The sequence below is a fragment of the Nisaea denitrificans DSM 18348 genome, assembly GCF_000426505.1.
Taxonomy (GTDB): Bacteria; Pseudomonadota; Alphaproteobacteria; order Thalassobaculales; family Thalassobaculaceae; genus Nisaea; species Nisaea denitrificans.
In genome coordinates this window covers 115344-173014 of the sequence record NZ_AUFM01000011.1, presented here as the reverse complement: position 1 = coordinate 173014, position 57671 = coordinate 115344, and the positions used below count along the sequence as shown (strand labels likewise).

Annotated in this window: 52 protein-coding genes and 1 riboswitch (2 of these 53 cut by a window edge); of the genes, 33 read left to right on the top strand and 19 right to left on the bottom strand. The window is 60.1% G+C overall.

Features of this window, described 5'->3' with window-relative positions; all coding sequences use genetic code 11:
• The 3 genes in view from K328_RS22105 to K328_RS22095 are tightly spaced (at most 25 nt apart) and all read left to right on the top strand, a layout consistent with a single transcriptional unit that may run on beyond the window.
• A protein-coding gene (locus K328_RS22105) for a GntR family transcriptional regulator (protein ID WP_036553033.1) crosses the window boundary here: on the top strand, positions 1 to 277 show its 3' end. The gene continues 395 nt to the left of window position 1, outside the view; only the last 277 of its 672 coding nucleotides appear in the window; its start codon lies off the left edge, out of view; the stop codon is at positions 275 to 277.
• Positions 278 to 302: 25 nt separating this feature from the next.
• Positions 303 to 1130, top strand: a complete 828-nt coding sequence (locus K328_RS22100; protein ID WP_051284292.1) for a GNAT family N-acetyltransferase — start codon at positions 303 to 305, stop codon at positions 1128 to 1130.
• A 15-nt stretch (positions 1131 to 1145) separates the two neighbouring features.
• Positions 1146 to 2321, top strand: a complete 1176-nt coding sequence (locus K328_RS22095) for an NAD(P)/FAD-dependent oxidoreductase (protein ID WP_051284290.1) — start codon at positions 1146 to 1148, stop codon at positions 2319 to 2321.
• A 44-nt stretch (positions 2322 to 2365) separates the two neighbouring features.
• Here the strand turns inward: K328_RS22095 and K328_RS0101565 are convergent, their stop codons facing one another.
• Positions 2366 to 3025 carry a PAS domain-containing protein gene (locus tag K328_RS0101565; RefSeq protein WP_028464461.1) on the bottom strand — a complete coding sequence of 220 codons (660 nt, stop codon included), beginning with the start codon at positions 3023 to 3025 and terminating at the stop codon, positions 2366 to 2368.
• A gap of 216 nt (positions 3026 to 3241) precedes the next feature.
• Between K328_RS0101565 and K328_RS0101560 the strand changes: the two genes are divergently transcribed.
• From K328_RS0101560 to K328_RS0101545, 4 genes are all read left to right on the top strand, one after another.
• A complete protein-coding gene (locus K328_RS0101560) occupies positions 3242 to 3832 on the top strand; it encodes a TetR/AcrR family transcriptional regulator (RefSeq protein WP_028464460.1) in 591 nt (196 codons plus the stop codon).
• Positions 3833 to 3927: 95 nt separating this feature from the next.
• Positions 3928 to 5106: an efflux RND transporter periplasmic adaptor subunit gene (locus K328_RS22090; RefSeq protein ID WP_036553031.1), complete on the top strand. Its 1179-nt coding sequence runs from the start codon at positions 3928 to 3930 to the stop codon at positions 5104 to 5106.
• A gap of 12 nt (positions 5107 to 5118) precedes the next feature.
• On the top strand, positions 5119 to 8244 hold the full coding sequence (locus tag K328_RS0101550; protein WP_028464459.1) for an efflux RND transporter permease subunit: 3126 nt from the start codon (positions 5119 to 5121) through the stop codon (positions 8242 to 8244).
• Between the two features lie 130 nt (positions 8245 to 8374).
• Positions 8375 to 8971, top strand: a complete 597-nt coding sequence (locus K328_RS0101545) for a hypothetical protein (RefSeq protein ID WP_156901143.1) — start codon at positions 8375 to 8377, stop codon at positions 8969 to 8971.
• A 24-nt stretch (positions 8972 to 8995) separates the two neighbouring features.
• On the opposite strand, the gene K328_RS0101540 is transcribed toward K328_RS0101545, so the two are convergent.
• Positions 8996 to 9397: a GFA family protein gene (locus K328_RS0101540; protein WP_036553030.1), complete on the bottom strand. Its 402-nt coding sequence runs from the start codon at positions 9395 to 9397 to the stop codon at positions 8996 to 8998.
• A gap of 167 nt (positions 9398 to 9564) precedes the next feature.
• Here K328_RS0101540 and K328_RS22085 point away from each other — a divergent pair, with 167 nt between their 5' ends.
• From K328_RS22085 to K328_RS0101505, 7 genes are all read left to right on the top strand, one after another.
• Positions 9565 to 10590, top strand: coding sequence for a DUF2817 domain-containing protein (locus tag K328_RS22085; protein WP_051284288.1), 1026 nt, complete (start codon positions 9565 to 9567; stop codon positions 10588 to 10590).
• Between the two features lie 49 nt (positions 10591 to 10639).
• On the top strand, positions 10640 to 11287 hold the full coding sequence (locus tag K328_RS0101530) for a polysaccharide deacetylase family protein (protein ID WP_028464456.1): 648 nt from the start codon (positions 10640 to 10642) through the stop codon (positions 11285 to 11287).
• 318 nt (positions 11288 to 11605) lie between these two features.
• Positions 11606 to 13273 carry a formate--tetrahydrofolate ligase gene (locus K328_RS0101525; protein WP_425411506.1) on the top strand — a complete coding sequence of 556 codons (1668 nt, stop codon included), beginning with the start codon at positions 11606 to 11608 and terminating at the stop codon, positions 13271 to 13273.
• 87 nt (positions 13274 to 13360) lie between these two features.
• Entirely contained in the window at positions 13361 to 14278 is a 918-nt protein-coding gene (locus K328_RS0101520) for a methionyl-tRNA formyltransferase (RefSeq protein WP_028464454.1), read from the top strand.
• A 157-nt stretch (positions 14279 to 14435) separates the two neighbouring features.
• Positions 14436 to 15050 (top strand): bifunctional nicotinamidase/pyrazinamidase, encoded by a 615-nt coding sequence (pncA, locus tag K328_RS0101515; RefSeq protein WP_028464453.1) that lies wholly within the window; start codon positions 14436 to 14438, stop codon positions 15048 to 15050.
• Entirely contained in the window at positions 15040 to 15780 is a 741-nt protein-coding gene (locus K328_RS22080) for a type 1 glutamine amidotransferase (protein ID WP_051284286.1), read from the top strand. The genes pncA and K328_RS22080 overlap by 11 nt, the downstream gene beginning before the upstream one ends.
• Before the next feature lie 79 nt (positions 15781 to 15859).
• The gene (locus tag K328_RS0101505; protein WP_028464452.1) at positions 15860 to 16600 is read left to right on the top strand and encodes an SDR family oxidoreductase; all 741 of its coding nucleotides are present in this window, start codon (positions 15860 to 15862) and stop codon (positions 16598 to 16600) included.
• Between the two features lie 55 nt (positions 16601 to 16655).
• Here the strand turns inward: K328_RS0101505 and K328_RS0101500 are convergent, their stop codons facing one another.
• Together K328_RS0101500 and gcvA are read right to left on the bottom strand one after the other, a co-directional pair.
• Positions 16656 to 18269, bottom strand: coding sequence for a BCCT family transporter (locus tag K328_RS0101500; RefSeq protein ID WP_028464451.1), 1614 nt, complete (start codon positions 18267 to 18269; stop codon positions 16656 to 16658).
• Positions 18270 to 18499: 230 nt separating this feature from the next.
• Complete coding sequence (gcvA, locus tag K328_RS22075) at positions 18500 to 19441, bottom strand: transcriptional regulator GcvA (protein WP_051284285.1); 942 nt, start codon at positions 19439 to 19441, stop codon at positions 18500 to 18502.
• Between the two features lie 120 nt (positions 19442 to 19561).
• On the opposite strand from gcvA, the gene K328_RS0101490 reads away from it, so the two are divergent.
• Positions 19562 to 19837, top strand: coding sequence for a hypothetical protein (locus tag K328_RS0101490; protein ID WP_028464450.1), 276 nt, complete (start codon positions 19562 to 19564; stop codon positions 19835 to 19837).
• A 71-nt stretch (positions 19838 to 19908) separates the two neighbouring features.
• On the opposite strand, the gene K328_RS0101485 is transcribed toward K328_RS0101490, so the two are convergent.
• The 6 genes from K328_RS0101485 to K328_RS0101460 form a co-directional block, all read right to left on the bottom strand.
• On the bottom strand, positions 19909 to 20847 hold the full coding sequence (locus tag K328_RS0101485) for a DUF2806 domain-containing protein (protein ID WP_028464449.1): 939 nt from the start codon (positions 20845 to 20847) through the stop codon (positions 19909 to 19911).
• 32 nt (positions 20848 to 20879) lie between these two features.
• Entirely contained in the window at positions 20880 to 21617 is a 738-nt protein-coding gene (locus K328_RS0101480) for a TlyA family RNA methyltransferase (RefSeq protein WP_028464448.1), read from the bottom strand.
• Between the two features lie 6 nt (positions 21618 to 21623).
• Positions 21624 to 23543, bottom strand: a complete 1920-nt coding sequence (gene dxs / locus K328_RS0101475; protein WP_028464447.1) for a 1-deoxy-D-xylulose-5-phosphate synthase — start codon at positions 23541 to 23543, stop codon at positions 21624 to 21626.
• A 22-nt stretch (positions 23544 to 23565) separates the two neighbouring features.
• Positions 23566 to 24453 carry a polyprenyl synthetase family protein gene (locus K328_RS0101470; RefSeq protein WP_028464446.1) on the bottom strand — a complete coding sequence of 296 codons (888 nt, stop codon included), beginning with the start codon at positions 24451 to 24453 and terminating at the stop codon, positions 23566 to 23568.
• 40 nt (positions 24454 to 24493) lie between these two features.
• Positions 24494 to 24742, bottom strand: a complete 249-nt coding sequence (locus tag K328_RS0101465) for an exodeoxyribonuclease VII small subunit (protein WP_028464445.1) — start codon at positions 24740 to 24742, stop codon at positions 24494 to 24496.
• A gap of 79 nt (positions 24743 to 24821) precedes the next feature.
• The gene (locus K328_RS0101460; RefSeq protein ID WP_028464444.1) at positions 24822 to 25751 is read right to left on the bottom strand and encodes a histone deacetylase family protein; all 930 of its coding nucleotides are present in this window, start codon (positions 25749 to 25751) and stop codon (positions 24822 to 24824) included.
• 248 nt (positions 25752 to 25999) lie between these two features.
• Here K328_RS0101460 and K328_RS0101455 point away from each other — a divergent pair, with 248 nt between their 5' ends.
• From K328_RS0101455 to K328_RS22070, 5 genes are all read left to right on the top strand, one after another.
• Positions 26000 to 27127, top strand: coding sequence for an efflux RND transporter periplasmic adaptor subunit (locus K328_RS0101455; RefSeq protein WP_084608040.1), 1128 nt, complete (start codon positions 26000 to 26002; stop codon positions 27125 to 27127).
• A 4-nt stretch (positions 27128 to 27131) separates the two neighbouring features.
• On the top strand, positions 27132 to 30341 hold the full coding sequence (locus K328_RS0101450; RefSeq protein ID WP_028464442.1) for an efflux RND transporter permease subunit: 3210 nt from the start codon (positions 27132 to 27134) through the stop codon (positions 30339 to 30341).
• 253 nt (positions 30342 to 30594) lie between these two features.
• Complete coding sequence (locus K328_RS0101445) at positions 30595 to 31851, top strand: pentapeptide repeat-containing protein (RefSeq protein ID WP_028464441.1); 1257 nt, start codon at positions 30595 to 30597, stop codon at positions 31849 to 31851.
• 157 nt (positions 31852 to 32008) lie between these two features.
• Positions 32009 to 32362, top strand: coding sequence for a hypothetical protein (locus K328_RS0101440; RefSeq protein ID WP_028464440.1), 354 nt, complete (start codon positions 32009 to 32011; stop codon positions 32360 to 32362).
• Between the two features lie 87 nt (positions 32363 to 32449).
• The gene (locus K328_RS22070) at positions 32450 to 33700 is read left to right on the top strand and encodes a pentapeptide repeat-containing protein (protein ID WP_036553027.1); all 1251 of its coding nucleotides are present in this window, start codon (positions 32450 to 32452) and stop codon (positions 33698 to 33700) included.
• Positions 33701 to 33706: 6 nt separating this feature from the next.
• On the opposite strand, the gene K328_RS0101430 is transcribed toward K328_RS22070, so the two are convergent.
• Entirely contained in the window at positions 33707 to 34771 is a 1065-nt protein-coding gene (locus tag K328_RS0101430) for a threonine aldolase family protein (RefSeq protein ID WP_028464439.1), read from the bottom strand.
• Between the two features lie 107 nt (positions 34772 to 34878).
• Between K328_RS0101430 and K328_RS22065 the strand changes: the two genes are divergently transcribed.
• Complete coding sequence (locus tag K328_RS22065; RefSeq protein ID WP_051284283.1) at positions 34879 to 35292, top strand: DUF4870 family protein; 414 nt, start codon at positions 34879 to 34881, stop codon at positions 35290 to 35292.
• A gap of 2 nt (positions 35293 to 35294) precedes the next feature.
• On the opposite strand, the gene K328_RS22060 is transcribed toward K328_RS22065, so the two are convergent.
• Positions 35295 to 35822: a GNAT family N-acetyltransferase gene (locus K328_RS22060; protein ID WP_051284281.1), complete on the bottom strand. Its 528-nt coding sequence runs from the start codon at positions 35820 to 35822 to the stop codon at positions 35295 to 35297.
• A gap of 460 nt (positions 35823 to 36282) precedes the next feature.
• Here K328_RS22060 and K328_RS0101415 point away from each other — a divergent pair, with 460 nt between their 5' ends.
• The 4 genes from K328_RS0101415 to K328_RS0101400 all read left to right on the top strand — a co-directional run bounded on the left by K328_RS0101415 (position 36283) and on the right by K328_RS0101400 (position 42235).
• A complete protein-coding gene (locus tag K328_RS0101415; protein WP_051284279.1) occupies positions 36283 to 37938 on the top strand; it encodes an ABC transporter substrate-binding protein in 1656 nt (551 codons plus the stop codon).
• A 113-nt stretch (positions 37939 to 38051) separates the two neighbouring features.
• A complete protein-coding gene (locus K328_RS0101410; RefSeq protein WP_028464437.1) occupies positions 38052 to 38987 on the top strand; it encodes an ABC transporter permease in 936 nt (311 codons plus the stop codon).
• Positions 38988 to 39003: 16 nt separating this feature from the next.
• Positions 39004 to 40158 (top strand): ABC transporter permease, encoded by a 1155-nt coding sequence (locus K328_RS0101405; protein WP_036553026.1) that lies wholly within the window; start codon positions 39004 to 39006, stop codon positions 40156 to 40158.
• 13 nt (positions 40159 to 40171) lie between these two features.
• A complete protein-coding gene (locus tag K328_RS0101400; RefSeq protein WP_036553024.1) occupies positions 40172 to 42235 on the top strand; it encodes a dipeptide ABC transporter ATP-binding protein in 2064 nt (687 codons plus the stop codon).
• A gap of 103 nt (positions 42236 to 42338) precedes the next feature.
• On the opposite strand, the gene K328_RS0101395 is transcribed toward K328_RS0101400, so the two are convergent.
• Positions 42339 to 42815, bottom strand: a complete 477-nt coding sequence (locus K328_RS0101395; RefSeq protein ID WP_051284277.1) for a helix-turn-helix domain-containing protein — start codon at positions 42813 to 42815, stop codon at positions 42339 to 42341.
• A 477-nt stretch (positions 42816 to 43292) separates the two neighbouring features.
• Here K328_RS0101395 and K328_RS0101390 point away from each other — a divergent pair, with 477 nt between their 5' ends.
• Entirely contained in the window at positions 43293 to 44843 is a 1551-nt protein-coding gene (locus K328_RS0101390; protein WP_028464433.1) for a trimethylamine methyltransferase family protein, read from the top strand.
• A 51-nt stretch (positions 44844 to 44894) separates the two neighbouring features.
• Here the strand turns inward: K328_RS0101390 and K328_RS0101385 are convergent, their stop codons facing one another.
• Positions 44895 to 45860, bottom strand: coding sequence for a fatty acid desaturase (locus K328_RS0101385; RefSeq protein ID WP_051284275.1), 966 nt, complete (start codon positions 45858 to 45860; stop codon positions 44895 to 44897).
• A 129-nt stretch (positions 45861 to 45989) separates the two neighbouring features.
• On the opposite strand from K328_RS0101385, the gene K328_RS0101380 reads away from it, so the two are divergent.
• From K328_RS0101380 to K328_RS0101365, 4 genes are all read left to right on the top strand, one after another.
• Positions 45990 to 46850 carry a helix-turn-helix domain-containing protein gene (locus K328_RS0101380; protein ID WP_028464431.1) on the top strand — a complete coding sequence of 287 codons (861 nt, stop codon included), beginning with the start codon at positions 45990 to 45992 and terminating at the stop codon, positions 46848 to 46850.
• Complete coding sequence (locus tag K328_RS0101375; protein ID WP_051284273.1) at positions 46850 to 47653, top strand: phosphate/phosphite/phosphonate ABC transporter substrate-binding protein; 804 nt, start codon at positions 46850 to 46852, stop codon at positions 47651 to 47653. Before K328_RS0101380 ends, K328_RS0101375 begins: the two co-directional genes overlap by 1 nt.
• 73 nt (positions 47654 to 47726) lie before the next feature.
• Positions 47727 to 48431, top strand: coding sequence for a glutathione S-transferase N-terminal domain-containing protein (locus K328_RS0101370; protein WP_028464429.1), 705 nt, complete (start codon positions 47727 to 47729; stop codon positions 48429 to 48431).
• Between the two features lie 27 nt (positions 48432 to 48458).
• Positions 48459 to 49007, top strand: coding sequence for a carboxymuconolactone decarboxylase family protein (locus K328_RS0101365; RefSeq protein WP_028464428.1), 549 nt, complete (start codon positions 48459 to 48461; stop codon positions 49005 to 49007).
• Between the two features lie 353 nt (positions 49008 to 49360).
• Here the strand turns inward: K328_RS0101365 and phnE are convergent, their stop codons facing one another.
• From phnE to K328_RS0101335, 5 genes are all read right to left on the bottom strand, one after another.
• The gene (gene phnE, locus K328_RS0101355; RefSeq protein WP_084608039.1) at positions 49361 to 50278 is read right to left on the bottom strand and encodes a phosphonate ABC transporter, permease protein PhnE; all 918 of its coding nucleotides are present in this window, start codon (positions 50276 to 50278) and stop codon (positions 49361 to 49363) included.
• A 93-nt stretch (positions 50279 to 50371) separates the two neighbouring features.
• Positions 50372 to 51388 (bottom strand): phosphonate ABC transporter substrate-binding protein, encoded by a 1017-nt coding sequence (phnD, locus tag K328_RS0101350; RefSeq protein ID WP_028464426.1) that lies wholly within the window; start codon positions 51386 to 51388, stop codon positions 50372 to 50374.
• 32 nt (positions 51389 to 51420) lie between these two features.
• Positions 51421 to 52281, bottom strand: a complete 861-nt coding sequence (gene phnC, locus K328_RS22055) for a phosphonate ABC transporter ATP-binding protein (RefSeq protein ID WP_036553022.1) — start codon at positions 52279 to 52281, stop codon at positions 51421 to 51423.
• A gap of 127 nt (positions 52282 to 52408) precedes the next feature.
• Complete coding sequence (locus K328_RS0101340; RefSeq protein WP_028464425.1) at positions 52409 to 52858, bottom strand: MaoC family dehydratase; 450 nt, start codon at positions 52856 to 52858, stop codon at positions 52409 to 52411.
• A 4-nt stretch (positions 52859 to 52862) separates the two neighbouring features.
• Positions 52863 to 53927, bottom strand: coding sequence for a tartrate dehydrogenase (locus K328_RS0101335; protein WP_028464424.1), 1065 nt, complete (start codon positions 53925 to 53927; stop codon positions 52863 to 52865).
• Positions 53928 to 54084: 157 nt separating this feature from the next.
• Positions 54085 to 54188, top strand: a riboswitch (TPP riboswitch).
• 77 nt (positions 54189 to 54265) lie between these two features.
• Between K328_RS0101335 and K328_RS0101330 the strand changes: the two genes are divergently transcribed.
• The 3 genes in view from K328_RS0101330 to K328_RS0101320 are tightly spaced (at most 25 nt apart) and all read left to right on the top strand, a layout consistent with a single transcriptional unit that may run on beyond the window.
• Positions 54266 to 55381, top strand: a complete 1116-nt coding sequence (locus K328_RS0101330; RefSeq protein WP_036553021.1) for an ABC transporter substrate-binding protein — start codon at positions 54266 to 54268, stop codon at positions 55379 to 55381.
• Between the two features lie 25 nt (positions 55382 to 55406).
• A complete protein-coding gene (locus K328_RS0101325; RefSeq protein WP_084608038.1) occupies positions 55407 to 56300 on the top strand; it encodes a branched-chain amino acid ABC transporter permease in 894 nt (297 codons plus the stop codon).
• Positions 56287 to 57671, top strand: the 5' portion of a protein-coding gene (locus K328_RS0101320; protein WP_051284271.1) for a branched-chain amino acid ABC transporter ATP-binding protein/permease. The gene runs 289 nt beyond the window's last position; 1385 of the gene's 1674 nt are visible here — the first part of the coding sequence; it begins with the start codon at positions 56287 to 56289; the stop codon falls past the right edge of the window. Before K328_RS0101325 ends, K328_RS0101320 begins: the two co-directional genes overlap by 14 nt.

The window sequence follows — 57671 nt, the reverse complement described above, 5'->3', positions numbered from 1 at the left end:
AGGCGATCTCGATTTCGACTTCCACCGCTCCCTGGTCGACGCGGCGAAGAGCGAACGCCTTTCCCGCACATACGCCACAGTTCAGGCGGAAACCCGGCTTTGCCTCCATCGGCTGATGGGTGGCTATCGCAGCAGCAAGGACCTCGCCGAAGAACATTTCCGGCTGGCGGAGACAATCCGTTCCAAAAACATCAACGCGATCCTGTCAGAGCTGAGACAACATTTCGGTGATCCCGCCAGCCATCTCCGCAAAGCGAGCGGAACCGCACTCACTTAAAGCCCCCCCGAAGAAACGAAACGACATGTCCCTGATCTTTTCGCCCGTCTCTTCCGAAGACCTCGGAACCATTGCCGGTCTGGTTCAGGCCGTCTCATGGCCCCACCGTCCGGAAGACATAGATCTGATGATCCGACTCGGAGGCGGGCGTCTGGTGCGGGACATTAATCAGGGAAACACGCTCGGTGTCGGTCTCTGCTGGACCTTCGGGGACACTCTGGCACGGATCGGGCTGATCATCATCACGCCGGAAAGCCAGGGGCGGGGCATCGGCCGGAAACTGGTCACACGGCTGCTTGAAGACACCTCCCCGCACCCGGTCGTCCTGCTGGCGACGGACGCCGGACGGTCGCTCTATGAATCCCTTGGCTTCACGGCCTTCGATACATCCCGGCAGTATCAGGGGGGCTATCAGGGCGCGCCGACCGAAGACCCGCGCCTCCGACACGGCACAAACAGCGACCTATCAAACATAGTCGATCTCGACAAGTCGGCCTTCGGCGCCAAGCGCGGGCATGCCCTGGAAAGCCTCGCCACGGCGGGCGAGATTGCAGTGCTGGACGACGGTGGAGCGCTGACCGGATATGCGATTGCCCGGCCCTTCGGGCGAGGAACCACAATCGGCCCGATCGTGGCCGAAAACGAGGCCGATGCCATCACTCTGTTCCGCGCTCTCGCCCGCCCCGGATTTGTCCGCATCGACTGCCCGGGCGATGCCGCAACACTGATCGCGGACATGACCGGCTGCGGGCTTTCGGATGTCGGCGCATCCCCGGTCATGGCCCGCGGCGACTGGACAGCGCCGACCGGACCTCATCGGATCTTCGGCCTCGCCAGCCACGCGCTCGGTTAAGCGGGAAGAGAAAAGATGGACCGTATCATCATCGTTGGCCGGGGCATGATCGGCAGTGCCGCAGCCAGACACCTTTCGGGCATGACCGATGGCATCGTCCTGATCGGCCCGGACGAGCCAGCAGAATTTGCCGCCCATGACGGCGTTTTCGCCAGTCATTATGACGAAGGCAGGATGACCCGCATTTCGGACCCTGATCCGGACTGGGCGGTGACCTCGAAGAGATCCATCGAGCGCTATGCGGAAATTGAATCTGAAAGTGGCATCCCGTTCTTCACCAACTCCCGATATCTCGGCATTGGCGGCACCGATACCAGCTACCTCGATCGCGCAGAAGCGGCCGGCAGCGCCCTCGGCGCCGATCTGACGCGACTGGACGCACGGGGTATCAGGGCTCTCTATCCGTTTCTCGCCGTTCCAGACCATGTGGACGGATTGCATGAAAACCGGAATGCCGGGCACCTCAATCCGCGCGCGATGGTGAAAGCCCAGACAGAGGCCGCCCGAAAGCGCGGCACCACAATCGTCAAAGACCGTGTAGTGGCGATCCGCCCTGTCCCCGGCGGCGCTGAGGTCGAGCTGGCGGGCGGCTTCATCAGGCAAGCTGGGAAAGTGCTGATTGCGGCCGGAGGCTTCACCGACGCCTGCGCATTGTCGCCAGTGGATTTGAAACTGCGCGTCTTCGGACGGACTGTTCTGCTTTGCCGGATAGAAGGATCAGTTGCTCAAGAACTCTCAATCATGCCGACCCTCGGGCACGCGGAGACCGGCGCCTATATCCTGCCGCCCATCCGCTACCCGGACGGTCACGACTACCTGAAGATCGGCATCGGCACGACAGAGGACCCGGAGTTCAATTCTTTGGAGGAGCTGACCCGCTGGTTCAAGCAACCGGGGTCGAAAGCCAACCAGATACGGTTCAGGGCATTTCTTGAGAACCTGATCCCGGCGTTGGAAGAGTGCTGCCACTGGCACACGGCCACCTGCGCAGTCACCTGGACCGCGACCGGCCTTCCCTATATCGACCATGTGCTGGACGACCGGATTGCAGTCGCCGTCGGAGGTAACGGAAAAGGTGCCAAATCATGCGACGATTGGGGCTGGATTGCGGCGCATCTGATTGCCGGGGTCGAATGGGAGCATCCGGTCGATCGCACCCGGCTTCGGATACCGAGACACACCGCCTCCTGAACAATCTTGAGCTCTCACCCTCCCACAAGCGCCGCTAGAGACAGTCAACGGTTCCGGTAAATCAAGGAACTGGCGACATCCTTCGGATTGATATCTTTTCTCTGAGGCTCCACCGGGATGTTTCCCACCATGAAACCGACACAAGCTCCCCGCTCATCGGCATAGGGGAGGATCATGCGCCGCCAAGCTTTGGGCGCGAGCCAACTCGGCGACATGGATTCCGTATAGATCGGCCGCCCCGTGCGATAGACGGCGAGATAGCAGGCCCGGTAGAGCAGAGCGAGCGGCGTCCGCGTTTTCCGGCACATTTCTGAGAGTGTTTTCCCGGTCCAGTCATGCCCGGCATATTCGGCGACACCGGTACCGTAGACCCGGTATCGCGCGTCGAATCCCTCGTCCAGGACATCGAGCATCATGATGTTCCCGATTGCCTGCCGAAGCTCGAGTACGTCGATGTCCTTGCGTATCGGCAAGCGGCCTTCCGCCTCCCGGATCGCAGCCCAATACTTGAACAGGAACGCGAGTTTGGGTTCCGGTACAACCGTTTCGGCGGCGACAAACGTGATCTCGGCACGCAGATGATCGAATTCCGGCGTTCGCTCGCCATTGATAATGCGATTGGCCGTTGCCTCGATGGATTGCGGCATCGGTTCCGACCAATCTGGATCGATATCAGGACCAGTATTGCCGCTGATCGAAATCACCCTCGAAACTCCTTGTGTCTCCTCAGATGAGGTTCTAACCGTCCGGCGGCCACACCCCTACAAAAAACCGCCGCTCAAAGCTTTCGCCAAAATTGTTCGCTTATGCAGCATAATCTTACCATGCACCGCACAATTTTATTGCTCTGAAATCTTGACATCGTTCAAGCCGTGATTACTTTCCGACCAATCGGAAATAAATAGATTGCCCGCACGAGCATGGTTGGACGTCCCAGATCTATCGATCGCGAAGCTGTACTGGATGCAGCACAAGCCGTCGCGGCCCGCGACGGCGCCGGACAGCTGACGCTCGAATCAGTCGCTGCCGAGGCCGGTATCAGCAAGGCCAGCGTGCTCTACGACTACAAGACAAAACAAGCTCTGCTCAAAGCTCTGGTCGAGCGACGCATCGCCACGGAGAGCAACCGGATTGAAGGGATCGAGCAGCATCTGGGTCCGGTGCCCAATGTCGCGATCCGCGCCCGGTTGAGTTCGGAGTTGCAGGAGCTATCGGACGAGGACCGCAAAGTCGCGCTTGGCCTTTGCGCTGTCGTATCGCAAGACGCCGATTTGCGCCGGCCGGTGCAGGACATGTTCAGCCAGAGAATCGCACATCTGATGGAAACATCTGAGAAACCGCGTGGTCCACTCCTTGCCTTTCTCGCCGTTGAAGGCCTGAAATCACTGGAGTGGCTTGGCCTTTATAAATGGCCGAGCGAGGAGCGGAAACGTTTGCTTTCTGAGATTCGCTGGCTGGTCGACCAGGAGCCCGAAGAACGCGCGTGCGACGAAGTGACGGATTCGCCCTGAACCTCCGTTCTATAGCCCATCATCCCTTCGCCCATATAGATCCGCAGCGCACGCCCCCCATAGATCAAAGCCGGATCCATCCACAGGAGTTCGTCATGCCCTTTACCAAGACTATCCGGGCCTTGGCTTTCACTATCGCGGTCCTGCCGGTCCTGGCAGCTTGCGACGTTGATTTGACAGAGGAGAAACCGGTGACCGCGGCCCCGGCTCGTCCGCCCGTCGCTGTCAGTACCGTCACCGCCGCCGCCGAGGATATCCCGGTAGTGAACGAGCTTCCCGGACGGATTGCGCCGACAAATATTGCCGAGGTCCGCCCCCGGGTATCCGGGCTCGTTGTCAAACGCGTCTTCGAGCAGGGGACCATCGTCAATCAAGGCGACGTTCTGTACAAGATCGATCCGGCGCCGTTTGAAGTTCAGGTTCAGAGCGCGCGCGCAACCCTGAAGCGTGCGCTTGCGACGCAGGAACAAGCCAAGCGAACCGCAGACCGGCAGCAGGAGCTGCAGTCCCGTAAGGTTGCCAGCGCCCAGACCCGCGACGATGCCGTCGCCGCTCTCGCCAAGGCCGACGCGGATGTCGCGCTTGCCAGAGCAGGTCTCGCCGCGGCAGAGCTCGACCTTCACTACACAAACGTCAAGGCACCGATCTCCGGCCGGATCGGGCGCGCCCTGATCACCGAAGGCGCCCTCGTCGGAAACACCAGTACCGAAAGCCTCGCCGTGATCCGGCAGCTCGATCCCGTCTATGCCGACTTCACACAGTCGGCCAAGGAACTCCGGGAACTCCGCAAAGCCATGAATGGCGGCGAAGTATCGGTTTCAGCCGATGGCGCTGCTGCGGTCCATCTGCTTTACGACGATGGCGCTCCGTATCCGCAGAGCGGGCGCCTCTTGCTTCAGGAAAGCACTGTCGACTCGACGACCGGTCAGATTACTCTACGCGGTGAGTTCCCGAACCCGGATACAGCCCTTCTGCCCGGCATGTATGTACGGGTCCGGATCGAGCAAGGCATCCGTCACAACGCGATTGCAGTGCCCCAGCAGGCGATCCAGCGCGATACCGCAGGCAAGGCCCGGCTCTATGTCGTTGCGCCGGATGGCACCCTGGAGCTTCGACAGGTCGTCCTTGGCGAGGCCACCGGCAACCGGTGGGTCGTGGAAAGCGGCCTCGCCGTCGGTGAGCAGATTGTCGTCGAAGGTTTCCAGAAGATCCGCCCTGGCGCGAAAGTCACGCCGCAACCGTGGCAGCAAGCCGCTAATTCGAGCGCCCAGTAAGGCAGAGTAGACATGGCAAGTTTCTTCATAGACCGACCCATCTTCGCCTGGGTCGTCGCCATCTTCATTATGCTGGCCGGCGCCCTTGCGATTCCGTTTCTGCCCGTTGCGCAGTATCCGAATGTTGCGCCGCCACAGATCACGGTCAGCACCACTTACCCGGGCGCGACGCCGGAAGACATGTATGAAAGCGTCACCCGGCCGATCGAGAACGAGCTGAACGGCATTCCCGGGCTGCTTTATTTCGAATCGACATCAGACTCATCCGGGCAAATCAGCATCACTGTCACGTTCGAGCCCGGGACGGACATCGCCGACGCACAGGTTGAAGTCCAGAACCGGATCAGCCGGGTCGAAGCGCGATTGCCGGAAACCGTCTCCCGCCAGGGCATGCGCATCGAGCGGGCCGGCACGGGCTTCCTTCTTGTGGTCACGCTCACATCGACGGACGGCACGCTCGACGCCATCGGGCTGGGTGACTATCTCAGCCGGAATGTTGACGGCGAGATCCGGCGGATCGGTGGCGTCGGCAACACACGGCTGTTCTCCACCGAACGATCCATGCGCGTCTGGCTCGACCCGGACAAGATGCTCGGCCTCAATCTCACCACGGAAGACGTTGTCAATGCGATCCAGGCCCAGAATGCCCAGGTCGCCGCAGGCCGCATCGGCGCAAAGCCGGTGACAAAAGACCAGCAGATTGCCGCGAGTGTTCTGGTGAAAGGGCAACTCAAGACCCCCGAGGAATTCGGCGCCATCGTGCTCCGGGCCCAGATCGACGGATCGACTGTCCGGCTGCGCGATGTTGCTCGCATTGAGATCGGCGGTGAGTCCTATACTTCGGCAGCGCGGTTGAATGGACAGCCGACAGCAGCTCTCGGCGTGCAGCTCTCTCCGAGCGGTAATGCCTTGGAAACCGCCAACGCAATCGAAGTCAAGATGAAGGAGCTAGAACGCTTTTTCCCGGACGGCATGGAATACAAGATCCCCTACAACACCGCGCCATTCGTGGAGGTGTCCATCGAGAAGGTTCTCCACACGCTGATTGAAGCGGTTGGGCTGGTCTTCATCGTAATGCTCATCTTCCTGCAGAGCTTCCGCTACACGATTATCCCCACACTGGTTGTTCCGGTGGCTCTTCTTGGCACCTGTGCGGTGATGATGGTGTCCGGCTTCTCGATCAACGTGCTGACAATGTTTGCCATGGTGCTGGCGATCGGCATCCTGGTCGATGACGCTATCGTCGTGGTTGAGAACGTCGAGCGCATCATGAGCGAGGAAGGCCTTTCCCCGCGCGAAGCAACCCGCAAGGCCATGAAGCAGATTACCGGGGCAATCGTTGGCATCACGCTGGTGCTGATGGCGGTGTTCGTCCCGATGGCCTTCTTCCCGGGTGCGGTCGGCGTCATCTACCAGCAGTTCAGCCTGACCATGGTTGTGTCTATCCTGTTCTCCGGCTTCCTTGCGCTGTCCCTGACCCCGGCACTGTGCGCCAGCTTCCTGAAACCGGTCGAGGCCGGTCACTCAATGGCGAAACGTGGCGTCTTTGGCTGGTTCAACCGCGGCTTCGACAAGACTGCACGCGGGTACAGCAGCGTCGTCAGCCGCATGATCCATCGGACCGGACGGTACATGATCATCTATCTGGCCCTGCTAGCTGGGCTTGGGTATCTCTGGATACAGCTCCCGACCGCGTTCATTCCGAATGAAGATCAGGGCTATCTTCTGGTCGACATGCAGGCTCCGGCGGAAGCCAGCGCCAATCGCACACTGCAGGTGATCGAACAGGTCGAGTCCACCTTCATCGGCAAGGAAGGCATCGCCGAGATCGTGACGGTGGCGGGGTTCAGCTTCTCCGGAACGGGTGACAATGCCGCTATCGCCTTCGTGCCTCTCAAGGACTGGAGTGAACGTGGACCGGAGAATTCCGCCACGGCCATCGCCGGACGGGCAAACGGCCAGCTGTTCCAGATCAAGGACGGTCGGACCTTCGCGCTGTCGCCACCGCCAATTCGCGGTCTCGGTAATTCCAGCGGGTTTGATTTTCGGCTGCAGGATCGCGGCGGCCTCGGTCACGAAGCGCTTGTCGAAGGTACAAACCGGTTATTGGCCGAAGGCAGGCAGAGCCCGATTTTGCAGGGTTTGCGCATTTCGGGTCTGCCCGATGCCGTTCAGGTCAATCTCGTCGTCGACCGGGAAAAGGCCAACACCTTCGGCGTGACCTTTGCCGATATCAACGAGACGATCTCGACCCAGCTCGGATCGACCTATGTCAACGACTTCCCGAATGTCGGCCGCATGCAGCGGGTGACCGTTCAGGCAGATCAGAACCAGCGGATGTCCACTGACGACATTCTCAAGATGACGGTCCGCAACACCCATGGCGGCATGGTTCCATTGTCCAATTTCGTAACCGTGGAATGGGTCACGGGCGCGGCCCAGGTTGTCGGCTACAACGGATATCCAACGATCCGGATCAGCGGTCAGGCGTCCGCCGGCTATTCGTCGGGCGATGCCATCGCGGAGATGGAGCGGATCGCCAATGGTCTCGGCGCGGGGTTTGGCTATGAGTGGACAGGTCAGTCGCTGCAGGAAATCCAATCCGGCGCCCAAGCGCCGTTGCTGATCGCGCTCAGCATCATCTTCGTGTTCCTGCTGTTGGCAGCACTCTACGAGAGTTGGTCGATCCCGATCTCGGTCATGCTGGTGGTGCCGCTGGGCGCCATTGGCTCCGTCCTCGCCGTCATGTCGCGGGACATGCCGAACGACGTCTACTTCCTGGTCGGGTTGATCGCCATCATCGGTCTGTCGGCAAAGAACGCGATCCTGATCGTGGAATTCGCCAAGGACCTGCGCGCCGAGGGCCAGTCCCTGTTCAACGCTACCGTCGAGGCGGCCCGCCTGCGTTTCCGGCCGATCCTTATGACGTCCTTCGCCTTCTCCTTCGGCGTGCTCCCGCTCGCCATCGCGACGGGGGCCAGTGCGGCCAGCCAGAATGCCATCGGCACCGGCGTGCTCGGCGGCATGATCTCGGCAACCGTTCTGGCGGTCTTCTTCGTACCGGTCTTCTTCGTCTTCGTGATGACGCTACTTGGACGGAACAAGAAAGTCGAAGAGGCTTCCGAAGCGGCAGAATAGGTCCGCCAAAGAGTTGCTCCCGGGCGGCCGCGCGTCGCCCGGGTCACCCGCCTCGACCCGGCGGCACCGGGAGCTATTCCCTTATTCCTTGATTTGCCGAACCGTTCAGGCTGCCATGGTAAACATGGAGATGAGCCATCATAGACGTACGCAAAAAGCGGCGTTCTCAGGTCCAAGCCCAGTAAAACGAACTCCCGTGGGCGCCGATACTGACAAGCAAGCCATTTTTGTGCGTATGAACCGCCTGTTCAGAATCTGGAACGCTCTTCCAGGCAGCAAAAAACGCAAGGACCTCGATCCGGTAGCGATTGGTGCAGAACTGCTCCCGCATCTCTGTCTCGGTCACTATCTCGGGAACGGCGCAGACTTTCGGTATGACCTTATCGGCTCCGAGATCGTCAAACTAGCACCCCGCCTCTCACCCGGGTCGCTGGCGAGTGACACGATGCGGATACAGAATACCAATCAGGATCACATTCTGACGCTGTTCCTTGAAGCGGGTGTCGAACAGCGGCCAAAAATCCATGAAATCCGCTACAATTCTATCGACGACGTTCCTCTGAGAATATTCGCCGCGCTGCTGCCGCTCGGCCTTCACCAAGACAAGAAGTGTGCGGAGGATCTGTTACTGGCCGTCTGGCGAACCACAGTGACGGGCATTATCGCGAAAGACAATTCAACGGACCTGACAGGAGAATTCCTGCAATTCTCCGGCAGCACCATCTGAAGCGGTCGTCACGCATTCGGTAAACTAGAGATCCGACGCTGGAAACTGCGGCAGGCCGTCCGCGATCCCGTAATAATCGCCCTTGTCCGCGACATAGATGTGACCTCGAACAGTCAATTCTGACGGGCCGTCGAGCGCGCCAAGAGATACCGAGATGCGCGAGCTGTCGGTATCGACGAAGAACAGCGCGGAGCCGCATTCCGAGCAGAAGCCCCGACGCGCCTTGTCGCTGGAGCGGTACCATTTAAGACCGCGGTCTTCAGAGATTCTGAGATCGTCCTTGTTCAGCGTCGAGGAAACCCAGGCTTGGCTGGCCTGCTTGCGGCACATGGCGCAATGGCAGGCTACCGGTTGCTTCATCTCCCCCGAAATTTCGAACCGCACCGCGCCACAAAGGCACCCGCCTGCCCTAACCTGTTCACCCACAATCCTGCTCCCCTAGGCAGTGATGAATTTCATCGCGCGAATGTTCCTTTTTTGTTCCAGATTGTCAATAACCAGCTCAGATTGCCCGCTTGGGCCAATGACCATTGCGCAATGGCATGGGCAAGGCCTAATCATCGAGACGCACCTCACCCTCACGGCCCAAGATCATGCATCCATCCCACAGCCTCTTTTCCGACACCTACTTCACGGCCCGGCAACGCTTCCTGCGAGCTGTCGAGGACAAGGGTTACGCGCTGGAAACCGCGCGCCATCCACTGAGCTCAAGATTTCCGGCCGAGATCGCGACCGATACAGTCAGGATCGGGCCGGACCGCGCGCGCCGGGTGCTGTTCATCAGCTCCGGCCTGCACGGCACGGAACTAACGGCCGGGTCCGGCATCCAGCTCGGTCTGCTGGATGAGATTGAGGCGTGGCTGCCGGCGGATACAGCCGCGGTCTTTATTCACGCCGTCAATCCCTACGGCTCCGCCGCAATGACGCGGACGGACGAGAACAATATCGATCCGAACCGGAACAACCTGATTTCCTTCGACAGCCTGCCGCAAAACCCGGATTACGATGCGCTGCATGACGCGCTCTGCCCGGCAGTCTGGTCGGGTCCGGAACGGGACAAGGCCGAGGCCCGGATCGCGGCTTACATCGCGGAAAACGGCTTCGAGAAGTTCAGCCGGAAAGTTCTGGCCGGTCAGTATACCCATCCGGACGGCCTCTTCTTCGGCGGCACGTCGCGGAGCTGGACGATCGCGAACCTCGCAGGAGTCGTCGCCCGACACGGTGCTGGAGCGGACCGGCTGGCAATTGCTGATCTACATACGGGGCTTGGGGAATACGGTGCTCTGGAAGCGATACGCCGAGACAAAGAGCCGAGGACGGACGCAGCAAGCAGCCAGATCCGTCATGTCGCCTGCGACGTGCTGGACGATGTCGCCTGCCCTTTGAAACCCATCAAGGTCATCCTGGAATTCGGCACCTACCCGGTAGACCACATCGTCACAATGCACAGGGCGGACACCTGGCTGAAATTCCATGGCGATCTGCACACGCCGCTTGGCCGCCGGATAAAAACGGAGCTTCGGGATGCTCTCTTCTGCGACGACCCGGCATGGCTGGAGGCGGTCTATACGCAAGGCGTATCCGGTTGCCGCGCCATCCTTGAAGAGCTTTCCGCCTGATCGAGCGGGCGACGTTGACAATACGAGACCCCGATGCCGGAATGGACCCATGTCAAAACTCACGCTTACCTTCGATAACGGCCCGGAGCCGGAGGTCACGCCCCGGGTTCTGGATATCCTCGCCCGGCGCGGCCTCAAGACGACATTCTTCGTCGTCGGGCAGAAATTGCTGGACCCGGAACGGATGGAACTTGCCATCCGGGCCCGCGAAGAAGGCCACAGGATCGGCAACCACACATTCACCCACACCACACCGCTCGGACAGATGGAAGATCCGTTGGCGGCGGTTGACGAGCTGGAGCGCACCGACGCGCTAGTTGCCAAAACCGGCGAGACCGAGAAACTGTTCCGCCCGTTCGGCGGCGGCGGCAAACTGGGTCCGCATCTGTTGAATCCGCAGGTGGTCGAGTTTCTCCACCGCAAGGCCTATAGCTGCGTCCTGTGGAATGCGATTCCGAGAGACTGGGCCGACCCTGAAGGGTGGGTCGAACGCGCGCTTGGGCAGATAGCATCCCAAGATCATACCTTAATGGTGCTGCATGATCTGCCGACCGGCGCCATGGAACATCTGGACGCGTTCCTTGACCGTGCCGAGGCCTCCGGCGCCGAGTTTCACAACGACTTTCCGCAAGAATGCGTCCCGATGGCTCTCGGCAAGGACATGGTGTCCCTCGATCCCTACGTCGCGGCGGTGTAACCCTCAATATCCCCTAAAGTTTTCCTCTCCCGGTTGCCCTGTCGCCTGCTGGAAGAACCTCCGGCCTCGCGCGACCGTACATGCTCTTATCGAGCCGGATGACAATCACGGTTCAGAACAGGTCGGAAATTTTATAGCGCCGAAAAACCCGGCACGACCAAATGACAACGCAACATTGCAACCCATTTCCGAGGACCGAAAACTTTCGTTTACGCCATCAGGTACTTGGTATACCAATATACCAAGAACAAAGGTGACAGGCCCGTTTCGGGGCCTCGGAAGCCGCACCACGCCAGGGGAGGTCAAAAGACCATGGTCATGTCCGATATTGAAATCGCCCGCGAAGCGAAAATGAAACCGATCATGGAGATCGGCGATAATTTGGGAATCCCGTCCGAGTCGCTTCAGCCTTTCGGCCATACAAAGGCCAAGATCGACCTCGACTACATCAAGTCTCTTCAGAGCCGCCCCGATGGCAAGCTGGTGCTGGTCACAGGCATCAACCCGACCGCAGCCGGCGAAGGCAAGACCACAACGTCTGTCGGCCTCGGTGACGCGCTGAACCGGATAGGCAAGAAAGCCATCATCTGCCTGCGCGAGCCGAGCCTCGGCCCGTGCTTCGGCATGAAGGGCGGGGCCGCCGGCGGCGGATACGCCCAGGTCGTGCCGATGGAAGACATCAACCTGCACTTCACCGGTGATTTCCACGCCATTGCCGCTGCGAACAATCTGCTCGCCGCAATGATCGACAATCACATCTACTGGGGTAACAAGCTCCAGATCGACCAGCGCCGGGTGACCTGGAAGCGCTGCATGGACATGAACGACCGGGCGCTCCGGCAGATCACCAATTCTCTCGGCGGTGTTGCCAACGGCTTCCCGCGCGAGGACGGCTTCGACATCGTCGTCGCCTCCGAAGTGATGGCGATCTTCTGCCTGTCGACTGATCTTGAGGACATGAAGCGCCGCCTCGGCAACATCATCGTTGCCTATACCCGCGACCGGAAGCCGGTCTTCGCCCGCGACGTCGATGCCAACGGCGCCATGACCGTGCTGCTGCGCGATGCCCTGGCCCCGAACCTGGTACAGACGCTGGAAAACAACCCGGCCTTTATCCATGGCGGCCCGTTCGCGAACATCGCACACGGCTGCAACTCGGTGATGGCAACCAAAACCGCCCTGAAGCTGGGCGACTATGTGGTGACCGAAGCCGGTTTCGGTGCCGATCTCGGCGCCGAGAAGTTCTTCGACATCAAATGCCGCAAGGCAGGCCTGAAGCCGTCAGCGGCAGTCGTCGTCGGCACTGTCCGGGCGCTGAAAATGCATGGCGGGGTCTCCAAGGAAGATCTCGGAACGGAGAATATCGCCGCCGTGGTCGAGGGCACCTCGAACATCAAGCGCCATGTGGTGAACACGAAGAAGTTCGGTGTGCCGGTCGTGGTCGCACTGAACCGCTTCATCACCGACACGGATGCGGAAATCAACGCCGTCCGTGACGAGCTGGCCTCCGTCGGCGTCGACGCCATCATCTGCACCCACTGGTCCGACGGCAGCGCCGGCACCGAGGATCTGGCCAAGAAGGTGGTTGAACTGGTCGAAGGCGGCAGCGCCAACTTCAAGCCGCTCTATGATGAAAATCTCGGCCTGCTGCAGAAGATCGAAGCCATCGCCAAGAACATCTACGATGCGGACGGTGTGGTTGCGGATCAGAAGGTGCTGAACCAGATCAAGGATTTCGAAGCGCTCGGCGCCGACAAGTTCCCGGTCTGCATCGCCAAGACGCAGTACAGCTTCTCGATCGACCCGAACGCGAAGGGCGCCCCCAGCGGCCATACGCTTCCGATCCGGGAAGTCCGTCTTTCCAACGGTGCGGAGTTCATTGTTGCGGTCTGCGGCGATATCATGACCATGCCGGGTCTGCCGCGAGTCCCGGCCGCCGAGAAGATCACACTGAACGATCAGGACCAGATCGAAGGCCTGTTCTAATCAGATGCGGCGCGGGGGCATTCCGCTCCCGCGCCTTTCAATCAGCATGTCCGCCCGGGGCGCGCCGGGCGGTGGGGAGGGAGCACAATGCGCATTATCCTGAACGGACAGCAGGCCTTCGGTAAGGCCGCGCTGGAAGCCATTCTGGAAAAGGGCGAAGACGAGATCGTTGCCGTCTACACGGCGCCAGACAAGGAAGGCCGCCCGGTCGACCCGGTCAAGGAAGCCGCCCTTGAGCACGGCCTGACCGTGTGCCAGCCTGCCGATTATTCCCTGCCCGAAGTGATCGAGGAACTGAAGAGCTGGAACGCCGATCTGATGATGATGGCCTATGTCATCATCTTCATACCGGAAGAAGCCCGAAACGTGCCGAAGCATGGCTCGCTCTGCTTCCACCCATCCCTGCTGCCGCTGCATCGCGGCCCCTCCTCCATCAACTGGCCGATCATCTGGGGCGCGGACAAGACCGGCCTCACCATCTTCTATCCGGATGACGGCCTCGACGAAGGCGATATCTGCGTCCAGAAGGAAGTCGAGATCACCCCGGACGACACGCTCGGCTCGGTCTATTTCGACAAGGTCTTCCCGCTCGGCATCGAAGCGGTGCTCGAATCCATCGACCTGATCCGTGCCGGCAACCCGCCGCATACGCCGCAGGACGAGTCCAAAGCCACCTATGAAGGCTGGTGCCGCAAGGCGGATGGCGAGATCAACTGGAACCGCAGCCAGGGCGAAGTCTATAACCAGATTCGCGGCTGCAACCCACAGCCCGGTGCCTGGACGACGCTGAACGGCAAGGAGCTGCAGATCTTCGACAGCCAGAAAGCCGACGGCTCCGGACGGACCGGCCGGATCTGCGCAATTACAGACGAAGGATTCGTCATCAATGCAGGACGCGGCGGCATTCTTGTCCAGCGTGTGCGCTATGACGGCGGCAAGAAGATCTCCGCCAAAGATTTCATCGCCGAACAGGGCCTCGAAGTCGGAGCCCGCTTCGGCACCTGAACACGCGTAACTCCCTGAACGAATTCCACCCCAATGTACTCTCGGCCCCGCCACCAGCGGGGCCGTTCTCTTTTCATGGCCCAGACGAACGGGACGGGTTCTGTTCACACATCTTCATCTCTAGAGTGCCCTTGAGAAGATGGAACGGAGCAATGCCATGAGTGAAACCGCCCTTATCGTGATCGACGTGCAGAACGATTTCTGCCCCGGTGGAGCCCTCGCCGTCTCTGATGGGGATGCCGTTGTACCGGTTGCGAACCGACTGATGCAGTGTTTCGATCACGTGGTCCTGACACAGGACTGGCACCCGGCCGATCACAGCTCCTTCGCCGCCAACAACCCGGGCCACGATCCCTTCAGCCAGATCGACATGCCGTACGGCCCGCAAGTGCTTTGGCCGGTCCATTGCGTGCAGGGCTCCAAAGGCGCCGCCTTTCACAATGATCTCGAGACAGATCGCGCCAATCTGATCATCCGCAAAGGCTACCGGAGCGAGATCGATTCCTACTCCGCCTTCTTCGAAAACGATCACACCACGACCACCGGTCTTGCGGGTTACCTGAGGGAGCGCGCAGTCAAACATCTGGTCATGATCGGGCTCGCCACTGACTTTTGTGTGCGTTTCTCGGCTGTCGACGCTGCAAAACTCGGCTTCAGGGTCACGTTACTGGAAGACGGATGCCGGGCCATCGATCTCGATGGATCGCTAGCCGCCGCCCGGGCCGAGCTGGCAGAGCACGGCATTACAGTGACAACATCCGATGCCGTCTGAAGCGATGCGCGTTCTCGTCATCGAAAATTACAGCGGTACCGATGTCGGCGAAATGGCCGCCACCTTCGCCGAACGCGGCGTCACGCTCGATATCGTGCAGGCTTTCAACGGGACGTCCCTGCCCGCTGCGCCGGACGATCATGACGGCATGATCGTGCTCGGAGGCGATCAGAATGCGCTGGACGACAGCGGCTCTCCCTACTTCCCATCGTTGCTGGAGCTGATGCGCGCCTTCGATACAGCACGCCGCCCGGTGCTCGGCATCTGCCTCGGCGCCCAGCTCCTCGCCCGGGCTCACGGCGGAGGCAATATCGTCGGACAGGCGCTGGAATTCGGTTTTGTCCCGGTCACACCAACAGCCGCCGGCCGCGACGATCCCCTGACAGCCTTGATCGCCCCGGATGTTCCTGTTTTCGAATGGCACATCGATACCTTCACCCTGCCGCCCGGAGCAACACATCTCGCGACAAGCGCCGCATATGAGAACCAGGCCTATTCGGTCGGCGCCGTCAGCTACGGCGCACAGTTCCATTTCGAGGTCGGACGTACACTGGCGGAACGCTGGAGCACGGCGCATTCCGGCTATCTCGATGCGAAGCGCCCCGGCTGGCGCCCTCAGATCGCGAAGGAACTGGAGCAGTACGAAGCCGGGGCCCGGGCCTTCTGCGCCGCCTTTACCGATCGATGGATCGATCTTGTGGCCGACGCACACATCATGCGGAATGCATGAGGGATCCCGCTTGACCGGTAGGAAGGCGACGGCGAAGGTGTGTTAACAATTGCGATGTGAAGTGTAATACGGGCGTCCGATGGGTAAATTCGAGCTAAGAGACAAGATCGTGCTGGTTGCCGGGGCCAGCTCGGGGATCGGCGCCGCAACCGTGGAGCAACTCCTGGGTGAAGGTGCGCGCGTTATTGCCGCCGCACGCCGGATGAACCGCTTGCAATCCCTGGCGAAGGATCGTCCGGGCCACTGCCTTCCGCTGCAACTGGACGTCGCCGATCCGGCTTCCGCCGCCTCGATGGTCGAACGCATGCCCGAAGGCTGGCGCAACATACATGGCGTCGTGGTCTGCGCCGGTCACGATGTCGGTGGCCGGGCACGCTTCGATCAGGCGGATGCGGATACCTGGACGGACATCATCGACACCAATGTGAACGGAACAATCCGGGTTTGCCGGGCGCTGATCGACCAGATGGCAGCGCGCGGCACCGGCCACATCGTCACCCTCGGCTCCACTGCCGGCCTCCGTGTCTATCCAGGGGGCAGCATCTACAATGCCTCGAAATTCGCCGTCCGCGCCTTCACCGACGGTCTCAGAATGGATTTCGCCCAGACCGATATCAGAGTGACTGAAATCCTGCCGGGCCTGACCCGCACCGAATTCGCGGAAAGCCGCTGGGGCGACGGCGGCAGGGCTCAAACCTTCTATGACAATGCCCCGGGAACGCTCATCCCGGAAGACATCGCGGATGCCATCGTCTACGCGATGACGGCTCCGGCAAACGTCAATGTCTCCCAGCTTCTGGTCGAACCGACACGGGCTTGATCTCGTTAAAGAACCGCCGGACCTGCAAGCAGGTCCGGCGGTATAAAGATAACGATCAGCTGCGCGGCTCGCTCATAAGCCCCTTCACCAGCGAGACACAGCCCAGCAGCAGGACCACTGCGAAGGGCAAACCGGTCGAGACCGACGCCGCCTGAAGGGCGCCGAGACCGCCCCCGAGCAGCAGGGCCACGGCGACCATGCCTTCGAAGGTTGCCCAGAACACCCGCTGCGGCACGGGTGCGTCGACCTTGCCACCGGCCGTGATGGTATCGATCACCAGCGAGCCTGAGTCGGACGAGGTAACGAAGAACACGATCACCAGCACGATGCCGATAAATGACGTAATGCTGTGCAGCGGCAGCTGTCCCAGCATGGTGAACAGCTTCAGCTCAAGCCCCGCATCCGCGATCTCCTGATGTCCTGCCTGCAAGAGAGACAGCGCCGTACCGCCGAATGCCGTCATCCAGAGCACGGACACGACGGACGGGATGATCAGCACACAGAACAGGAACTCGCGCACGGTCCGGCCCCGGCTGACCCGGGCGATGAACATGCCGACGAAAGGTGACCAGGAAATCCACCAGGCCCAGTAGAACGAGGTCCAGCCCTGGGAGAAGTTCGCGTCGGAGCGCCCGAACGGGTTTGACAGCGCCGGCAGGTATTCGACATAGGCCAACAGGTTCGCGAAGAATCCTGTGGCAATCGCCAGGGTCGGCCCGACGATGATGACGAACCCGAGCAGCAGGACCGCCAGCACCATGTTGATCTCTGACAGCCGTTTCACGCCGGCCTCAAGGCCAGCAACAACCGATACCAGTGCGAGGACGGTAATGGCGGAAATCAACACAACCTTCGACGTATCTGTCACCGGAGTATCGAACAGGAAATTCAGGCCCGCTATTGCCTGCTCCGCGCCAATACCAAGCGATGTCGCAAGCCCGAACAGGGTCGCGAAAACAGCCAATGTATCGATGGCATGACCTGTCCAGCCCCAGACCCGCTCTCCGAAAATCGGATAGAAGATCGACCGGATGCTGAGCGGCAGGCCCTTATTGTACGAGAACAGTGCCAGGGACAGCGCCACAACGGCATAAATCGCCCACGGGTGGAGCCCCCAATGGAAGATCGTCGCTGCCATGCCGAGCCTATGGGCTTCGGCCGGATCGCCAGCCGCACCGGCAAGCGGTGCCCAGCTATCGGGCGAGCCCGCGCCATCAGCGACGGACGACGAAAAGTGCGAGATCGGTTCCGACACGCCGTAGAACATCAGGCCAATACCCATGCCCGCGGCGAACAGCATCGAAAACCATCCGGTGTAGGAATAGTCGGGCTTTGCCTCGGTCCCGCCGAGCCTGATTCTACCAAGCGGCGAGACAATCAACGCCAGTGTCAGAATGACGAAGATGTTCCCCGCCACCAGGAAAAACCAGTCAAAGTTGGAGGTCAGGGTTGGCCTCAGCCAGCCGAAAAACGCCGCCGCTTGTTCCGGCAGGGCCAGCGTGTAGAAGACCAGCAGGATAATACCGCCGGCCGAGATGGCGAAAACCGGGTTATGGATGTCCATTCCGAACCGGCCGATCTTCGGCTGAATATTGTGTTGACCGATTTCATATTCTGTATCGATCACATTCGCATCCCCGTCAGGGGTGCGGTCTGCTACTTCGCTCATAATGCCTCCCTTGGCTCCCACCGTCGTAGCGGCAGGTCGGATTCATTGAAGTCAAAGTCTGTATCCGGAATAGATCCCGGACCGGCACGTCGTTTTTCACGTGCTCTCTTTGCTATCTATTGTTGTCCCACAGGATGAGTGAGCGCAAATCGGCCCAATGTCCGCTTTGCGACATTATCTCGATCTCGCGCGCCCAAAATGGGCACTAACGGCAATTGACGTGGGTCAGGTTATGGCGCGAGCGCCTTGTCCGAATATGACGCTCCCCCGCCTGGTTGGGCGAGTTCGGCAATTACCCAGGCCTCGAATGAGCGGATCAGAGGATCGGATGATTTCGAGCGCGGATAGACCACGTAGTACCCGGCATCTTCCTCGATTTTCACATCCGAGAGAGCAACCAGCATGCCGCTGCAAAGCTCCGACTCGGCCAATGCCGGCCGCGCCAGGACCACCCCTTGCCCGGCAACGGCGACGTTCAGGATTGACGCCGCGTCATGGAACACCGCACCGCTTCGGAACCGGAGTCCCGGTGCGCCGGCCTTCTCGAACCAGGTCCGCCAGAATTCCGTCGAATCCTCGTGATGCAGAGGCAGGGTGGCAATCTGTTCCGGCGTCAGAGGCAGGTCATCGAGCGTGTAACCGGCGCGCTGAAGCAGGCTCGGGCTGGAAAAAGGCTGCGCGAACCCCTCCATAATCCGCTTCGAGACGGTGCCCGGCCAGTTCCCCCGGCCAAAACGCACTGCCACATCGACACCGTCCGACACGAAATTGGACAGGGTCACGGAGTGATGCAGATGCACCTCGACATCCGGTTCCATCGACGCGAAGGAGCTGAGACGCGGCACCAGCAGCTTGTATGCGACCGACGGCGCAGCGGAGACTGTCAGGACTTTCTGATTGGCATCCTCGCAGACCAGCCCGACAGCACTCGCGATACCGTCAAAAGCCGCAGAGACCGGCGAAAGCAGTTTGGCACCGGCTTCCGTCAGTTTGATTTGCCGGCCCGCCCGGTCAAAGAGCGACAGCCCGAACCAATCCTCAAGCGCGCGTATCTGGTGGCTGACCGCCGCATGAGTGACGTGCAACTCATCCGCCGCTTTCGAAACACCGCCCAGGCGAGCGGCGGCCTCGAAGGCCCGAAGCGCGGTAAGAGGGGGAAGCTGCCTACTCATCAAATGTAAATATATCTAACATGATAGGTAAAAATCAATCATTTGTCCTTTCGGCTTTTCAAAACGATATTCCATACCAACAAGGCATTTCGAACAACAACTGACGTGTGAGGAAAAGTTATGGAACACGCGATGTATCTATTTCTGAACGGTGCCGGCGGCCTGACCCACGATGTCGCCATCTGGAAAGACTATGCCCGGAACCAGACCCGGACACGGAACCATGCTGGGGAGTTCGAAGCAGCTCCGGCGAAATACGCCGGCCTCAGGGATGCGGCCGAACAGCTCCGGCGTCTTTCCCGCCAGGCAAAACTCAGCGCACAGGAGGCGAAATTGCTCTGCCGCGCGCTGACCATCGTCGAATCCGAAGCGAGTGCCCGCGGCCAGACGGCATAGAGCCTCTTGGTGTTTGGCTGCATGTACGGGCGGTGCCAAGGCGCCGCCCGTCTTTTTTGCCGTGTCTGGAATTAGCGTTTCAGCGTGCGCAGCTCGCAGAATGGCGAATGCTTGGCTACGACCGTTTCGGAGGCCCGCGATAGGATATCAGCCTGCGCCACCGTATAGCCCTCGGCCTCGACCAGCTTGACGATTTCCAGCAGATAATCGAGATCCGCTTCCACCCGGGAAAGCCGTCCCGCCGCCCGGACCAGGGCCGTACCGGCTTCGCTCAGGCGGTAGCACGGCAATGTCAGATCCGCTGCGGGGTCATCGTGGCTCACCCGGACAACCTTGTCCGCATAGAGCAGATTGGTCGAGAAACTGTCGGTCTTCTGCGATGAAAAGACTTTGCTGAGGTCGCGATTCGTGCGGAGCAGGCCATATTCCTCAAGAAGCAGAATGCAGTCGCCCGTCAGCTCGCGCTCACCGAAGAACTCATCGGAAAGTCTTACGAGGAAATTGTTGATCCGGAATTTTGCCAGGATGGCGACCCAGCGGATCATTTTGCGATTGAGTGTGCTCATGACCCGAAAGGTGACCTGCGGTACCGTTCCGCTTTCCTCGGCTTCCAGAGTAAGCAGCGCGGCCCACATTTCCTGACCGGCCTTGTCACCGCAATCGGACGCCGCCTCGATAAAGCGCACGCACCAATCCGGATCCACATGCCCGTCCTGTGGTGTGTCGCTCTTGAGCATGGTCAGGGCGAGAGAGAAAATACTCTCGATATTGCGCTGACGCCTAATATCGCGCTCTTCGACCCGGGACCGGGCGCGTTCCGCAAGCCCAGCATCATCGTGGTCATCGCCCTTGCGTACCGCATCCAACCAGGAACGGCCGCTCGAGCCGAGCCCATAAGCCAGCATCTCGCTAAAACGGAGGCAGGCCGGATCATAGGCCTCTACATCCGCGTTCTTCGAGCGGCGCGACCTTGATTTCTCGTCAGAATCCTCGCGGTTTTCTTCTGTCATGACACCGCCTCTTATTCACAAAAACGAGCCTATCACGGTTTTTCCGCAGCAATTAAAAATTCCTGATTTCCATCATTTCCGAATATCGGCGACTCCGCCTGCCCCGAAAGCGTCCATCCGGCATCGTTTTCGAGCCAGCTCACGACATCCCGAAGAGCATCGGCCCGCGCCGCCTCATCCCGGACAATCCCGCCCTTACCGATGCGAGCCGCCCCGACCTCAAATTGTGGTTTCACCAGCGCTACCAGCTGCCCCCCCGGTGCAGCGCAGGCCAGCGCCATAGGTAGTGCCAGCCTGAGAGAGATGAAGCTGACGTCGGAAACAACCAGTCCTACCGGCTCCCCAATCATCTCAGGCTGAAGATATCGCGCGTTCAGACGTTCGTAGACATGAACTCGTTCATCCTCGACCAGACGCGGAATCAGCTGACCGTGGCCGACATCGACGGCATGCACCCGGAGCGCCCCCCGGTCCAGCAACACATCAGTGAAACCGCCGGTTGATGCCCCGATATCGAGGCAGACCAGCCCGGCCGGGTCGATGTTGAAAATATCGAGCGCATGTTCAAGTTTCAGTCCAGCGCGCGACGCCCATTTGAGCGCCCCGTCATCGAGCTTGATAATGTGGGCTTCGGTTGTTTTCGCCGCGGGCTTGATCACGGTGACACCGTCGACCGTCACCTGTCCCGCCTCGATCAGATGCCGGGCCCTGCTTCGGCTTTCGGCAAGCCCCCGCTCAACCAGGGCAAGGTCGAGACGTTCCGATGCCATGGCCGGTCAGGCGCGGACCGGCGCCGAAGCCTGGTCAACACCGAGTGCACCGAGGACCGTTGTCACGATGGCAGCGGCATCGAGCCTGGCCTCGTGATATTGCTTCTCCGGAGTGTCATGATCGAGGAAACGGTCCGGCAGCACCATCGGGCGCACCTTCAATCCGGAGTCGAGCAAGCCGTCCTCGGCCAGAGCATGCAGCACCTGGCTGGCAAAGCCGCCGATGCTGCCTTCCTCGATACAGACCAGCACCTCATGCTCGGCTGCAAGGCGACGCAACAGGTCCCGATCGATTGGTTTGGCGAACCGGGCATCGGCCACGGTGGCAGACAGGCCACGCGTGGAAAGCTCGTCGGCTGCCGTGAGGCATTCCTGAAGCCTGCACCCGAGAGACAGCAGCGCGACATTAGAGCCTTCGCGGACAATCCGGCCTTTGCCGATTTCCAGCAAATCGCCGCGCGCAGGAAGCTCGACACCGACACCCTCCCCGCGCGGGAAGCGGAAGGCACTCGGCCGATCGTCGATTGCAGCGGATGTTGCCACCATGTGCGTCAACTCGGCCTCGTCAGACGGCGCCATCAGGACGAAGTCCGGCAGGCAGCCCAGATAGGCGAGATCGAATGCCCCGGCGTGGGTCGCGCCATCGGCGCCGACCAACCCGGCCCGGTCAATGGCAAAGCGCACCGGCAGTTTCTGGATCGCCACGTCGTGAATGACCTGGTCATAGCCGCGTTGCAGGAAGGTCGAATAGATCGCAACGAACGGCTTCATGCCCTCGCAAGCCATACCGGCGGCGAAGGTGACAGCGTGCTGTTCGGCAATGCCAACGTCGAAACTGCGCTCCGGGAAGGCCTTGGAGAACTTGTCGATCCCGGTTCCCGACGGCATGGCGGCAGTCACCGCGACGATACGGTCATCCGCCTCGGCTTCCTTGATCAGCGAGTCAGCGAAAACCGACGTGTAATTCGGCGCGTTCGAGACCGGCTTCTTCACTTCGCCCGTAACCACGTCGAATTTCGGCACGGCGTGATACTTGTCCGCCGCCTGCACACCGAACGGATGGCCTCGGCCCTTCTCCGTCACCACGTGGAGCAGCACCGGACGGTCCCGCTTCATGTCCCGCACATTGCGCAGAACGGGCAGTAGATGGTCCAGATTATGCCCGTCGACCGGGCCGACATAGTAGAAGCCGAGTTCCTCGAACAGCGTGCCGCCGGTGACCATGCCCCGAGCAAACTCTTCGGCTTTACGGGCGGTTTCTTCCATCGGCTTCGGCAGGTGCTGGGCGATCTGCTTCGCCAGCTCCCGCATGCTGCGATAAGGCTTGGAGGAAATCAGTTGCGAAAGATGGGCGCTGAGCGCGCCGACCGGTGGTGCGATCGACATGTCGTTGTCGTTCAGCACCACGATCATCCGGTTTTTCAGCGCCCCGGCATTGTTCATCGCCTCGTAGGCCATACCCGCGCTCATCGCGCCGTCACCGATCACGGCAACGACATTGAAGTCGTCTTCCTTCAGATCCCGCGCCACGGCCATGCCGAGCCCGGCGGAGATCGAGGTTGAGCTGTGCGCGGCACCGAACGGATCGTATTCACTCTCCGAGCGCCTGGTGAAACCGGAAAGTCCGCCCGCCTGACGCAACGTGCGGATACGATCCCGGCGGCCGGTCAGGATTTTATGCGGATAAGCCTGGTGGCCGACATCCCAGATCACCTTGTCTCGCGGTGTCTCGAAAACGTTATGGATCGCGACCGTCAGTTCGACCACGCCGAGTCCAGCCCCGAGATGACCGCCGGTGACGGAAACAGCGTCAATGGTCTCCCGGCGCAGATCGTCCGCGAGTTGCTTGAGCTGCGCATCGGTCAGCGTGCGAGAGTCAGCCGGTAGTGTGACTCTGTCCAGAATCGGGGTTCTGCGTTCGGTCATGGGTCCAATTCAGCCCTGGGGCTCAGTGCGTGCGGTCGACCACGTAAGCGGCTACCTGTTTCAGAAGGTCTGCCCGCTCACCGAATAAATCAAGGGTGCGCGCCGCTTGTTCAGCCAGCAGCCGGGCCTGCGACCGGGCTCGTTCGACACCGAGAATGGAAACGAAGGTCGCTTTTCCGGCGGCGCCATCCTGGCCGACTGGCTTGCCTGTCGTGTTGGAATCTCCAACTTCGTCAAGCAAATCGTCTGCAATCTGGAAGGCGAGCCCCAGTTCCTGGGCGAAGGAATGCAGGGCATGGATGTGACGCTCGGACGCATGCCCCATGATCGCGCCGGCTGTGGCGGCAAAGGCGAAAATCGCGCCGGTCTTCATCCGCTGCATGCGGGTGATGGCGCCGATATCCAACTCATGGTCTTCCGCAAGCAGATCGATCATCTGGCCGCCGACCATACCTTCTCCGCCAGCCGCATTCGCAAGCCCGGCGACCAGTTCTGAACGTACGAATGCATCGGAGCTGGTTTCTTCCGCCGCCAAAACCTCGAATGCCAGCGCCTGTAATCCATCGCCAGCCAGAATGGCTGTCGCCTCATCGAATTTTTTGTGGCAGCTCGGCCTGCCGCGGCGCAGGGCACTGTCGTCCATCGCCGGCAGATCGTCATGGATCAGCGAGTAGCAATGCAGGAACTCGACAGCCGCGCCGACCCGAAGAGCGCACCGTTCATCGACGGCGAACATCTTGGCCGATTGCGCAACGATGAACGGCCGCAACCGCTTGCCGCCGCCAAGGCTGGAATAACGCATGGCCTGGAACACCCGTGCCTCGGCGTCATCCGCTTTCGGCAGCAGGAAATCCATTACGCGCTCAACTTCGCGCGCGGTCGTTGCCATCGCGTCTTTAAGCTGGGTCATAAGCGGCGGTGATCCTGATCAATGTCGGAAAAATTGAAGCTCACGCTTCGAACGGTTCGGCAGACACGGCGCCGTCAGCATCCGATTTCCGGATCTTTTCGACCTTCATGCGCGCTTCGTCCAGCTTCTTCTGGCAATGGGATTTCAGCTCCGCCCCACGCGCATACGCGTTGATGGCGTCGTCCAAAGTCCCGTTCCCGGATTCAAGCTTGCCGACGATCTCTTCAAGCTGCGTCAGGGCCTCTTCGAAGCTGAGGCCTTTGATTTCGGGGGATGGTGTCTCGCTCACGTCGGTCTCCTTCGGGCCAGTGCCCGACAATAGGCGCGGGACGCCCCCGATACAAGGGAGCCCCGCCCGCTTTTCGATGTCAGGCGGCACTCATCAAAGTGCGCACATGAGCCGCCGCCGATTCTGCCAATGCCTCAAGGTCATAACCGCCCTCAAGCGTGGAGACGATCTTGCCGTCGCAGACAAGATCAGCCACCCGCATGAGCTCCTCGGTCACCCAGGAAAAGTCCTCTTCCGTCAGGCAGAGCGAGGCCAGAGGATCATCTATATGGGCATCAAACCCAGCAGAGATCATCAACAGTTCCGGCTGGAATTCGATCAGGGCCGGGGAAATGATTTCAGTGATGGCCGCCCGGAATTGCTCGCTACCGGACATCGGTGGCAACGGCACATTCACGATATTGCCGACACCGCGCTCGCTCTGATGGCCTGTGCCGGGAAACAGCGGCGACTGATGCGTCGATGCATAGAACACACCGCCATCCGCTTCGAAGATCGCCTGCGTCCCATTGCCGTGATGCACATCGAAATCGACAATCGCAACGCGTCGGAGTCCGTGCGCCGCGCGGGCATGCTCTGCTCCGACGGCAATCTGGTTGAAGAAGCAAAAGCCCATCGGCGTGCGCGGCTCGGCATGATGTCCGGGCGGACGCATGGCGCAGAATGCATTCTGCGCCTCACCGCCAAGCACGGCGTCAACCGCTGCGCAAACCGCCCCGGAGCTGCGCAGGATAGCATCGCCGGTGCCGGGTGACATCACCGTGTCACCGTCAATCGACCGCTCGCCAGTCTCGGGCACGGCCTCCAGGATCGCTTCCACATAGTCGAGAGGATGTGCCCTGGCGATCTGTTCAACGGAGGCTTTGGGTGCCTCCCGACGCTCCAGCCCGTTGAACTCCTCGGCGGACAACGCAGTCAGCACGGATTTCAGGCGCGCCGGATGTTCCGGATGCATGCGTCCCGGGTCATGTCCAAAACTATCCGCATGGGTATACAGAATTGTCCCCACGTCGTTTCTCCCCCAACTTTTTCCGGTCACCAGCGACGGATTTTATCTCGTCCTTCGTTCTTACCAAGAAGGTCGGAGTTCCATCCAGCAACAACTTGTCGAGATGCGTACCGATCGCTCGTTGATTTATTTGCGATTGGTATAGATACCCGGCAAAATAGACATATCTTCGCTACCTCCAGAGCAACCAGTCTTGATTTCACCGACGCGGATCTCGTGACTTCTTGGCATCAGAAGGCGTGCGCTAAATGCCAGCAATGTTGATAAACCTGCCTCGAGTCCTTCTCTGCGCGGTGCTCGCGGCCACGCTGACCATCGGCATGTCAGACCTTGCCCGCGGGCAAGGAAAGGCCAGCCCCGTAGAGGTCGACAAGGTCAGCGAAGAGTCCCTTACTCAGACAGCTCCATTTACGGCACAGTTCGTCGCCGTCCAGCTCGGCCCCGTCGCGACCCGGATTTCTGAGCGGGTCGCCGACGTTACGGTCCGAGCGGGCGAGCGGGTCGAGAAAGGCGCCATACTGGCCCGGCTTTCCGACAACAGGCTGCGGGCGGAACGGCAGCTGCGGGCATCGGAGCTGAAGAAAGCGGAAGCCCAGCGCGAGCGAGCAACGGCGAACCGGGCCAAAGCTCAACAAGCCCTGGCTCGGACCGAGCAATTGCGCGGCTCCAATGCTTTTCGCAAAAACGCCCTGGAAGATGCACAACGCGACCTGGAAGCCGCGATCGCCAGTTCCACGGAGGCCGAAGCGGAAACCGAACGGGCGCGAGCTGACTTAAACCTGGCTGAAATCGCCCTCGCCGACGCCTCGATCCGCGCGCCCTATCACGGCGTAGTTTTGGCCCGGCACGTCGTCGCGGGCGGCTATGTCCAGGCAGGCGATGCCATCGTCACCCTGATGAATGACAAGGACCTGGAGATCGAGGCCGATGTCCCTGCACAGAGGCTCTCCGGCCTGCATCCCGGGGCTCCGGTTAAAGCCGTGCTGCAAAACGGGCAGACGCTGACTGTCGAGGTGAGAGCGGTCATTCCGGAGGAAAACCCGCGCACCCGCAGCAGGGCCGTCCGGTTCTCGGCGAGCTTGCCAGAAGGCGCCACGCAAATTGCCGAAAACCAAAGCGTCACCGTTCACATTCCCATCGGCTTGGTGCGTCAGGTGATCAGCGTTCACAAGGATGCCCTGCTGCTGGATGGCCGTCAGCCCCGGGTCTATGTGGTGATCGACGGCAAGGTAGAAATGCGGCCGGTCACCATCGGCGAATCTCTCGGCAACCGGTTTGAAGTGTTGGATGGCCTGTCTGTTGGCGAGACCGTGGTGATCAAGGGCAACGAACGCCTGCGCCCCGGCGAGCCGGTAGCCGTCCAGGTCAAAGGCTGAGTCGATGGACACGCTGATCCGGTACTCGATCCAGCGACCCGTCGCGGTTCTGGCCATCGTCATGATGGTCGTGATGTTCGGTGTCGTTGCCCTGCAAAGCATCCCGATCCAGCTTGCTCCGGATGTGAACAGGCCGGTTATTACAATCACGACCAACTGGGGCGGAGCGGCCCCCGCCGAGATTGAACGCGAAGTCGTCAACCGTCAGGAAGACGAACTGCGCGGTATCGAAGCGCTGGAATCGATGATTTCCAGCTCCGAGGACGGACGCGGCCGCATCACGCTGGAATTCTCCCCCGGCACCGATATGGACAAGTCGCTGCTGCTCGTCTCCAACCGACTGGACAGGGTCGGCAACTACCCGGACGAGGTGGACGAGCCGACATTCCAGACAGCCGGCTCCGAAGACAACGCCATCGCCTGGGCCGTGATCCTGCGCAAGGACGGAAACGACACACCGATCCACACATATGGCGATTTCGCCGAGGATTACGTTAAAGCCCGGATCGAGCGGATTTCAGGGATCGGCGAAGCCCGCATCTATGGCGGTGCAGAGCGCGAAATGCGGGTGGAAGTCGACCCGCAGTTGCTCGCCCAGTATCAGCTGACCATCCCGGATGTGCTTGCCTCCCTGCGCTCAGCCAATGCGTCGATCTCGGCCGGTGCTGTCGATGAGGGCAAGCGCCGCTATGTGGTCCGCACGGAAGGCGATTTCGAGAGCATGGAGAATGTGCGCGGCGTTGTGCTGCGCTCCATCGAGGATTCGATCTCCGGGCGGGTTGCCCGCGTCACCGTCTCGGACGTCGCCACAGTAAGCATGGGCCACAAGGACCCGGTTGCACGTATCCGGCAATTCGGGACACCTGCGCTCGCGGTACCGATGTACCGGGAGACCGGTGCGAACGTGATCGAAGTCATGGCTGAGGTTCGCCGGGCGATCGGCGAGCTAAACGAGGGATACCTTGCCGCGCGGGATCTGAAGATGATCCAGGTCTATGACGAGACCACCTATATAGACTCGTCAATTGACCTGGTGCGCCAGAATATCTGGGTCGGCGGCATCCTGGCCGCGCTGGTGCTTTACCTGTTCCTGCGCAGTGGCAATGCCACGCTGGTGATCAGTCTGGCGATCCCGGTTTCCGTCATCGGGTCGTTCGTTGCCATGGCGGCACTCGGCCGCTCCATCAATGTCATCTCGCTGGCCGGCATTGCCTTCGCTGTCGGCATGGTGGTCGACGCCGCAATCGTCGTGCTGGAAAACATTTTCCGCCTGCGGCAGCTTGGCCACGAGCCAAATGAGGCTTCCTACCGTGGCGCCCAGCAGGTTTGGGGCGCGGTGCTGGTTTCCTCGCTGACCACGGTCATGGTGTTCATCCCGATCCTGGTGATGGAACTGGAAGTCGGGCAGTTGTTCCGGGATATCGCTGTTGCCATTTCCGTCGCGGTCTGCCTGTCGCTGGTGGTTTCCGCGACGGTCGTTCCTGCACTTGCGAGCCGCTTGCTGAAGAACGAGATCGGCGACCTGAGCGCAACCCGGCGCATTCCGGTGATCGACTCTTTTGCCCATGGCTTCCTGACCCTTGTCATGAAGCAGACCCGTGCCGTGGTTAAAAACCGCATCCTCGCCCTCACCGTCATTATCGGCATGACGGCCGGTAGCATCGTGGCAACCTGGGCCATGCTTCCCGAACTCGACTATCTGCCGGAAGGCAACCGGAATCTGGTTATCGGCTTCGTGAAGCCCCCGCCCGGCTACAATCTGGACACCATGTCCGAGATTGCCACCAAGCTTGAAAACGCGACCAAGCCGATCTGGGATTTCTCAGAAACGAAGAAAGTCATGGAGGATGGCACCCCGACCATGTCGCGGTTCTTCTTCGTCGCTTTTCGGGCCAATGTCATCGTCGGTGCCGCGGCAGCCGACCCGACCCGGGCAAAAGACCTGATACCGGTCCTCCGGCGCTCGTTATTCACGGAACCTGGAACATTCGGATTCTTCCGCCAGAGTTCTCTCTTCGGACGCGGTGTCGGGGGAACCAGCTCGATCGATCTCGATATTTCTGGCGGTGAGCTCGAAGGGCTGACGGAAATCGCCCAGAAGACCTTCTTCAGGGTCGGCAAGGCTTTCCCAAGGGATGAAGGCACGCAGATACGCCCCCTGCCATCCCTGTCGCTCGGCGCACCGGAAGTCCGTGTTGTGCCCGACCGTACGCTTCTTGCCGACAATGGTGTAACCGCCCGTGATCTCGGTTTCACGGTCGATGCCTATAACGATGGTATCCGTGTGGCAGAAATCACCGTGCAGGGCGAGCGTATCGACCTGACGCTGACTGGCCCCGAGAATCATATTCTGGAGACTCAAGGCATCTCTGACCTGCCTGTTGTCACGCGGGAAGGCAAGATCGTCCCCGCAGGTTCCCTCGCCAGCGTGGTGGTGACCACCGGCCCGACCGAGATCCGTCATGTCGGACGGGAGCGGACCATCACCCTTGTCGTCTCTCCTCCCTCCGGCATGCCGCTGGAAGCGGCATTGAACAAGATGCGGGACGAGGTGATCACGCCAATGGAAGATGCGGGCCTGCCGCCCGGCGTCAGCATCCGGATGTCCGGAACGGCCGACAAGCTGGCCCAGACCTGGAACGAAATGGTGCTCGACCTGGTGATGGCGCTGGTCATCGTCTATCTGGTCATGGCCGTACTGTTCGAGAGCTTCTTCTATCCGCTGGTGATTATCTTCTCGGTCCCCCTGGCCACTGCCGGCGGCGTGGTCGGACTGGCCACTCTCAATATCTTCATCCGGCAAAATCTCGACATGCTGACCCTGCTCGGCTTCGTCATCCTGATCGGGATTGTGGTGAACAACGCGATCCTGCTGGTGCACCAGACCCTGCACCACATACGCGAGGACGGCATGGAATCCGGCGCCGCGATTGTCGAGGCGACCCGAAATCGTATCCGGCCAATCTTCATGTCGACACTGACAAGCGTCCTCGGGATGCTCCCGCTTGTGGTGTTCCCCGGCGCCGGCTCGGAACTCTATCGCGGCCTCGGCTCCGTGGTGATCGGTGGCCTTTCCCTTTCAGCCGTGCTGACGCTCGCCATCATCCCACCCTTGCTATCGCTCTGCCTCAGCCTCGTGGAACCCGGAAAACAGACGCCGGGTGAATCCCCCAAACGCCAACCAGACGGCTCCGCCAGTCAAGCAGCCGAGTAAGGTCGTACCGACAAGCCTACAAATCCAAAGGGAAGCTCAAAAAACATCTGGAATTTTTGAATAAATTTTACCTACATTAATATCGGGTACTAAATGCACTGTTCCATTTGGGAATGCGAAGTTGCCCTTGGTTGCAGATTACCTCTTGGCGCTTCCACATATGCTCCCTGACGGCTATTGTTCTGTGTGGAATCAACACAGTTTTACAAACACTCAAGAAAGAGCGTCTTGATCATGGGCATGGTTCACTGAAATGACGCCTCAGGAAATCGCGAATATCCTGGACGAGCATGAAAAATGGCTGAGTCGCGCCCATAGCGGGTCTCGGGCCAATCTGGCGCGCGCCAATCTGGCCGGCTTCACGCTCGAAAAAGTGAATCTGAAATCTGCGAAAATGTCCGGCGCCAATCTGCAAAAAACCATCCTGGCAGGCAGCAATCTCAGCCATACGGACCTGTTCTGCGCTGTTTTGGACGGCGCCGATCTTCGGGATGCTGACCTTCAGAACGCGGATCTCCGTGGTGCATCCATCCGCAACGTCGCCTTCAAGGGCGCCAATCTTGTCGGCGCCGACTTCCGCGGCGGCACGCTGATGTTCGGCACCGATGATGACGAGGGCCAGCGGGACGGCCCTACTTCGAACCAACAAGGCGCCGATCTCAGCTATTCGGCCATGCCGAATGCCAGCCTGGCGGGCGCACAACTGGCCGGCGCTAACCTCTCCGGCGTAAACCTGCGCAAGGCAGACCTCAAAGGAGCCAATCTGTCCGGCTGTGTTCTGGTCGAGGCGGATCTTTCCGGTGCTGACTTGCAGGATGCCAATCTGTCTGGCGCCCTGCTCGACAATACAATCCTGAAACATGCCAATCTGTCAGGAGCCAATCTAGACGGGTGCGACCTGTCCGGAGCGGACGTGACCGGCGCCAATATGGTCCGTAACGAGGATTCGCTGCCTTTCGAAGTCCGCGAAGTCCTCAACATGCATTATGTCTGGATCCGGGAAGACGGACGTCTGGGTGACCGCGCTATCCTCAAGAATGCCGACCTCAGCTTCATCGACCTTGCGGCAGTCAACCTGTCCGGAGCGGACTTGCACGGGGCCAATATCAGCGGCGCAAATCTCTCGAACGTGCTGCTGGTTATGTCCGATTTGTCCAACACCAATCTGAAAGGGACCAACCTCAGCGGAGCAACCCTGGAAGGGATTAATCTCGCACATGCGGACCTGACCGATGCAGATCTTTCGCATGCCGTGATTGCGCCGGTCGATCTGAAAGATCAGAAAGGCCAGCTTACAGGGCGGAAATGGCCGGCCAACCTGTCCGGCACCAAGCTGGTGAATGCAAACCTCAAGGACGCTGATCTGAGGAACGCAAACCTCGCCGGGGCGGATCTTTCTGGTGCCGATCTCTCCGGCGCGGATCTGACACGGGCGAATTTGACGGACGCGATCTTTAAAACCGAGCAACTTGCAGACGCTAAAACCGATGAGAAAGTCGGCGACAGCTAATCTTGAAAAACCACGAAATCAAGCGGCACAACGACTTCGCACAGCCAGTTTCCAAGGAAATTCTTCTTGACCCTAGGGCATGGAAACGTGCGAATGCTTCGCTTGAACAAAACGTAATGTTTTACTCTACAGACTGGCCATTCGGGATTGCCCCGCATTGATTGATGAAGAGCAAAAAGCCGAGCAACTCACCAAGCTCAGCAACGAGATCGAAAAGCTTATTGATCGCGTCGCCGATGATGTGAGGGAGCAGAGAGGCGCGGAGGAGGAACGACGGGCGAGCGGATTCGTGATCTATCTGCTAAGGAATACGGAGAACGCGCCGTTTCAGACTCTTTTGCTCAAGAAAGTGGGTATCGCCACGAACGATATAGCCCAAACCCCGGGCTTCACCGCCCTCAAGGACTATTGCGAGCGCCTCAGCTTGCAGGCACGTGTCGAGGATGCCATCAGGCCGTCTCGTGAATTTATCAATCCGTGCCTTGGTATTATCGTGGACGGTTGGCCATGATCGTTGTTGAGCTGAACCGGACTTTCGGGGGGCTCTATACTGCCCGTTTATCGGCGACCCCATACTAATGGAAAGAAATCTGAGTCGATGACGCCGGACGATATCCTTAAAGCCATTGAGAGCCACGAACGCTGGCTGAAGCGAAAGCCGGGCGGCGTGCGCGCCGATCTGTCCGGCCTCGAGGTCACGGGCTTTCAGCTGGCACGCGTGAACCTGCAGTCGGCGCGTCTGTCAGGCGTCAATTTCGCAAACACGCTGCTGTCCGGCGCCGACCTCAGTTATGCAGACCTGTTTTGCGCCAATCTGGATGATTCGGACCTGACGAACGCTGTCCTGATGCGTGCCGATCTGCGCGGTGCGAGCATCCGGGGAGCAAATCTCGGTGGGGCCAATCTGAAGGAAGCCGACATGCGCGGCGGCGCCATCATCAACGACCTTACAGGCGAGCGGCCGACCTTTATCCGCGCCGATGCGTCCTCCTCGACCATGGATGACGCCGACATCAACAACGCCAATCTGTCCGGAACCAACCTGTCAGATTCCAGCATGATCGGCGCCAACCTGGAAAACACCCTGCTCTGCGGCGCAAACCTCAGCGGTGTGAACCTCGAGAATGCAAACCTGACAGGAGCGGATCTGTCCGGCGCCAACCTCGCGCATGCAAAGATTATCGGCGCGAATCTCAGAGGCGCGAACCTGCGCGGCGCCCTGATTTCAGAAACCAGCTTTGCCGGATCTGATCTCAGCAGCGCAATTCTTGAGCGGGTCAATCTTTCGACAGCAAATCTCAGCGGCGCCCAACTGGTGACAGAGTCCGGAGACCGCAGCCGCTCTCTCCGCGACATCGTCAACGATCATGAACTCTGGATACGCGAACAGGGACGCGGCGGCACCCGCGCGCAGCTCGCCGGAGCAAACCTGAAAGATGTCGATCTGAGCGATATCAACCTGTCCGGCGCGGACCTGCGCGACGTGGATTTGTCCGGCGCCAAGATGCGCCGCGCCCAACTGGTGATGACAGACCTCACCGGGGCCAAGCTCAACCGGGTCGATCTTCGGGATTCGGATCTCTCCGGCACGAAGCTGATTTCAGCCGACCTCACGGATGCACAGCTTAATGGCGCATTGCTTTATCCGGTGGAACTGAAGGACGCCAATGGGAATCCGACCGGACGGTTCTGGCCGTCCGACCTGGAAAGCGCCCTGCTCCGCAATGCCGATCTCTCAGGCGCCAAGTTCAAAGGTGCCAATCTGACCGGAGCAGACATGAAAGGTACCCGGACGGCCGGCACCCAGTTTACGGACACCGACCTTGAGCAGGCACTGACGGACGCCTGAGCCTGCTCAGGCCGCTTCCATCACAGCCTTGATCGCCGTCAATGCCTGCTCAATGCCGCTGCGAGTGACATCGATGTGGGTCACGGCGCGCATCCGGCGCGGTCCCATGGAGCCGATCCGCACCTTGTGCTCCCGCATCAAGCGCTCGGACAGCCCCGCCGCATCGAGAGCCGGTGCTGTCACATCGAAATACACCATGTTGGTCTCGATTTCGTCGACCGCAACGGACAAGCCCGGGATCGACGCAATTCCTTCGGCAAGGTAACGAGCGTTGGCGTGATCCTCGGCCAGCCGGTCGATATGGTGATCGAGAGCATAGACGCCGGCGGCAGCGATAATTCCAGCCTGCCGCATCGCTCCACCGAACTGATGCTTGAAGAGCCAGCTCCGATCGATGAATTCTGCACTGCCGGCCAGCACGCCCCCAACCGGGCAACCCAGACCCTTCGAAAGATCGATCCAGAGAGAGTCGCACAGAACACCATAGGCAGATGCCGGTGTACCGGACGCAACAACCGCGTTCAGCAGCCGCGCACCATCCATATGGACCTTGAGCCCGTGCCCGCGCGCGCAATTGGCAACTTCGGCAACGGTTTCGAGCGGCCAGACAGCGCCTCCGCCGAGATTGGCCGTATTCTCGATATTCACCAGTTTCTGGCGCTGACCGTGGTGGCCGCGCGGCGCACGAATGACGGTCTCCAGGTCGGCCGCATCGAAGATGCCGCGACGCCCCTTCAGGGTCCTCACCATTGCGCCGGCAAGAGCAGCAGGTCCGCCCGCCTCGAAATGCAGCGCATGTGCACTCTCTTCGAGGATGATCTCCTCTCCCCGGTCGACCCAGACCCTGTAGGCTATCTCGTTGCACATGGTTCCGGACGGAAGGAACATCGCGGCTTCCGTACCCAGCAAGGCAGCGACGCGCTCACACAGAATGTTTACGGTCGGGTCTTCCATCGCCTGCTCATTGCCAACTTCCGCCTCAGCCATGGCTTGCCGCATGGCAGCGGTCGGGCGCGAAACCGTGTCGCTGTAAAGATCAACGGCGGGACCTCTTCCTTCATTCGTTATCATTGCCACGCTTCCTCTTCCTGCCACCCCCGCGACGGGCTATTGAATGATCAAGTCACCGGGACAACGTTAAGGGCTGGCCCCCGACAGGGAAAGGAACAGGACTGCACATGGCCGAAACAAATCCGAACAACGGCAATCAGGTGGCCCGGCAGCGCCCGCTCCCTTTCTCCCTTGAGCTCTCGGAGAACGACCGGCTCGCTGTGCATATCGTCTATGGGCTCTATGGTGCAGCGATCGTCTTCGGCCTGCCGTCGGTTCTCGGAGTCATTCTCGCATATCTGAAACGCCGGGATCTGGACGGAACAGATCTGGAGGGGCACATCACCTGGCAGATCCGCACCTTCTGGATACAGGCAATCATTTACGTTCTCGCCTTCGCTCTAGCGGCGACTTGGATACTTCTACCCTTTGCCTGGCTAGTTGGCTTCCTTGGTTGGCTCTGGTTCGTTTACCGAGTGGTTAAAGGATGGATCCGACATTCGAACGATCATCCCATAAAGGATCCTTACGCCCTGTTCTGATCCTACTTGGTGTTCCCTGACGTAACGTCCCCCAGCGCGATATTCCCGGTCAGATCCATCGCCAACAGAGACACTTCCTTGGTCCCGCCTTCCGTTTCCTGACGGCCGACCTCTGTGAAGCCAATTGCATGGTGAAAGCGGAGAGAACCCTCGTTTGACGGCCGCACATTGACTTCGCAAGTCAGCCGCTCGGCCCGGCCCGCCGCGAATTTTGCAAAATCCTCATAGAGTTTTCGCCCGACGCCCAGTCCACGTGCTGCAGGCGAGACCACGATCCGGTCCACATAAAGAAATGACGCATACCTGTCCCCAAACCATCGATAGTTGAGGCTGTCATAGGGGCGTCCGGGCAGGAAGCCGATGAGGAAACCCGCAACCGTGTCACCGTCCCTGGCGACGCGAAAATAATCCGCCGTCTCCAAGAACCAGATAAAACCGCTATTATCGATACTGTTGACGTGCGGAATCTCGGCTTCGTTCAAAATTCCGACGAGGGCTAAATCTTCTCTCAGAGCGTCTTCTACGCGCATTCTACGTCCTTTTTTGAACAGTTGCGGAACGGCGGAATTCCGCGCTCACACCAGTCGATTCGGTTCTCCGGCACACTCGATGTCGCTAATAGATAAATTCTTTGACATCGGCATTAGCCGTTGCTCATGATGACTATTAATTAACGAAACGTAGCGTCTTCATGGCTATTCGAACATGAATGTTTGCCGTGCTGACAGTGTTGAATCTGCGTTCGCAGTCGAACAGTGAGAGTAATATAAAAATGAACAAAGCTCGCTCACACGTTCGATTTCAATGGATCTGAACAGGAGGCGAAATACCGGCAGGAATGTTCCGATTGCCTTGAACGCCTGCTCCAGCGTTATTTAGCACTACTGGCCATCAAATGTTCTACAAACGACACTTTGCCTGTCGTTTTGAGAGCATTAAGATCCGCGCCAAGCGTGCTCCGGCGCACCATTACAAAACTGGGAGACAAAAATGAACAGGGAATTCAAAGACCGTTCCGGACGGCCGCTGCACCATATGGTCAGCAGCTGGGCGACCGACACGAAAAAAGGCAAGATGGACCGGCGCGAATTCCTCGCGCTTGCCAGCGCGTTCGGCGCGACAACGGCAACCGCTTACGGCCTGCTCGGCATGGCGGCACCCAGCACAGCGCAGGCCGCTGGAAAGAAGGGCGGCACGCTGAAGGTTTCCATGTCTGTTCGCCGTGTGGTTGATCCCCGGATCTTCGACTGGTCGGAAATGGGCAATGTCGCGCGGCAGGTTTGTGAGAACCTGGTGTCCTATACATCGGCTTACACTTTCGAGCCCGCGCTGCTTGAAGGCTGGGAAGTCAACGACACCGCGACCGAATATGTCCTCAAGGTCCGCAAGGGCGTTACCTGGAACAATGGCGACGCGTTCGATGCGGATGACGTCATCTTTAACATCACCCGCTGGTGCGAAAAGGACGTCGAGGGTAACTCGATGGCCGGCCGCATGGCGACCATGATCGATCCTGCCACCAACAAGGTACTCGACGGCGCCATCACCAAGGTCGACAGCCACACCGTCAAGCTCACCCTGCCGAAGCCGGACATCAGCATCATCCCGGGTATGACCGACTATCCGGCGCTGATCGTGCATCGCGACTTCGACAAGAACGGTGCAGATCTGTCCAAGGCTCCGGTCGGCACAGGCCCGTTTGAGCTGGACTCGCTCGAAGTTGGTGTATCCGCCCGCTGCGTGCGGCGCAAGGATGGCAAATGGTGGGGTGGCGAGGCCTATCTCGACGCCATCGAATGGACCGATTACGGCACCGATCCGGCGGCCGAGGTCGCAGCCTTCGAAGCAGGCGACGTCCACGTCAACTACCAGACCACGGCGGATTTCGTCGAAATTCTCGACAGCCTGGACCTGAAGAAGTCGGAAGCGATCACCGCGGCGACCATCGTTGCCCGCATGAACGTCTCCAACAAGCCTTATGACGATGTTCGCGTTCGTCAGGCTCTTCAGCTTGCCGTCGATAATTCCATCGTCCTGCAGATCGGGTATGGCGGAGCCGGCAGCGTGGCCGAAAACCACCATGTCGGACCGATGCATCCGGAATACTTCAAGCTGCCGATGATCAAGCGGGATCCGGAAGCAGCGAAAAAGCTTCTGGCAGATGCCGGTCAGTCCGATTTCGAGCATGAGCTGATCTCCATCGACGATGACTGGCGGAAGAACACCACCGACGCCATCGCCGCCCAGATCCGCGACGCCGGGATCAAGATCAAGCGGACGATCATTCCGTCATCTTCGTTCTGGAACAACTGGACGAAGTATCCGTTCTCGACGACCAACTGGAACATGCGCCCGCTCGGCGTGCAGGTTCTGGCGCTGGCCTATCGCTCGGGCGAAGCCTGGAACGAAGCCGGCTGGTCCGATCCAGAATTCGACAAGACGCTCGAAGAGGCCCTGTCGATTGCCGATGCCGACAAGCGGCGCGCAGTGATGGAGAAGCTGGAAAAAACGCTCCAGGATGCGGGCATTATCATCCAGCCTTACTGGCGGGCGCTCTACAAGCACATGGCCGAGTCCGTTCAGGGCGATGCGATGCACCCGACCTTCGAGATGCATTTCGAAAAAGTCTGGCTCGACGAAGCCTGATCCGACATTAACGAGCCCGCCCCGGCCTGGACCGGGGCGGGCTTTTAACTCCCGAAAAGGGAGAAGAATAAGGGCAAACAAGGCCCGCCCGGAACGGGGCACACGGGGGCAATATGCTGGTATTCATCCTGAGACGACTGGGGGTCATGGTCGCGACCATGATCTGCCTGACGTTCGTGGTTTTTTATCTGGTCAATCTCGAGCCGAATCTGAAGAAGCTCGCGCTTGAACAGAACAACAACCGCATGACCGAGGAAGCCGTCGAAAGCTGGCTGCTGAAGGAAGGCTACAGGCGGCCTATCCTGGAGCGCTATGCCGTATGGATTGGTAACGCGGCAACAGGCGATTTCGGCTACTCTACCCGCTTCCGCAAACCGGTCGCAGAAGTTCTCGCTCCCCGTATCGGATATACCGGAACCCTGATGTTCTGGGTCATGATCACCATGGTGCCATCCGCCCTAGTCATCGGTGTGCTGGCTGGGATGAGAGAGGGATCGAAAACAGACCGGAGCCTCTCGGTCGTGGCCATCGCCTCAACGGCGACGCCCGAATATGTTTCGGGCATCCTCTTTACGGTTCTGTTCGCCTCCTGGCTCGGCGTCCTGAAGGGCGTCTCGAAGGCCGGAGGCATCGACTTCAACAATTTCGCGCTGCCCGTCATGACCATGGCGATTTACGGCACGGGATATATCGCCCGCATGACCCGCGCCTCGATGGCCGAGGTCATGACCGCACAATATATCCGCACGGCACGCCTTAAAGGCTTGTCGTTCAGAGCCCAGGTCTTGCGTCATGCGCTGAGAAACGCGCTGATTGCCCCCTTCACTGTAATCATGCTGCAGTTTCCCTGGCTCCTGACCGGCGTCGTCATTGTCGAGAAGCTGTTCAACTACAAAGGCTTCGGATGGACATTGGTGGAAGCCGCCGACAATAACGACATTGATCTGCTGCTTAGCTGTTCATTGGTGTCGGTCGTCGTCGTACTGCTCACGCAGCTCATTTCAGATATCGGGTACGCCTATCTCAACCCGCGCATTCGCGTGAATTGAGGGGGGAGATAAGGCAATGCTGGAATATATTGGATTCTTCGAAATCTGGGGAACAGTGATCAGCCAGTTCTGGCCGGTCTGGCTGTCTCTCGCGGTCATCCTCTCCGTTAGCTACTACTTCCGCCACAGCCTAAACCTCTACGGTCGCCTGTTCGGCAGCGCCATCGGCATGGTCGGGCTTGTAATCGTACTGTTCTGGATCACGACGGCTTTTTTCGCCAACTGGGTCGCGGTCTTCGATCCGTTGCAGCAGTTCGCCATGCTGAAACGCAAGGCGCCCGGGGTGATCGACGCTGAAACGGGCAAGGCCCTGCTCTTCGGGGCAGACAATCTCGGGCGGGACCTGTTCAGCCGGATGGTGCATGGCTCCCGCTTTGTGCTCATCATCGCGCCGGCGGCGACGTTGTTCGCCTTCATCGTCGGTATTACCATCGGCCTCCCGGCTGGCTATTACGGCGGCAAGATCGATGCGATCATGTCGTTCCTCGCCAATCTGGTGCTGGCTTTCCCGGTGATCCTGCTGTTCTACCTGCTAGTCACACCGGGCATCCGGGAAACCCCTATCCCCGTGGCCATGGCCGGGTTCTTCTTTATCTTCCCGATCATTTTCTTCAGCGTGCTGTTCTACAGCCGATACGCGACCCGTCCCGGATTGCTGACGATCCAGCTCATCTGTGTGCTTCTGATCGGCGGCTGGCTCTATTCAGGACTGGTCTTCAATGCCGACCCGCTGAGTATCATCACGCTTGAGCCGAACGAGCTGAACATCTTCGCCTCGGTTGTCTTTGTGAATGCGCCGACGGTGTTCCGTATCGTCCGCGGCATCACCATGGACATCAAGACGCGGGACTATGTCGCCGCCGCCCAGACACGAGGCGAAAACGCCTGGTACATCATGCTCTGGGAGATCCTGCCGAATGCCCGCGGCCCGCTGATCGTCGATGCCTGCCTGCGTATCGGCTACACGACGATCCTGCTCGGCACGCTCGGCTTCTTCGGCCTCGGCCTGGCGCCCGAAAGCCCTGACTGGGGATCTATGATCAACCAGACCCGGGCCTTTATCCGGATCGTTCCCACCATCGCCCTGCCTCCAACCCTGGCCCTCGCAATTTTCGTCCTCGGACTGAACCTGCTAGCCGATGGACTGCGCGAGCAGTCGCTGAAAGATTGAGGGAGGCACGACGATGACAGAACCGATCCTCGAGATTACGAACCTTTCGATCTCCTTCTTCGTTCGCGCCGGCGAAATCCCCGCCGTGATGGACTTCTCCTGCAAGGTTATGCCGGGTGAAGCCATGGGCCTAGTCGGTGAATCCGGTTGCGGTAAGTCAACGGTCGCTCTCGGCGTCATGCGGGACCTCTCCAACCGGGGAAAGATCACCGCCGGCTCGATCAAGTTCAAGGGGCGTGAGCTGACCACCATGAGCGAGAAAGAGCTGCGGAAAATCCGCGGCTCCGAGATCGCCATGGTCTATCAGGAACCGATGGCCAGCCTGAACCCCGCCATGCGGGTCGGCAAGCAGCTCATGGAAGTGCCGATCCTGCATGAGAACGCGTCAGTGGACGAAGCCTATGACCGGGCTCTGGAGATGATGGAACTGGTGCGGTTGCCCGACCCGGAGCGGATGATGGATTCCTATCCACACCAGCTTTCCGGTGGTCAGCAACAGCGCATTGTCATAGCCATGGCGCTGCTGTCAAAACCAGCCTTATTGCTCATGGATGAGCCAACGACAGCCCTCGACGTGACGGTCGAAGCGGGTATCGTCGATCTGGTGAAAGAACTCGGGAGCCGTTTCGGCACATCGATGCTTTTCATCTCCCACAATCTCGGCCTGATTCTCGAGACCTGCGACCGGATCACAGTGATGTATTCCGGTGAGGCAGTTGAGACCGGGTCCGTGAAAGATGTCTTTGACCGCATGCGGCATCCCTACACTCAGGGCCTGTTCCGCTCAATCCCGCTGCCGGGCGCGGACAAATATTCTCATCCCCTGGTCGCCATTCCCGGTCAGTTGCCACTGCCGCACGAGCGGCCGAACGGCTGTAACTTCGGACCACGCTGTTCTTTCTTCGAAGCTGGAAAATGCGATGTCGGCGAGATCCGGATGCATGATACCGGCATGGCTGAATCCCACTTCTCGCGCTGCGAGCGGGTGGCGGAAATCGATTGGGACGCGCCGCCTAAACACGAGGGCGTCGTCGAGGCAACGGTTCCGGGAGAGACCATCCTCTCGGTCGATGGCCTGAAGAAGTATTACGAGGTGGCCGCGAACCAGATGTTCGGCGGCGGCGAGACCCGCGTCGTGAAAGCCAACGAGGAAATCACCTTCTCGGCCCGCGAGGCGGAAACCGTCGCAATCGTTGGCGAGTCCGGTTGTGGAAAATCAACACTCGCTAAGATCCTGCTCGGCCTTGAGACCGCGACGGAAGGCACCGTTACCCTCGGCAACACCGAAATCGGCGGCACCGATATCGGCGACCGGGACACCGGCACCATCAGCTCCATCCAGATGGTGTTCCAGAACCCGTTTGATACCCTGAACCCGAGCCACACGGTCGGCTCCCAGATCGTCCGCACGCTTGAACGCTTCGGCATCGGTAATAGCCCGAAAGAGCGCGAAGACCGGATGCTGGAGTTGCTCGATCTCGTCAAGCTGCCCCGTGAATTCGCCAAACGCATGCCGCGACAGCTTTCAGGTGGGCAGAAACAGCGGATCGGTGTGGCCCGCGCGTTTGCCGGTGCGCCGAAAGTCGTGGTCGCGGACGAGCCGGTATCCGCCCTCGACGTCTCCGTCCAGGCGGCAGTGACAGAGCTGCTCATGGATATTCAGCGGGCTTCGCGCACAACAATGCTGTTCATCAGCCATGACCTTTCCGTCGTCCGCTATATAGCGGACCGCGTGGTCGTCATGTATCTCGGCCATATCGTGGAACAGGGCACGACCGAGGAAGTCTTCTCTCCGCCCTATCATCCGTATACCGAAGCCCTGCTTTCGGCGATCCCGATCGCGGACACGAAGGTGGTGAAGAAGCATATCGTGCTGGACGGGGACATCCCGTCCGCCATGAACCCGCCGTCCGGATGTCCGTTCCAGACCCGGTGCCATCACAAGAGCGAGGTCCCCGGGGACAAGTGCGAGACGGACCTCCCGGCAACACGAACGCTGACCGGCGGTCACCGGGTCAAGTGCCACTTGGCGGACGACATCCTCGACAAGATGGAGCCGGTTGTCGCCCTCGCCTGAACCAGAGCGCTGAGCCACGAAGCGCCCGAAAAAAGAAAGCGGGCGGCCAAAGGCCACCCGCTTCTCTCATTCAAGGGCCTTTTTTCCAGGCCATTGGGACTGTTTATGCGTCGCCCGGCAGAGCCTGGGAGACGGACTTCACCATTTCGGTGATGCGCTTGCGCACACCGACATTGGTGATGTTGTAGTAGGCACGAACCAGCTCGAGCGTTTCGCGCCGCGCCATAGGGTCGTTCGGCTTTTCCTCGTACTCGGTCGTCGAAGAACCAGACCGCACTTTGCGCGGAGAGTTCGCCGCCGTGTCGTCCGTCATATCATCGAAGAAGAAGCTGACGGGAACGTCGAGGATCTGCGCGATGTCCCACAGGCGGGATGCGCTGATGCGGTTGGAGCCGCGCTCGTATTTCTGGACCTGTTGAAAGGTAATATTCAGCGCCTCTCCCAGTTGTTCCTGGCTCATGCCAAGGAGAGTGCGGCGCAACCGAACACGCCGTCCCACATGGACGTCAATCGCGTTATTGTTCGTAACGCGATAGTTCGGATCATCACTACCATTCAGTGCTTGCTTTGCTGCGGCCATTCTCAGTCTCTAGCGGTTGAGTGAAGTTGATTCTCAGTCACGATATTCAAACATAGGACCGAGAGTGCCGGGTTTCTACAACGCCTCGGTGTTATTTCCAACAAAAACTAAAGGATTCGTAGAATAGCATCTGGTGACAATCAAATTAACACTAAACAAAATTAACTATAATTCTTAACTAGGTCTAACAATTTCACTTACAACTCAAAAATAAAGAAAATTACTCTTAATTTATCTTTGCTTTTTTACGTTGCCGCAACGAAGAGCCCGATATAGCGCGGTTTCACAGGAAGTAGAAATCAAAAATAGAGAGAAGAGAAATCTGAACGATCATTTCTCCATTCTGATTTCCATCACCTCTCGTTCCAAATGCGACCACCGATATTAACGTTTTGTCGCCGCATGGCTAGACAGTTACCCCCTCAAAATGGGCACCATTGAGGCAATAAAAAGGTCTTTTTGGAGGCGCCAATCACAATGACCGAAGCTCCAAGCCGTACAAGAAAGCGCGAACGAACAAGAAAACGCTCGGATTCGGCCGTCACGGATCGGAAAATCAGACAAGCGGAATGGCACCGGCTTCGCTCCCCCTATCCGCCAATGGGGATCATCTCGGAGGATGAGCTGGAGGCGATCCACACCGCGTCGCTCCGCATTCTGAGCGAGATCGGAATTGATTTCCTCGACCAGACGGCACGCGACATTTTGAAGCAGCATGGTGCTGAGGTCGAAGAAGGCTCAGAGCGCGTCCGCTTCGATCCGGCGATGGTGCTTGAATATGTGGCCAAGGCTCCTTCGGAATTCACGCTTCATGGCGGCCGGCCGGAACGGGACCTTGCCTTTGGCGGCAACAACATCAATTTCGCCAGTATCGCCAGTGCCCCCTTCTGCAGCGATCTCGAAGGTGGGCGCCGGGACGGCAATTACGCCGACTTCCAGAATTTCATCCGCATGGGCCAGACCGCGAACATCATCCATCTGTTTGGTGGCTATCCGGTCGAACCGGTCGACCTGCCGCCCCAGACCCGGCATCTGGATTGCCATTATTCCTTCCTGACCCTGTCCGACAAGGTGCATCACGCCTATTCACTCGGGCGACAACGGCCGAGCGATGCGATCGACATGCTGTGTATCGCCCGCGGAGAAACGCGCGACACTATTGTCGATCGGCCCGGTCTGCACTCCATCATCAACACCTCCTCGCCTCTCCGGGTCGACATGCCAATGCTGCAGGGCCTGATGGAAATGAGCAGTCATGGCCAGGCCATCTGCGTCACCCCATTCACCCTGTCCGGCGCGATGAGCCCGGTGACCATCGCCGGCGCCCTTGCCCAGCAGAACGCCGAAGCTCTCGCGGTCATCGCCTTTACTCAGATGATCCGCGCCGGTGCGCCGGTGATCTATGGCGGTTTCACCTCGAACGTGGATATGCGCAGCGGCGCTCCCGCCTTCGGGACGCCGGAGTATGCCAAGGCGGCTTTCGTCGGCGGCCAGCTTGCCCGCAAGTACGGGCTGCCCTACCGCTCGACAAACGCCAACGCCTCGAATGCCGTCGATGCGCAAGCAGCCTGGGAATCCATGATGTCGCTCTGGCCCGTTGTGCTTGGGCAGGCCAATCTGGTGATGCATGCCGCCGGATGGATGGAAGGAGGCCTCACCGCCTCGTTCGAGAAGTTCGTGACCGACCTCGAACTCCTCCAAGGGATGGCAGCGTTCCTGCAGCCGCTGGAGATCAACGAGGCGAGCCTCGGCCTGGATGCGATCCGTGATGTCGGCCCTGGCGGGCATTTCTTCGGCACCGCGCATACGCTGGAACGCTATGAGACAGCATTCTACCAACCGCTGCTCTCGGACTGGCGCAATTTCGAAAGCTGGGAGGAAGCCGGCAGCCCGGACGCGTTAACGCGAGCGAACCGGACCTACCGCGCCCTGCTTGAGGAGTTCGAGGCACCGCCAATCGACCCGGCGATAGACGAAGAGCTGAAAGCTTATATGGCCAAGCGGCGGGAAGATCCCCGGATCGAATAAAGGTCCAATAAAAACGGCGGCATTCAAATAAAGCCGCCGCTCTTTACTGGATCAATAATGAGGGTGTGCCGGGTGTTCTTTCCGCCGGAACAGCCACCGCCGCGCCACGTCCCGGTATCCTCGATAGACCCGCTCCTCGCGGCCGCCAGTCAGACGTCGCCGTAGAACTTCATAGCGCGGCAGTGCGTACCAGGGCACGCCCGGGCTGGCATGGTGCGCGACATGTAAATTGTTGTTCAGGAAGAGCAGCGCCAGCGGCGCTTCCGCTTCGACAATCGCTGTCCTGTCAACCGCTTCGGGCGCCGCGTGATGTTCGGCGAACGAGCGAAGCAGCAACACCCCCGTCCCCGGATAGGCAAAGCAGATTACATAGAGCCAGAGCGGCATGTCGCAGACCCCGACAATCCAGACCGCAAGCACGGCCAATCCAATGGCATGGCCGGTCCAATCCTTCAGACGCCCCTTTCCTCGCGAAAAGTCCCGCGCCTCACGCCAAAGAAACAGGCTTGCGACAAAGAGCGGACCGAGCACAAGCCGTCCAGCGAGCGTGTTCACGGCGCGATAGACCATCCGCCGCGGCTCGGAGAACCTGCTCCAAGCTTCGGGCGTAACGTAAAAGGATTCAGGATCCTCGATCGGATCGGTCAGATATTCGTTGCGGTGATGCTTGAGATGGCTGTCTCGATAGATGCCAAACGGCACCCAGAGCATCAGCGGCAGCCCGGCAAGCAGGGTATTGAGCCAGCCAATTCTAGTCGGATGACCGTGAATTGCCTCGTGCTGGTAACTCGCATGCCAGGCGACCACCGGCGCCCCAAGAAGGGGCAACAGCCATATAGGCAGTGCAGCATGCCAATAGGTCAGCGCGGCGAAAAGGCCGTGAATAACGCTCCAGAGTATGACGGTCTGCCACTCGACCGACGGGATGGACAGCGTAAAAGCCGAGTCAACATTACCAGGAGAAACAGGTACTTCCGGGACTTGCTGAGAAATCTGTGCGGGATGACGTTCAAACATGCTGCAAAGCTATGCTGCACCGCACAGCCGCAACAACGGGTGTTTGCGCTATTTTTGCAGCATTTGTTGACTATTTTTTCAATATGCAGATAAAACAAAACATTGCTTATTTTCCCATCAGGAACCGCCTTGGACCGCCGAGACACAGTCGAAATCTTCCGGACCCGCCTCGCGGAAAGCATGGAACGCGCCGGCATGAACCGGTCCGGCCTTGCCCGGCGTGTCGGCGTTGACCGCTCGACACTGTCCCAGTTGCTGTCACCCGACAATGAACGCCTCCCCCGCGCGGATACTGTTGCGGCCATCGCCTCGGCACTGCAGGTCAGCCTGGACTGGCTGCTCGGTCTGACACAGCAGGAGCAGCTCGGCGCCGAGATCCTGCAGCGCTCTATCCACATCACCGAAGCATCACGGGCTGCCGTCGACCGAAACATCGCCGAATGGCATGCGGAAGCCGCCGGCTACAAGATCCGCTATGTACCGAGCAACCTGCCCGATCAAGTAAAAACACCGGAGATCCTGGCTTACGAGCATGGCGTCGTTGAGGCGTTCGAGCGAGACAGCGCGCTGGAACGGGCACAGGACCAGCTCGCCTATACACGCCGCCCTGAAACCGATATCGAGATCTGTATGTCGCGGCAGGCTCTGGACGATTTCGCCGCCGGTGCCAGTATCTGGCACGATCTGGCCCCGGCGCTCCGATACGAGCAGCTGCGGTACATGCGGCAATTGCATGACGAGCTGTATCCCAGAATGCGCCTCTACCTGTTCGACGGACGTAGAGTATACTCCGCCCCACTGACCATCTTCGGCCCGCTGCGCGCCTCGCTCTTCCTTGGCCAGAGCTTCTTTGTCTTCAACACCACCGAACATATCCGCACCCTGACCCGCCATTTCGACCAGCTGATCCGCGACGCGGTCGTCCAGAGCCATGCCCTGGACGACTATATTGAGGGCCTGCTCTCGCGCTTTCCGGAACATACCGCCTGATGATTGCCACGCTCGACATGTACGACTTTCCGGAAACTCGGGAAGCGACGAACGCCTGGTGGGAAGCACTGGCGCGCGGATTTGCCGCTGAAAGCCTGACCGGCATCCCACAGCACCGCACCCGGTCAATGGAAGAGAGCGCCCCCTGGTCCGACCCGAACCTGTTCTTCACCCAGATCTGCGGCTATCCGCTGCGCAAGCGATATCGTGAAGCGCTGCGCGTTGTCGGCACGCCGCACTACCGGACGGAGGGATGCGACGGGCCGCGATATCGTAGCGTGGTGATTGTCCAGCGCGGCGCCGGGATTACGTCGATTGAGGCTCTTGAAGGTGCACGGCTGGCCTATAATGGTGCCCTTTCACAGTCCGGCATGAGTGCCTTCCGCGCCCTGCTTGCGGAACACGGGATCAAGCCAGGCATTTTTGGCGACGCGGTGTGCAGCCGCGGTCATCGGGCAAGTGTTTCGATGGTCACCTCGGGAGAAGCCGACACGGCCGCAATCGATTGCGTCACCTGGGCCCTGCTGCAGAAACATGCCCCACAGGAATGCGATGCGGTCGAGGTTCTTGCCAGGACACCTGATGCGCCGGGCCTGCCCTATGCGGTCCCCGCCAGCATCGATGACCAAACGCTTGCTGCTTACCGGCGCGGAATCGAACGGGCGATCGCCGACCCGTCCGCACAATCCGCCCGCGATGCGCTCCTGATCGACGGATTCTCTCCGTTGAACGATGCCGATTACGAAGAAATCGACGCCATGGAAACACGTGCGCGAGAGCGAGGACTGCCTTCCCTCTTCTGAGCTTGTTGCATCGCGCCTGGCACGGCAAGATCGCCGCCGGAAAGACAATCGCCGCTTGTGAGGGAAACACACCATGGCCATTACCTTTTACGATCTGTCCGCCAAGAATGGTGCCCGCTTCAGCCCCTTCGGATGGCGTGCCCGCATGGCCCTAGCCCACAAAGGCCTCGAGGCGGATGCAACGGTCGAACACGTTCGTTTCGGCGAAAAGGACAAGCTGGAATTCAGCGGCCAGAAACTCGTCCCGGTTCTGAAAGATGCCAACACCGTGATTTGCGATAGCTGGGACATCGCCTGCTATCTTGAGGAGAGCTATCCGGACAACCCCAGCCTTTTCGGCGGTGAGGCCGGTCGCGGCGCTGCACTTTTCATCACAGAATGGACCAACCGGACGATTAACCCTTTGGTTGCCGGATGCATCGTCCATGACGTCTATCTCGCCTGCGACGAGCGCGATCAGCCTTATTTCAAGGAGTCTCGTGAAGCACGCTTCGGGAAATCTCTGGAAGAAATACAAAAGGGGCGTGAAGACAGACTTCCCGACCTGCACAAGGCACTGGCGCCCGCGCGGGCCGTGATAGAGAAACAACCCTTTATCGGCGGCACGGCCCCGAGCTTCTCAGACTACGCACTCTTCGGAACGCTGATGTGGGCCCGGATATCCAGCCCGTTTGAACTGCTTGCCGAGGACGACGCGCTCTGGGCCTGGCGCGAACGGTTGCTGGACGCTCATGGCGGTGCCGCCCGCAAGGAAAAGCTCTGCGCAGACGCCGCCTAGGCAAAAGAAGAACTGGAAACCAGCACCATGTCACGTGTCCCCGCTCTCAAGCCCGCAGATATGTCCGACGCACAGCGGACAATCCACGATGCCATCGTCAACGGTCCCCGCGGCCGGGTCGAAGGCCCGCTCAAGATCTGGCTGCACAGTCCGGCCCTGGCCGACAAGGCACAGCAACTTGGCCAGTTTGCCCGGTACGACAGCACCCTCGAGCCGCGTCTCTCCGAGCTCGCCATCATGGTCACGGGCCGGTTCTGGGGCGCTCAGTTCGAATGGTCGGTGCATAAGCCCTTCGCCTTGAAGGCGGGTATCTCGGAGGAAATTCTGGACGCCATCCGCGACCGGCGCACACCGCGCTTCGAGAAAACCGACGAGCGTGTCGTCCACGACGTCTCCCGCGCCCTGCACGAAACCCACAAAATCGGCGACGCTCTCTATGCCGAGGCGGTCGAAGTGCTGGGTCAACAGCGGCTGATCGACCTTGTCGGCCTGCTCGGCTACTACACGCTGATCTCCATGACCATCAATGCGTTCAAGGTTCCACTCGAAGGCGATCAGGTGGCAGAACTCGACTGATTCCAATACCTTGCAGGGCGCACAAGAGGAATGCGCCCTGCAACCAGGGCAAAAGCCATTATTTTAATACTAAATTATTTTTCGTTTTTCGAACTGGTTAATATTGCGTTAACCACGATCCCGCGATATGATTGTCACCATTGAGTAGGAGAGTATACATGATAACTCTTGCGATGGTGATCGTGACTTGGTGTGTGGTCGCGCTTGTTGGTGGCGTTCTTCTTGGACGCGGTATCCGCGAGAATTAATTGCGGCGTTAGAGTCGGGACTTCAGTTTCCCGTTTTCACGCGTGCTTGCCGGTTCCTGCAACAATTTCCCTAATCCCGATTTCCTCAGTCGCCCGCCCCCGTCGTCAGAGGGGTCCGGCCCGCAGAACGATTTCGATTCCAACGATAATCGCCGTCAGCATCGCAAGATAGCCGACGAACTGCGCGTGATCCTCACCGTCGATCACCACTTTGCGCAACCGCGCGCCAAAAATGTCGAACAATGAGACAGTCGCCAGAATAATCAGCAGGATCGCGGCGCCCGAGCCGTAATCGAAGCCCCGCAGGGACTCCGACAACGACATGCCGATGCCGCCTGCCCCGACGATCCCCAGCACCGTGGCCGAGCGCACATTCGCTTCGAACCGATAGAGCGAAAAGGAAATCCACAGTGGCAGAACCTGCGGAATCACCCCGAAGACAATTTCATGCAAGCTCGTCGCCCCGGTAGCCCGGATACCTTCGACCGGCCGCGGATCGATGGCTTCAACGGCCTCGGAGAAGAGTTTGGCGAGTGTGCCCGTTGTATGAATGGCCAGCGCCAGCACCCCGGCAAGCGGGCCGAGCCCGACAGCCGCGACAAAAACCAGTGCGAAGACCAGCTCGTTGATAGCCCTGAACGCATCCATCAGGCGCCGCACCGGAAAACTGAGCCAGGTCGGGGCCAGGTTTGACGATGCCATCAGACCAAAGGGGACCGCGAACACGACCGAGAGGAACGACCCCCAGACCGCCATCTGCACGGTCTCCAGCATCAGATCGAGATAACTCCGCCAGTAACGGAAATTGGGCTCCAGAAAATCGGACAGCAACATCGCCATGTTACCGCCGCCGCTGAACACATCCCCGATACGGTTCATGTCCGACGGCACGAAGCTCCAGACCAGCATGATCAGGAAAGTGCCCCAGAGCAGGTAGTCGAACGCTTGCTCCTGGCGGCCACGGCCAGGCACGACGATGTCCTCAAGGCGGGGCTGGGTTCCGTTGGCGGCACTATTATTCATGGCTGACACTCATGGGACTTGGTTCCCGAAAAGAAGCGGGGGCCACATGGCCCCCGCATATCGGCCCGGCGAAACACCGGACCGGGATCTGGATTACTTGCGAGGGCGAGCCTCGGCGGCGCGGCGGATATCCGCGATCTTCTCGTCGATCTTGGCGATCTTCTCTTTCTTCTCGGACTGGGAGAAAGTGTCGTCACCCTGAATGGACATGCGCTGACGGATTTGGTCCATCTCATAGAACGGCCAGAGCTGGGCATTCGAGGACGGCACGAACGGGCCCATATCGATCATGGCGAGGATTTCACGCGCCTTGGTCACTTCGGCGTCGCTGCCAAGGCGGCCATAAGTCATGAAAAAGCTCATGATTTTGGCTTTCAGATCTTTGTTCAGTTCCGGGCGCCAGGCCATCGGATCGGATGCGATCAGCGGGGAGCGCCAGATTTCCTTGATCTCGGCAAACAGTTCCGGTTTGGCAAGTTTCAGGCGCTTGTAGAGACCACCGGAGGACGCAACGGCCGCATCGACTTGCTTGGTCGCGACGGAGATCAGGTTGGTCTCATGGTTTGCATTGCGGACAATCTTGAAGCATTCCTTCGGATCAACGCCTTCCTTGGCGAAGATAAAGGTAGACGGCACCAGGAAGCCCGAGGTTGAGTTCGGATCGCCAAGGCCGAAATTCAGGCTCTTGTCGCACTTCATGACGTCTTCGTAGCTCAGCCCCGAATCCTTGTGCGTGACCATGACCGACCAGTAACCCTGATCGCCGTTGGATTCGGTCGTCTGTGCAAAGATCTCGGCACCCGCGCGGTCAACGGCGACCATGCCGGACTTGTTGCCGTACCAGGCGATATCGACCTTGTCGAAGCGCATGGCTTCGATCACACCCGCATAATCAGCCGCGAAGAACGGCTTCACCGGCATGCCGAGATCGGCCTCGAGCGCCTTCAGGAACGGCCCCCACTTCTCGCGTTGGGCGGAGCTGTTCTCCGTAGCGATGATGCCGAAGTTGATTTCCTTCGGGTCTTCCCTGTCGGCCAGTGCCGGCACCGCGCTTGCGGCAAGGCCCGTGGCCAGAACCGCGGCGGCGGTCAGGCGGGTGAAAATGGTCATGGGATCAACTCCTCTTGATACTGGAAATGGATTCAGGCGGATGCGGCGAGCCGCTCTTCCGCCACTTCATGTGCCTCCGCGAAATCCTCGGCATCGGGGAGGATCAGCTCTTCGCTGGCCTCGCCGTAGATTTCACGGAGAAAAGCAGTGGTGAGATCGTGGGACGGGCCGTCGAAAACGACCCGGCCGTCCCGCATGGCGATAGTGCGCTTGCAGTAACGCCGCGCATATTCGACCTGGTGCAGAGAGACGAGCACGGCGGTCCCCTCGCTGCGATTGATGTCCGAGAGCGTCTCCATCACCCGCCGGGCCGAGGCCGGATCGAGCGAAGCAATCGGCTCGTCGGCGAGAATGGCCTCGGATTCCTGGACGAGACAGCGGGCGATAGCCGCGCGCTGCTGCTGCCCACCGGAAAGCGTCGCCGCGCGCTGTCGCGCCGTCGCGGCAATACCGACACGGCCGAGTGCCTGCATCGCACGCTGCTTTTCCACGTGCGTGAACTGCATCAGGGTGCCGCGCCATTTCGGCATCCGGCCGAGCCGGCCAGCGAGCACATTGGTCAGCACCGTCAGACGCGGCACCAGATTAAATTGCTGGAAGATGACGCCAAGGCGCCGGCGCACTTGCGACACATCGCCGGTCAGGCGGCCTCCGGCCTGCACCTGATCGCCGAACACCGAGATTTCGCCACCGTCAGCGCCCTTGTTGGCAACGATCAGGCCGCCGATATGACGGATCAACGTCGACTTGCCGGAGCCGGAGGCACCGATCAGCGCCACCATCTCCCCGGCATCAAGCGAGATCGAAACCCCGTCAAGCGCCCTGCGCCCGTTCGGAAATGTCTTGGAGACGTTCGTGACCTGAATAACAGGCTGGCTTTGAGTATGTGACATGCGGCCCCTTCCCAAGGGCCGCGACATTACTCAGAAGCGTTGACCGGCACGCCGCAACGTCATGAAGGTTTAGAGACTCCGCCGAGACTCTAAACCCACAAAATGACGCAGAAGAGTCGCAGATCCGTCATGTACGGCAAGAAACGATCTGCGGGCACTCCATGGTCATCACCGCCTCCCCGTCCTGATTGAAGGTCGTGTACTTGAAACGGACGAAGCCCCTGTCCGGCTTTGAGCGGGAGGGACGTTTCTCCATCACTTCCATCTCGACACTGAGCGTGTCTCCCGGCCGCACCGGTTTTAGCCAGTTCAGCTGATCGATAGTCCCGGCGCCAAGATTGGTCGCCTGCAGCCCGTTCGCCTGCCAGGCCAGCCTGAAGCTGACGGCAAGGGTCTGGAAGCCGCTGGAGATGACGCCGCCGAAATGGCTCTCCTCGGCGTCCGGTACGCTGATATGAAAGGGCTGCGGGTCGTATTTCCAGGCGAAATCGATGATCTCGGATTCCGTCATGGTCTTGCGCTGCGAGCGGAGGACCTGGCCGATTTCCAGGTCCTCGAAATAAACGGGAGACTGCATAAGCTCAGTCCCGGAGCACGGCAGCGATGGCATCGCCTAAATCGGCTGTCGTGGCCTGACCGCCGAGATCCGGGGTCTTCGGCCCACCGCCTGAAATCACCGTCTCGCAGGCCGCAACGATGGCGTCCGCCGCTTCCTGATGCCCGTGATGCTCCAGCAGCATGGCGCCGGACCAGATCTGCCCGATCGGGTTAGCAATCCCCTTGCCGGCGATGTCCGGGGCAGAGCCATGCACCGGCTCAAACATGGAGGGATACTTCTTCTCCGGATTGATGTTCGCGGACGGCGCGATGGCGATAGAGCCAGCCACGGCCGGGCCGAGATCGGAGAGAATGTCGCCAAACAGGTTGGAGCCGACGACCACATCGAACCAGTCCGGATGCAGCACGAAATTAGCGACCAGAATGTCGATATGATACTGGTCCGTCGCGAGATCCGGGTATTCCTTCGAGATCGCCGCGAAGCGCTCGTCCCAGTAAGGCATGGTGTGAATGATGCCGTTGGACTTGGTCGCTGAAGTCACCTTCTTCTTGCCCGTGCGCTGACAGAGCTCGAAGGCGAAGCGCATGATCCGGTCGGTTCCGGTCCGGGTAAAGACGCTCTCCTGCATCGCCATTTCGCGGTCCGTGCCCTCGAACAGGCGCCCGCCGATGGACGAGTATTCGCCCTCGTTATTCTCCCGCACGACATAGAAGTCGATATCTTCCGAGGTCCGGTTCGCCAGCGGGCAATTCATGCCCTTCAGCATGCGGATCGGACGCAGGTTCACATACTGCTCCATCTCCCGGCGGATCGGGATAAGAAGGCCCCAGAGCGAAACATGATCCGGTACGCCCGGAAAACCGACGGCGCCGAGGAAGATCGAGTCGAATTCCTTCAGCTGCTCGATGCCGTCGATCGGCATCATCATGCCGGTCTTCTTATAGCGCTCGCAGCTCCAGTCGAATTCGGTGAAATCATACTCAATGCCGAACTTCGCCCCGGCCGCCTCCAGCACCTTGATGCCTTCCGGGATCACCTCCCAGCCGATCCCGTCTCCGGGAATGACAGCGATTTTGATTTTCGACATTGGGAACTTCCTCCGCATCAGGATTTCTTGTTGGCAGCATAATAGTCAGGGGACGCCGCCGGACAAACCACTCCGTGGAACTAATCCGTTTCAAATCGCTCACGTCGCCTGCCCCTGCCCTTCCCTTGACAATCCCGCGACCGCGCCGCAGGTTGACCCCGTGATGCTGGGGTGTTTCGGACTTCGCGGCCGGAACTGAGAGGATACCCATCGAACCTGATCCGGGTCATGCCGGCGCAGGGAGACGTCACGAGACCGCACTTGCGGTCGCGTAACATTCCTCTCGCCCCTATTTTGAATCTGCCGTTCCGTCGAGCGGGTCTATTGGAGTGCCGGGAATGTTCCTGAAATCCGCCGCCATTGCGCTGACCGCGCTGATGGCTACTGCGCCAATCGCAAAAGCCGAGACAATCCCCGTGCTGGTGCCGATCACCGGCTTCCTGTCGCTTGAGGGCAGCTCCCAGCGCAATGGCGCGGTGCTGGCTGTCGAGCGTTTCGGCAAGGATCTCAGCTTGGACGCTGAAGTGACCGATACGGGCACTTCACCCGAAGGCGCTGTAACCGCCCTGCGCCGCGCACTTGAAGGCAAGCCGAGCGCCGCTGTTGCCTCCATGCTCGGGACGCAGATGCTGGCCATGCTGCCAATCGCGGGCCGCGCCGGTGTGCCGCTGCTCACCGTTTCCGGCACGGCGAAGATCACCGAGATCGGCATTCCCTGGGTTTTCCGTTTCTTCCCGGGCGACAGCGTGGTGAAAGTCGCGCAGGCTCACTACGCTGTCGAGGAGCTCGGCGCCAAGCGTCCGGCTCTGCTGTATCAAACCACCGCCTACGGGCAGAGCGGCGCGGAACATCTGCGCCGGATCATGCAGGATCTCGGCGCGCCGTTGGTATTCGAGGAAGCCATCGACATCTCCGTGAAGGACATGTTGCCAGCCCTGACAAGAATGCAGGAAGCCAAACCCGACCTGATCCTGCTGCATCTGCATTCCGGCTCCACCGCTTTGGTGATCCGCCAGGCGCGGGACCAGAACATCGCCCTGCCGATCCTTGCCGGCTCCGCCATGCACCAGCCGACCACGGCTGCCCTGCTGGAGCCGAAGCAGCTCGCCGGTGTCTGTGCCGAAAGCGCCTCCTCGCCAATCTCCGAGCCGGAAGGTTCGGTCGAGGATTTCACGGCAGAATACCGGGCCCGTTTCGGCACCGAGCCGGACGCTTTCGCGCTGGCCCAGTATGACGGTGTCTCCATGTTGATCGCGGCGAAGAATGCCGGCGCCAGGACTGCCACGGAAGTGCGCGACTGGCTCGCCAGCAACAGCTATGACGGGCTGGCGATGACCTACAAATCCGACGGCAAGGGCAACATGGCGCATGACGCGGTCGTGGTTTGCTATGACGGCAAAAGCGCGGTCCCCGCGATCAAGCGACGTTACGAAAATGTCAGCGGCGTGAAATAGGACTCATCCCGGCACTGCCCCAGCCATGACAGCCATCGCCCTCACCCAGATCCTGTTGAACGGCCTCGCTCTCGGGGCCGCCTATGCCCTGATCGCGCTCGGCTTCGTCATCGTGCTGAATGCGGCGGGAGCGGTGAACTTCGCCCAGGGCGAGCTGGTCATGGCTGGCGGCTTCGTGTCCATCGCGCTCGCCCCGCTGATCGCTGAGGCGACGGCATTGCCCGGCCTGCTGCTGTTGCCGCTGGTGATGGGCCTGATGGGACTGATCGGGGCCGGGTTCGCCTGGATTGCCTATTTCCCCGTCCGCAAACGTCACCAGGTCGCGGTCTTCGTCAGCACCATCGCCGCCGGGCTGGTGCTGCAGCATCTGGCGAACGCCGTTTTCGGCGCTGCGCCCCGCGCTGGACCACCGCTGATCTCCGGTAATGGCGTGACAGTCGGCGCCCTCTCCATCTCGCTTCAGCAGATCGCCGTTATGATCTGTGCGGCCGTGCTGATTTCCGGCACGGGCCTGTTTCTCGGCCGCACCCAGACCGGACGGCAGATGCGGGCCGTAGCACAGGATCCGGAAATGGCCGCCGCCATCGGCATCCGGCCGAAACGCATGATCACGCTGTCCTTCGCGCTCGCCATCGCGCTTGCGGGCGCGGCCGGACTGCTGCTGTCCAACCAGTTCTTCGTCAGCCCGAACGATGGCGGGTTGTTCATGCTGAAAGCCTATATCGCGGTCACCATCGGCGGCTGGGGACGGCTCGACGGGGCCGTGATCGGCGCGCTGCTGATCGGCATCTTCGAGACCCTCGTCGCCGCGCTCACCTCCTATCTGGTGGCCGAAGCCCTGCTCTACGCATTGCTGCTGATCATGCTGGTGTTCCGGCCTTCCGGGTTGCTGCCGGAGCGGGCACGTGCCCGTGTCTGATCCGCGCTCCCGTCTGGCTCTGGGCGTCGCCGCCATTGCGTTGGCGCTCTATGCCCTGTTCTTTGCCGGCGATTATGCGCTGCACGTCCTGACCCGTGCCGGAATCTATGCCATCGCCGCCATCGGCTATCAGCTCATCTTCGGCCGTCTCGGCGCCCTGTCACTGGCGCAAGGATGTTTCTTCGGGCTCGGCGCCTATGCGGCGGGTCTTGGCGCGCTGGAACTCGGCCTCGGGTTTCCGCTGACGCTGGCCGCAGGCGTTCTGTTGCCGAGCCTTCTGGCCGCACTCATCGCCATTCCCGTGCTCCGTCTCGCCTCGCACTATTTCGCTCTCGCCACCCTCGGCATCGCCCAGCTCGCCCTGCTGGTCGCCACCAACTGGACGGACGTCACCGGCGGCGCGAACGGTCTCTACGGGGTTCCGCCAATCGAAACAGGCACCCTCTCTTTCGGGCATGGATTACCGCTGACCTTGCTTGTCTGGGCCTGCGTCGGACTTGCCCTTACTGTCTCTCACCGCATGACCGCCGGGCAGCGTGGGCTCAAGGTCGAGACCCTAAGGGAAGCACCGCTAGCCGCCGCCGCGCTCGGCATCGACGGATCTGCGATCCGCTTTCGCTTCTTCGTCGCCAGCGCGGCTTTTGGCGGTCTTGCCGGAGCATTGCAGGCGCATGCGGTTGGCGTCGTCTCGCCAGACGTGCTGCAATTCCATGTTCTCGTGCTGATCCTCGCCATGACCGTGATCGGCGGGCGCGCCTCGCCACTGGGGGCTATCCTCGGTGCCTTGCTGCTCGTCCATTTGCCGGAATGGTTCCGGGATTTTGCCGACTATTATCTCGTGGTCTATGGCGTCGCCCTGCTCGCCGCCATCATCTTCCTGCCGCGCGGGCTTGCCGGCCTGTTCGGGAAAAGCAAAATGCCCCCGGTCGAGACGGCCGATGCCGAGGCACCGCACGATCCTGCCCCTCTCACACTGTCCGTTGAGACAGTCTCAAAACGGTTCGGCGGCGTGACCGCGCTCGACGGCACCTCCCTCACCCTTGCCCCCGGCGAAATCCTCGGCCTGATCGGCCCGAACGGCTCCGGCAAGACAACACTGGTCAATCTGCTCTCCGGCATCGAAAAACCGGATGGCGGACGCATCCTGCTCGGTGATGCCGACATTACCGGCAAGCCGCCGGAACACATTGCCCGCGCCGGTCTCTGCCGCAGCTTCCAGCATCCGCAGATCGCACCGGATCTGACCGTGCTGGAAACCGTCGAGGCCATCGCAACGAAAGGCGAGAGCGCCCAGGCCCGGGTGATTGAAGCCGGGCTTTCCACCCACGCGAACGAACGCGCGGGAACACTGCCGCCAGCCGCCCTGAAGCA

Bases quoted from the DNA above. Each gene is read 5' to 3' on its own strand.
- K328_RS0101490 (WP_028464450.1), top strand. From the start codon at position 19,562: ATGGAACACGCGATGTATCTATTTCTGAACGGTGCCGGCGGCCTGACC.
- K328_RS0101410 (WP_028464437.1), top strand. From the start codon at position 38,052: ATGCTGGTATTCATCCTGAGACGACTGGGGGTCATGGTCGCGACCATG.
- K328_RS0101500 (WP_028464451.1), bottom strand. From the start codon at position 18,269: ATGAGCGAAGTAGCAGACCGCACCCCTGACGGGGATGCGAATGTGATC.
- K328_RS0101550 (WP_028464459.1), top strand. From the start codon at position 5,119: ATGGCAAGTTTCTTCATAGACCGACCCATCTTCGCCTGGGTCGTCGCC.
- K328_RS22095 (WP_051284290.1), top strand. From the start codon at position 1,146: ATGGACCGTATCATCATCGTTGGCCGGGGCATGATCGGCAGTGCCGCA.
- K328_RS0101370 (WP_028464429.1), top strand. From the start codon at position 47,727: ATGGCCATTACCTTTTACGATCTGTCCGCCAAGAATGGTGCCCGCTTC.
- K328_RS0101445 (WP_028464441.1), top strand. From the start codon at position 30,595: ATGACGCCTCAGGAAATCGCGAATATCCTGGACGAGCATGAAAAATGG.
- K328_RS0101560 (WP_028464460.1), top strand. From the start codon at position 3,242: ATGGTTGGACGTCCCAGATCTATCGATCGCGAAGCTGTACTGGATGCA.
- K328_RS22080 (WP_051284286.1), top strand. From the start codon at position 15,040: ATGCCGTCTGAAGCGATGCGCGTTCTCGTCATCGAAAATTACAGCGGT.
- K328_RS0101400 (WP_036553024.1), top strand. From the start codon at position 40,172: ATGACAGAACCGATCCTCGAGATTACGAACCTTTCGATCTCCTTCTTC.
- K328_RS0101330 (WP_036553021.1), top strand. From the start codon at position 54,266: ATGTTCCTGAAATCCGCCGCCATTGCGCTGACCGCGCTGATGGCTACT.
- K328_RS22065 (WP_051284283.1), top strand. From the start codon at position 34,879: ATGGCCGAAACAAATCCGAACAACGGCAATCAGGTGGCCCGGCAGCGC.
- K328_RS22060 (WP_051284281.1), bottom strand. From the start codon at position 35,822: ATGCGCGTAGAAGACGCTCTGAGAGAAGATTTAGCCCTCGTCGGAATT.
- K328_RS0101505 (WP_028464452.1), top strand. From the start codon at position 15,860: ATGGGTAAATTCGAGCTAAGAGACAAGATCGTGCTGGTTGCCGGGGCC.
- K328_RS0101415 (WP_051284279.1), top strand. From the start codon at position 36,283: ATGAACAGGGAATTCAAAGACCGTTCCGGACGGCCGCTGCACCATATG.
- K328_RS0101430 (WP_028464439.1), bottom strand. From the start codon at position 34,771: ATGATAACGAATGAAGGAAGAGGTCCCGCCGTTGATCTTTACAGCGAC.
- K328_RS0101450 (WP_028464442.1), top strand. From the start codon at position 27,132: ATGGACACGCTGATCCGGTACTCGATCCAGCGACCCGTCGCGGTTCTG.
- K328_RS0101325 (WP_084608038.1), top strand. From the start codon at position 55,407: ATGACAGCCATCGCCCTCACCCAGATCCTGTTGAACGGCCTCGCTCTC.
- K328_RS22070 (WP_036553027.1), top strand. From the start codon at position 32,450: ATGACGCCGGACGATATCCTTAAAGCCATTGAGAGCCACGAACGCTGG.
- phnD (WP_028464426.1), bottom strand. From the start codon at position 51,388: ATGACCATTTTCACCCGCCTGACCGCCGCCGCGGTTCTGGCCACGGGC.
- K328_RS0101485 (WP_028464449.1), bottom strand. From the start codon at position 20,847: ATGACAGAAGAAAACCGCGAGGATTCTGACGAGAAATCAAGGTCGCGC.
- K328_RS0101520 (WP_028464454.1), top strand. From the start codon at position 13,361: ATGCGCATTATCCTGAACGGACAGCAGGCCTTCGGTAAGGCCGCGCTG.
- K328_RS0101375 (WP_051284273.1), top strand. From the start codon at position 46,850: ATGATTGCCACGCTCGACATGTACGACTTTCCGGAAACTCGGGAAGCG.
- phnE (WP_084608039.1), bottom strand. From the start codon at position 50,278: ATGAATAATAGTGCCGCCAACGGAACCCAGCCCCGCCTTGAGGACATC.
- K328_RS0101405 (WP_036553026.1), top strand. From the start codon at position 39,004: ATGCTGGAATATATTGGATTCTTCGAAATCTGGGGAACAGTGATCAGC.
- K328_RS0101385 (WP_051284275.1), bottom strand. From the start codon at position 45,860: ATGTTTGAACGTCATCCCGCACAGATTTCTCAGCAAGTCCCGGAAGTA.
- K328_RS0101480 (WP_028464448.1), bottom strand. From the start codon at position 21,617: ATGGCATCGGAACGTCTCGACCTTGCCCTGGTTGAGCGGGGGCTTGCC.
- K328_RS22090 (WP_036553031.1), top strand. From the start codon at position 3,928: ATGCCCTTTACCAAGACTATCCGGGCCTTGGCTTTCACTATCGCGGTC.
- phnC (WP_036553022.1), bottom strand. From the start codon at position 52,281: ATGTCACATACTCAAAGCCAGCCTGTTATTCAGGTCACGAACGTCTCC.
- K328_RS0101530 (WP_028464456.1), top strand. From the start codon at position 10,640: ATGTCAAAACTCACGCTTACCTTCGATAACGGCCCGGAGCCGGAGGTC.
- K328_RS0101365 (WP_028464428.1), top strand. From the start codon at position 48,459: ATGTCACGTGTCCCCGCTCTCAAGCCCGCAGATATGTCCGACGCACAG.
- K328_RS0101340 (WP_028464425.1), bottom strand. From the start codon at position 52,858: ATGCAGTCTCCCGTTTATTTCGAGGACCTGGAAATCGGCCAGGTCCTC.
- K328_RS0101545 (WP_156901143.1), top strand. From the start codon at position 8,375: ATGAGCCATCATAGACGTACGCAAAAAGCGGCGTTCTCAGGTCCAAGC.
- K328_RS0101470 (WP_028464446.1), bottom strand. From the start codon at position 24,453: ATGACCCAGCTTAAAGACGCGATGGCAACGACCGCGCGCGAAGTTGAG.
- K328_RS22085 (WP_051284288.1), top strand. From the start codon at position 9,565: ATGCATCCATCCCACAGCCTCTTTTCCGACACCTACTTCACGGCCCGG.
- gcvA (WP_051284285.1), bottom strand. From the start codon at position 19,441: ATGAGTAGGCAGCTTCCCCCTCTTACCGCGCTTCGGGCCTTCGAGGCC.
- pncA (WP_028464453.1), top strand. From the start codon at position 14,436: ATGAGTGAAACCGCCCTTATCGTGATCGACGTGCAGAACGATTTCTGC.
- K328_RS0101390 (WP_028464433.1), top strand. From the start codon at position 43,293: ATGACCGAAGCTCCAAGCCGTACAAGAAAGCGCGAACGAACAAGAAAA.
- K328_RS0101395 (WP_051284277.1), bottom strand. From the start codon at position 42,815: ATGGCCGCAGCAAAGCAAGCACTGAATGGTAGTGATGATCCGAACTAT.
- dxs (WP_028464447.1), bottom strand. From the start codon at position 23,543: ATGACCGAACGCAGAACCCCGATTCTGGACAGAGTCACACTACCGGCT.
- K328_RS0101455 (WP_084608040.1), top strand. From the start codon at position 26,000: ATGCCAGCAATGTTGATAAACCTGCCTCGAGTCCTTCTCTGCGCGGTG.
- K328_RS0101525 (WP_425411506.1), top strand. From the start codon at position 11,606: ATGTCCGATATTGAAATCGCCCGCGAAGCGAAAATGAAACCGATCATG.
- K328_RS22100 (WP_051284292.1), top strand. From the start codon at position 303: ATGTCCCTGATCTTTTCGCCCGTCTCTTCCGAAGACCTCGGAACCATT.
- K328_RS0101335 (WP_028464424.1), bottom strand. From the start codon at position 53,927: ATGTCGAAAATCAAAATCGCTGTCATTCCCGGAGACGGGATCGGCTGG.